This is a genomic window from Flavobacterium sp. XGLA_31, assembly GCF_051547105.1.
Taxonomy (GTDB): domain Bacteria; phylum Bacteroidota; class Bacteroidia; order Flavobacteriales; family Flavobacteriaceae; genus Flavobacterium.
The window spans coordinates 1-57,671 of record NZ_JBPTTM010000003.1 but is presented as its reverse complement, the minus strand read 5'-3'; the positions used below and the strand labels follow the sequence as shown (position 1 = coordinate 57,671).

The window sequence follows — 57,671 nt, the reverse complement described above, 5'->3', positions numbered from 1 at the left end:
TTTGGTATCGTCAATAGATTGGATACCGGAGAGTTTGATAAGGGTTTCTAAACGAATAATCACAGCAGAAAACCCCCAAAATTTATTCCCTTTGAAAACGGGTAATCGTCCCACAACTCCAATACCTCCTTGACGTAGTTTAAGCGGTCCGGCAAAATAAATCAACTTAGTTTCTATGGCTTTGAGTGCTTCATCTTTTACATAATCTGTATGTAGAATATCATAGTTTATAGCGCTTTCATTATTTTTTAAAGGATAGACATATTTTATAACGCCGTTAGGAACCAATTGTACCGCATCGATACAACTGTTGGAATCCACCAGTTTGGGCGCAATCTTGTCAAAATTTACAGGAACCCCTTCATCATTGATGGTCATCGCTAAAGTTAGCGTAGTGGTATAGCTGTTTTTGAGAATCTGTTCAAAATTTTGTTGTACTACATTAATAATATTGGACATTTCCCGATGCCGGTTCTCCTCCACTATTTTATAGCGCAACTTGATGACAAAACCCACCACCAGCAACAGCAAAAGAAAAACCATTGCTCCGGTTGTGTTCGGTCTTGTCAAAAACCATTTGGACAGTTTTACCCGTTCTTTTTTGAAATTCATGCTTTGTTTAGGGTTAGCGGGATTTCTAGGTTTTATAAAGATAGAAAAAAGTATTCTTGTGACAAGAGTTAACTTTTGGTTTTTGATTTTTTTTGTAAAATACGCTAAAGTGTTAAATAGTTCTTAAGGAGTTTTGCAAAAAGAGCAACTAATCATCTTTAGTCTTAGTTTTGCAGAACTTTTTTAGCAATACATTTCATGAAGATATTATTTACGTATATCAAGGAACACAAACAATTGTTGTTCTTTGCCTTGTTGTTAGCCGCAATCAATCAGTGTTTTTCTTTGTCAGATTCCATCATCATTGGGAAGCTCATGAATCAATGCGGAGTTGGTGTAGCTGATTTTCATCACAATTACGGAACGTTTGTCAAAGCTGTTTTGGGATGGTTGGCCTTGTCTATGGGGGCTGCTATGGTATCTCGGATTGCCAAAAATTTTCAGGATTATTTTACCAATATCATTATTCAAAGAACCGGAGCCCGAATGTATACTGACGGTATTCAGAAAGCGCTGCAATTGCCTTATCAGGACTTTGAAGACCAGCGCAGTGGGGAAACTTTGGGCAAATTACAGAAAGTGAAAATAGATTGTGAAAAGTTCATTACACTTTCTATTTCAATGATTTTTCAAACCCTGGTGGGGATTACATTTGTGATTGTTTATGCCGTGAACATTCACTGGCTGTTGGGACCAATTTTCCTGGCAACTGTTCCGGTGATTGCTTTTATAAGTTCCTTTTTAGGTAAAAAAATTAAATTGGTTTCCCGACAAATCTTGGGCGAAACGACTGCTTTGGCAGGAGCCACTACAGAATCCCTGCGTAACATCGAATTAGTCAAAAGTTTGGGATTGACCGAGCAGGAAGTAAACCGATTGAACACCACCACCATAAAAATTTTAGGATTAGAACTGAAAAAAGTACGCTTTATCCGTTCTCTAAGTTTTATTCAGGGCACTACGGTTCATTTTATGCGTACCAGTTTGGTTTTTGCTTTGTATCTGTTCATTTTCCATGACATCATCAAGCCTGGTGATTTGATTACCCTGATGTTCTTCTCCTTCTTTTTGTTCAATCCGTTGCAGGAATTGGGGAATGTCATTGCCACCTATAACGAAACTAAAGCTTCGATGGACAATTTCAGCCTTTTGATGAATTCCAAAAGCGAAGCGGTTCCGGTTAATCCGAAAACGATGGGACCCATCAGTAACCTGCGTTTTGAGAATATTTCATTCAAGCATCAGAGTGCCAAAACCTATGCTGTAAAAGACATTTCATTTGAGGCTCATGCCGGTGAGACTATAGCTTTTGTAGGTCCTTCGGGCAGTGGAAAAACCACTTTGGTGAAAATGTTGGTCGGACTCTACAATCCGGCTGAAGGCGACATTTTTTACAATGAAAAAAATGCGAAAGAAATTGACTTGACCGAATTGCGGCACCAACTGGGATTTGTAACGCAGGATGCCCAATTGTTTTCGGGCACGATTCGCGACAATCTGTTGTTTGTAAAATCTTCTGCCACGGATGAAGAAGTGAACGATGTGTTACAAAAATCGGCCTGCCAAAATTTATTGGCCCGTGCCGAAAATGGTCTGGATACCACCATAGGCGAGGGAGGAATCAAAGTATCGGGCGGAGAAAAACAACGCCTTTCCATTGCCAGAGCCTTACTCAGAAATCCGAAACTCTTGATTTTTGACGAAGCCACTTCAGCTTTAGATTCAATTACGGAAGAAGAAATTACCCAAACCATTAAAAGTATATCTTCTAAACAGGATCAAATCACGGTACTCATTGCACACCGCCTGTCAACAATCATGCATGCGGACAAGATATTTGTACTGGAACAAGGCAAAATTATCGAGCAGGGCAAACATCAGGATTTGGTGAACGACAAAGGCTTGTATTATGCGATGTGGCGTCAGCAAATCGGAGAGCGAAGCAGGGTAGAAGCCTGATCGGCTTTAAATGTTGGCGGGGTAATAACGATTCCTTATTTGTAAAAAGTACTTTTCGATTTTATAAGTCATCAGCATACCGACGCTTACACTGGCCGTTACGGTGGGAATGAAAAACAAAATCTGATGCTCATTAATATCCAGGTGTAACCGCTTGAAAATGCTGTAACTTACACTGACCATTAGCGTGTGGATGATGTAAATGGAATAAGAGCAATAGCCAATCCGGCTGATGCCGTTCACTATGGGTTTTGTAAATAAGCTGTCCAGGGTTCGGTTGATATTTTGTAACTGCAGGAAAGAAAGCAGCAGACTGCCAAAAGCAAGGTAAATCAGCGTAAATCCAAAAGTCATGGCAAAGAAAGAATCGGTAGCTTTGATAAAAGGCGTCCAGCACAATCCCAGAAAAATAACAGCATAAAGCCATCTCTTTTGGGTTTCAAAAAAGTGCGTCAGTACTTCCGGTCGCAAATAGGAATAATAGCCTATGAGTACTCCCATTAAAAGAGAATCAATTCGCAGGTGAGTCATGGTAAATAACTGTGTCGGATGATTCGGATAACATAGATTCAAAACGATTCGAAGGCCTAAGCAAACAAAAAATATCGTGATGATAAACCTAACAAAAGAATTCCGCTTGCTGTGGTCTTTCAGTTGGAACCAATTCTTTTGAATGGCCAGCCACAACAAAAGCGAAAACCCGAAATAGAAATGCTCTTCCACAGCCAGTGACCAGGACGCATAATAGGCATACCCCCAACCTGTGATGTAATTTTGAGTAAAAGTCATATCAGCCAAAAATCCCTTCCAACTAAAAGTATGGGAAGGAATCAATAGGATGATTAAAAGGTAGGGGATATAGAACAGATAATAAATCGGGTAAATTTTAAACCCTCTGCGAATTAAAAAGAGTTTCGGGCGAATGTGGCCGAATTTGAGATACTCTTTAAAAAGCAACCCCGATACCAGATACCCGCTCAGAACAAAAAATAAATCAACACCAATCCAGCCCATGGTTGAGGTGTAAGGGGATATCCTAATGTGACAGAGCAACACTAAAAGTATGGCTATGCCCCGCAAAAAATCAAGCTCTCGTAGACGTTTATTCATGGTTGCAGCTACTAGTGGGGTCTGATGTAAATCGCTAATGCATCAGGCAATTATGGCTAATATATAAAAATAAGTACAACCGAAGAACTCAAACATGCAATAGTCCTCTGAATCCCCTCACAGCATAATAAGATTCCGCTCCGTTATGGTACAAAAAAACGGTGCCGTACCGAAAATCACAAAAAAGAGCTCCGCCCAGTTGGCGAATGGCTGAAGGAGTTTCTACCCAACTCGACGTTTTGGTGTCAAATGAACCTAACTCCTGTAATCTCCTGTATTGGGCTTCGGTCAACAGTGCTATACCCATGGCTTCGGCCATCGCCACAGTACTGTTGGCAGGTTTGTATTCTTTTCTTGATGCCAGCGCTTCCGCATCGTAACACAAACTTCTGCGGCCTTTCGGACTCTCGGCGGCACAATCACAAAAAAGATAATCTCCCGTTTCTTCATCCTTCCCGATGACATCCGGTTCTCCTCCCGTGTGTTCCATTTCATGTAACGACCACAGTTTTTCGGGTTGACTTTCCAGTTTGGTTTGGATAGCTGACCATTCCAGACCATGATGACGGTTGGGGTTTTTCTCAAATCGAATTTTTAGGATATCTAACAGGTTTTCCTGTTGTTGAGTGCTTAGCTCTTTTTTATTTTTCACAGCCATAATGAGTTTTTATTCCAAAGTTATTTTGTCCGTATCTGTACTTGTCATGTGGTTCCCGGCTCATTGCCTTGTCTGTAATACTATAGGAGTCTGTTGGTGTAAATGCGTTTTTAATTTACCCGAAAAATAAATAAAAAAAGTGTAATATTTTGTACCTTAGAAGTGGTTTTTACTATTGGCAATAATCTTAACAATGTTGATATGAAAAATGCTACCCTTCTTGCAGCGGCCATAGCTTTTTCTTTTAACGGTTTTGCCCAGCAGAATGGCACGGACAAAATAGAAAAAGCAAAAATGGCACCCGATAACGGACTTGCGATATCCTCTTATCATGTGGAAGAAACCATCAACATGACTTTCGGAGGAGGCAAAACTACTTATGAAGTGTCTCATTTGAGTTTGGTGAACACCAACGATTTGGGGCAAAACAACACTCGGGTAGTCACCCCGAAGTATATAAAATGCAAGACCAATGAAACGGCAACCATCGTAAGCGAACTATCCGAAGCCAAACCCGTAGTAGAGCCTCTTACAGTCCCTCCCGTGACTGCCGCAAAAGTAGTGCGGCCTGACGGAAAACTCACTCAGGCCTCCATCAATATCATCGAGACGTACGAAAGGGTGTTGGAGAAAGGCTATGAAACAGTAGACATGCTCAAAGCCACAGGGGACTATCGTTTTTTTGCCGGCGATTTGGTGAAAGCGGTTCGGTGGTACGACCGGCTCTTTGCACTCACCACCGATTTGGACCCCGTATACTACTACCGATATTCAGAGTGCCTGAAAGCCATTGGACAAACCGAAAAAGCCGCTCAGATGAGAGCTTGGTTTGAAAGTAAAAAATAAAGTAACTGGGTCCCGGATTTTGAAAAGAAAAGAATCTATTATTCTTCAGCTTTCAGTTGTTTCATGGCTTCCAAAGGTTCTATCACGCTGTACTCTTTCCAGAACGAAGGGTCGTAGCGTTTTAGTGGCGTATAGTCGAAGTCCTTTTCTTTGAATTGCTCTACCGCGACATTGCTGGTTTCCTCTCTGTTCAGGTTCAGTAATTCGGTTTTGTTTATCATGTTGCCTTCTACTTTTATATTGAAAGACACCACGTCTTTTTCGGCATCGGTTAATTCAATGAATTTCAGCGGACGGTTTACATAGATGTATTGTCCGGTTTCCATAGCCGCGTACTGCAGGTAATATCCTGTACCCATTGGATTCTTTTTATAAATGACGGTGCCCTTGTTCACGTTTTCGGAACTTTTGACGCCTAGCAGGAACTTCATATTAAAACTGTTTAGCGTTTTGCCTTCGGCCAACGTATAATCACAACGCACTATAGCATAATCGGTGACCGAAATGTAAAGTTTTCCGGTGTATTTGGCTTTGCTCTTGTCGGGGGTGAAGCGAATGATGTATACGTAGTCTTCATCGCTTTTATACACCTTGCCTTCGTAGGTGTAGGTATAAGATTCGAGTTGGTTCAAAAAGTCAAACTTCTCACTTTGCATGAAGTTGTTACGGTACAACGTTGTCATCATATCGGTTCTCGCTTTGGAGACGGTAGTTTCCGGTTTCGATTTGCTGTTTTTCTCGTGCATTCCATCTTTCAGTGAAATCGTATCTCTCGAACCAAAGAGTCCGCTTTTCAGACGGTAAAACTTGTTGGGGTCTAAATGTTTCAGGAACGTTTTTTCTACCATTTCTTTCATGTCTTCTAACGAAACGGCCTGTTCACTGTTGCGCAGTGAGGCCGCTTTTACCGCTTCGAGTTTGGAAACAAACAGCGGCTTGTCATTTTTTGTGGTGAGGGTAGTGTAGTAGTTGCAAAGCAGGTCTTTGAACCCAAAAGGCGGTTGTTTGATGAGTTTGTCTCCAAAAATCTTCAAATCGGCATTGGTGGTTTTGAGTTGCTCTTTGCTGAAACCGGTCGACTTGTCAATGGTAATATCCACTTTTTTCGGTACAAAACCGCTGCTGTTTCGGGTAAAGAGTTGGTCTTTAAAAGCCAGCCCGTTGCCTTTGTAATGCAGCTTCAGATTCCGTTTTACCGCAGCCATGATGCTGTCAACATTCGGTTTTTCATTGCTCACCGTAATGTCATCCAGTGCCACAATGCCCGGTTTTAGTTGGATTACATACTGTTGGTCTTTCAAGGCGGCCAGGGTAGTTTGCAACGGCGCGTACCCCATGTAGGAAACCAGCAGTTGGGTGGACGCTGTATTGTTGCTTTCCGACAGGGTAAAATAACCTTCGGCATTTGAAATGAGATTGGCAGTATCGTTTACTTTAATATTGGCAAAGGGAATGCTTTCCCCCGTGTCGGCATCTGTAATTTTCAGGGAAATCGTTTGTGCAAATTGGGTTTGAATAGCAAAAAGACAAAAGAACAGGACAAAGAAGAGTTTTTTCATAAACAGGCTTTACAATAAGATGGATTTGGCTAAACGATGACTACGTTGTGGGACGTAATGCTTTCAAAAATGGGTTATTTCCGATTGATTCCCTCCAACAAGCTAAATATATTTAAACATTTTGAATAAATGGAGTACGGTGTCAGTTAAATTTTACTTTGGCTCACCTCCAAAGTGTATGATTTCTTCGAGTACGTTCCTGTTCAGGTCTTTCAATGATTTAAACTTGATGCAATAGCCACTCACACTGGCTTTACCTATACTTTTGCCATACGTCTGGGCCAGATAGGTCTTGTCCTTGAGGCCCATAAGGTAAAGAGAGATTCCGGTGGTGTTGCCACTCATCCCGATTTGATAAAAGGCTTTTGTTGTCCCGTCGGTATAGTTTAGGTTTTGCAGTCCGTAGCCAATGTTGGGATTGGAAATTATTTTGCCTTCGCTGTTTTTACCATCCAAAAACCAGAGTGTGCAACCGGGCATCAGCTGCAGAATGAAGCGGTGTAATGCCTCCATATCACTCCGTTTGGGTTCCGGTTGCGCGTTGATATAGGCTTTGATTTGGTCTTCCGTGTGGCTATCCATATTCATAGAGAGTGTATTGGGTTCGTATTTTTTTGTGATTACCTATTGTGGTTTATCCTTTGTTGGGGTGGGTTGGATTAAAGGCCACCATCCATTCTATGCCGAACCGGTCTCGAAACATCGCGAAACAACCCCCGTCGGGATTGTCGCTCAGGGGAACTTCCACAGTGCCGCCGGCTGAAAGGCCGTTGCATATCGTGTTGGCTTCTTCACGGCTCTCGACCGTAACGGATATCTTCGACCTGTTTTCATTCTCGTTGGTTCGTCCCATACTTTCGGGAACATCATTGGCCATTAAAGTGTTGGGACCGATAGACAAACCAATGTGCATGATTTTATCCGCCTCCTCTGGGGCCACGGGGTATTCAGGACTTGCAATGTCTTTAAAGCGGATAATTTTGGTGAACGCGCCGCCAAATACCGATTGGTAAAAAAGGAATGCTTCTTCGGCGTTCCCGTTAAAGTTAATGTGTGGATTGATGAGTGCCATAGGTTAAGTATTTAAGTTGTGCTTCCTGTTGCTATTCCAAATATAAAGATTCCTTTTGGATTTGTTTTGAAGCTCGGGTCTTTTCAATTGGAATAAAACTTTATGGCATCGTAAATTCCAACTAAAAAGGCTAAAAAGAAAAGAATGCTAAAAAGATAAGCTACAATTTGAGCTCGCATAGATATTATATCATTCGCTAAATTTTTAGTTTCATTCTTTCGCTTTTTTCGCTTGAGAAAGTAGTAAATTAAAATACAGGCCAAAAAAGGAAAAACGATGTTTACAAAGAGAGCTTCATTTTCTGCGGCGGAATGTTGCACTTTTAAGAATACCATTTTCTTTTAGGGTTTTAAGTTTACTGCTAACGTTAGGCGGCTTGGCGATAGTGGTAATTTGGAAACGTCAACCGAACTTTAGCAAAAAAGGGCAATAAAGACTGATGTTGAGTTTTGTATTGTATGCCACAAAATTGACAAACGGCTTTCAGTGGGTAGGACCTTATTTTTATACTAATGATTTGCCTTTTAGGGCAATCTGAATTCAAACTCCACATTATCATCATCTAAAGCTTTGATTTTTTTAAAGTCCAGTCTTTCGAGGAGTTTTATTGCCTTCTCATTTTGTTTGTTTGTTGCAGCCCATATTCGATGTAACCCCATAGTCTTTATTCCAAATTTAATGGCTAATTCAATGGCATGAGTCATAAACCCATTTCCGCGATAGTTAGGCAATAAAACACAGCCTATTTCTCCCTGTCCTTGGTCAAAACCACGGTAGTATCCGCAGGTTCCAACTACTTTGTTAGTCAAATTGTCTACAATAGCCCAATGGATAGAATTGCCCTCTTCATAATCCTTGTTGATTTTCGAATTCATTTCTATTGCCTGTTCCAATGTTGTGGCTTGAACAGCATCATAAAATGAAATTTCTATAAGATCGCCAAGGTCTGAGTGAAGTAGCTGTCGCAGCGTTATTTTTTCGTTACTAACGAATGGAAAATCAGCAAAAGGAGGAGTTTTAATTTGGCTCATGATTGTTTTTTGGATTGATGATTTGTAAAGATAAGCAAAATATCAACTTAGTAATTCCCTCTCCGTTATCTTGCAATTCCTTCTGCATGGTGCTACAACTTAAAAGACCTGAAAAATACAAACCTCATCCAACAATTCGTTTTCTCCGGTATAACTGACGGCTTAAGCATTAGTCGTTTTTAAACTCTTCGTCAATTGCTTCCCTTAGGTCGTAGAGCAGCCATTCCTTTTTCAGTATGGCACTTTGCTTTTTTTTCAGCAACGCTAAAAAATCGGTAACCCCCACCGGCTCATTTCCGTTGCCGTGAATCAATACAATATCGCCGTTTTGTACGCTTTGTCCTTTGGCCAGCCAGGCATCGCTGCCAATAGGGATGAGCCCGTAGTTGGTTACCTGCTCGACCAGATTGCGGTCAGATACCAATCCGGGAAACCGAAAGAAGACTGAGCATACGATTTCCTTTTCCAACAAGCGTTGCTCCAGTAGTAAAATTTCAGTGTCTAGGTTGGTTTGAGGTTCCAGCAGGAAATTTTCTTTTAGGGGCAGTTTAGGATTGTACCTGTGGTTGTACGTATGGTTGATCCATACAATATCTATCGCTCCCGACTTTACCATTCCTTTAAGCCATTCTATATCTTCCGGGTGCGTATTTAAAAATTTTCCGGTTATGGATACTCCTATGGGTTTGGGGGTTCTAAGATTTTTGAATGCTTCTGCTATCGAAGTAAAAATGATCCGGTCTAATGTTTTATGCGAAGGACACAAATCAATGGTAAGCGCAATCCCTTTGTTTTTGGAATACCCGTGTTGTATGCCGGCATCCTGAATCGAAAATGACTGCCGTTTTGCAAAGCGGATGGCCTTTATGTAAGGCGTCTTACTGTACAAGGTTACCAGCTCATCCCACTTTTGAGTAACCGGTCTGATTTTTTCAGCGGGAATGAGGTAGGTTTGAATATCGTTAACCCCCACTGCTATATAATACTGTCTTTCCTGACTGCTATAGGCACGGATTACGGCCACTTCCATACCGTTGTAGACTGCAGTGGCAAAATACTTCCGGTAATTGGTAATGGCAGTGTACTGGGAGCGCAACCCCAGCGGCAGTAGGAGCATAGTTACAATAAATACAAGCAGATTTTTTTTCATTCCTCGGCGGTTACATTACAAATTTCTTAAACTGTAAGAATGTACAACAGCAAATTAAAATAATTACGCAAAACTCTCTCAGGGGCTTGTTGTTTTCGTTAAGGGGTCTTCTTTTAAATCAAGGTAACTGGCGATTTTCCTATCCCAAATATAAGAATTCCTCTTTGATTGGTTTTGGAACACATTTCTTTGTTAATGGTCGTTGCTTTTATGAATAACAATCTAAGATTTTAAAATTTTATTTAATTTATAACCTCTTTCGGTATATGTTTTAAAGAAATATACTCCCTTTTCTAAATTACTCAAATTTATTTCAGAACCGGGAGATGAAATTTTTAAAATAAGCCGTCCGTTGATGTCAAATATTTCCAAAGAATTTATTTCCTCATTATTTTTTAAATGTATAGTTTCAAAAAAAGGGTTCGGAAAAACAGTATAAGCAGCATCTTGTGAATAGTCAGGATTTGATAGTGCGCATGAAGCCGTTTCAAATTGAAAGCTACATTCGGAAGATAAAAATTCGTTGTCAGAAGTCATGCCGAAAAAGACTGAACTGGCAACTTGTAAATCGGTTACAGTATTATTGGAGAGGTTTAATTCCAAAACAGCTGTTTGTGTACAGCAGCGAATAACAGTTGAATCGCATGAAGTATATATTCCGGCAATACCAAAAATTGCAGCATATTGTTGAGGGAGACAAAAGATGTCAGTTAAGGTATTATTCTCCAAATTGTAGGCTTTGATTTTATTGGTTCCGTCAGCTGCAAATATCAAGTTACCCTTGTAAAAAGTTAAATCACCGGGTGTGGCGAATCCTAAAGTGGTAACTAATTCCGTCGTGTTAGTGAGTATGTTATACTTATATAATTTAGAATTCTCTCCCGCATTACTAATAGTGTATAATTCGTAGTTGTTACTACATGTTAACGAATTATATAATCCATCTGCCGGTAGTGAGGTCAAAATTGTAAAATTGTTATTGCCATTAATTGCTATAATTTTATTAAAATCAATAATGGCATAAAAAATGTTTGAAGGCGATAAAGCGATATCTTCAATATAAGAAGGCGTATTGTCAAGAGCAATTATACTTGTAAGTGATGAGTCTGAATTGAGCCGATAAATCCTATTATCCATTTTACACAGATAGGTGTTTTGCGCTTGCATCATATTGAAAACAAAAAAGAATAAAACTAATGTTAGTATTTGTTTCATATGGATAGGCGTATTGTTGGCCATTGCTACTCACGTTCCGCAGCACCGTGTGTAACTGAAGAAATTCACCATGCCACTGTTAGTGCTCCTAAAGGTATTAAAAAATGCCATAGCAACTGTTTGTTTTGCAGCCTTTTTCTAAGTGGGCTAACAGGAACTTACTCGGCTATATTTTGTTGCAGCAGCAACAAAGCGCATAAATTGGCCAGTAGGAAACGATCTTCATTCTCGGTGTCGGACAGGTAAACAAAGCCGTTATCCATCAATGACACGGCTGCCACCGTTTGTCCGGCCGGGTTGCTTATTTCGTAGCCTACAGCACCCATCCACATGGCTTTGGGGCCTTGGGAGGTTTGCAAATGGGTGATGGGCTTGAGTTGGTAATAGCGGTTCTTGCTTTGCTCAAACAGGCCGACGTACTTTTTAGCGTTCTTTTGAGACTCGATATTGTCTAAAACCAGTTGCCACGGCTTAGGGTCTCGGTTGACAAACACCTGTGCGTAAAACATGTTTTCCTGATCGATGTCCTGTCCTATGAGGTCGCGCATGATGTTTACCACACTGTTGGGGTTGTTGCCCACCAACAGCCTTTCAGCTTCAAAATGAGAGGAAGCATAGACGTCGCTTTGGTTTTGAGCCCCGTCGCTCAACTGAAAACTGAAGGTTTGCGACTTATCGGTCGCGTCAACCGAGAGCAGTTCCGGGTACCAGAAATCAACTGCCGGAGAAACCGATACGGGTAGGCGGGTATTGCCTCCTTTGGTCCAGGAGCGTTTTACTTTAGCAGTAGAGTAGGTTCCGAAGCTTAGTTTTTGATTGATGAGCAGCCCTTGGCGTCCTTTTACTTTGTATTCAGTCAGTGCATCGGCATTGGTAAGGGCGGGTTTGAAAGGGGTACAGCCTGCCACGAGGAGTCCCAGTACTAAAAAGGCGGTGATTTTGTTCATTTGATTGTTGATTTGATTGATGCTATTTTGAGGCATGAGTAGCTGTAAGCGGGAAAATGTTACGCACTTTCAGGGAAGGGATGACAGCAATTAGGTTTTGGGCTGGGTGTGGTGTTTTTGATTGTTGCCAACCGTTCCGGGCTTTGCGTTCGAGCGTGTAATGGAAACACAAAAGCCAATATTATTACTAAAGTTCAATTGAAAAACTACTGTTGAATTTTATACATCAGCCCGGCAGACGCAAAACCCTTGTTGGGTATCAGGCGTTTTTCATCGCTGTTTCTATTCGGTCAATTTGAGCTAAATGTCTAATGATATGATTGATATAAAATTGAAAAGTGTCGCCTAATTTTAGCTTGATAAAAGAGGCAATGGAAGTCTGAATTTTAACTTTATTCAAACTCACATTTCTTGAATTATTTAGCAATTCCAAAAGTTTGATTTGTTGATTCATGAACTTATCAATTACATTTTTGTCGAGTTTAGCGTTTAAAGGATTTTTGTCTTTAAAGGTTTTCATTGTGTTCAATTTTTGTTTTGGCAACATACTTTTTGCAAAATAATTTCCTAAAATGCCACTTCTAAATTCAGCTTCAAAGTTAGCAGTAGAGCTTTTTATTTTGTTTTCTATTTGTGGCAAATAAAAGTTGCCATACAAATTCAAATGTTCTAAACATTCCAAAATACTCCACGAAGTAGCGTTTTCTTTCCACGTCAAGGTATGTAAATCGTAGTTTTTCAGTTTTTCAACTTGGTTCAAAATTTGTCTTGTTTGTTCTAAAAGCGATTCTGTTAATTGCTCTGACTGCATAATTTTAATTTTTAGGCAAAAGTCTAAAAACCGTTTTTTGTAAACCTTGATTGAAGTCAAGACTTTTTTAATCGAGATAAAGTTTCAGCACTCATTCGTAAATAATTGGCTATATGTCGATGCGGAATTTCTTGAAAAAGTTGTGGGCTTCGTTCTAAAACTCGTTGGTATCTTTGTTTTGGTGAGTTAGTCAATATGTCAATTTCACGTTCCATTTGTTGAATAACCAAATTTTCTAAAATGGTTGTCCATAAATTGCTGTTTTTTTCACATTTCAAAAAATCGTTAACTTGTTGTTTCGTAATGACTTTTAAAACAGTCTTTTTTATGGCTTGAATAAATAAGTCAGAAGGTTTTTCTGTTAAAAACGAGTCTAACGAAACTATTAAATTGTTTTTGTAACCAAAACGAATGGTTTGTTCTTCATAGTCGTCCAACACAAAAATTCTCAAGCTGCCACTTTCAACAAAATACAAATTAGTATCAATGCCCCCTTTTACTTTCAGAAATTCGTTTCTGTCGAGGGTTATTGTCTTGTCTGAAAGCTCTACAATTTCTATCATTTTTGTTTCCTTATGCGGTTCGTTTTACGCTTGCACCCAAGTGTTCCGCGGCTTCGCGCAGTAACTGCAAGGTAAGAAAAAATGTTATGCGGAATGAAGAGTTTCGTTAATGCGCTGTTAGCCAAAGGCCTAATTATCAATTTTAATTGTAATCAACTTTTGAATATCACCGGAATTTGATTGGTTTCTGACGTCAATTCGTATTCCTCTCCCTTCAGCATATACTTTAGCCGATTTAAGTTCGGTTTTAATGCTTTCAGAAATAGCACTCTCAAGGATTTTTTCTGTTGCCTTTTGTCCAAAGACAAATGCGGTCTTAAAGAAGTTTTCTCTGGGAAGTAAATAAAGAAGTACCCTTTTATTGTCTTTTATCCGGTAACTCCAACCAAACTTTTCACCTGAAAAATGCCACTCCGACTTCGCGTTGGGATAATGGTCTTTTGTAAACTCTTCAAACTTTTTCCAAACTTCAAATGTCTCTCCTAACGCTTTTTTCAAACTAACGGTGGTTGGAATTTCATTTTTGTTGGTAAATATACTTTTCATGGTCTTTCTGCGATTTTCAAGGCTTACTTTTACTTACCGCGGCTTCGCGACAGTAGCGAAGTTCGGAACGAATTATTTTCCGTTAAAGATAAAATATTTTCGTGAGAAAAATGATTTGGCCAGACAGGTGCTTGGCAATAATCGCAAGATGGCTGTTAGCTGTTGTTTACTTTGGAACGTTATATTTTGCATTATAAACAGTTGTGTCTATTTCGGAAAAAATGATGCGCCTGTTTTCACTATTTGAAAGCTCAAAAGAGTCATTAACAACAAACTTTACCTCGGTAAATTTATATCCAGTGTTGTAAGTAACGAAAGCTCGGTAAATTTTCCCGTTTAAGGCAGGTTGCATGAGGAAATCTTTATCCCAACTCAGCGGTTTGTCGCTTCCGCGAACACCAACAGACTTGATATCTTTAAAATCGTTTGCCTCAAGGCGGTATTCGACAGTGACTTTCCTTGTTTTCTGCACGCATGAAATAAATAGCAGTAAATATAATATCGGCGTAAATTTTTTCATGGCTTTTTGTAAAATAAATTATCTATCCCGAACCGTCCAGATCCTAAAATCATATAAAAAACCGCAATCCATAAAAATCCCATTGCTGGCATCATGTTCCAAAGTCCTTGATTAAATTGCTGCATGAACATTGCAACAAGCATTGTGCAGATTATCAGAAACGACCAAATGCGCGTGCCTAAACCGAATATAAGGAAAAGTCCGCCTACGGCTTCACTGAATGCGCCCATCCACGCAAAAAAGGCGGGGAATTTTGCAAATATTCCACCATACTCCGCAATATCATTCGGAAACCAAAAGGCCACTTCGAATAATCCCAAGTTGTTATCTGGCGGCGACCAAGGTAATCCGAATTTCGCAGCACCAAAATTAGAAGTTAGTAAATATCCGCAGATTACGCGTGGAATCAGTAGAATTAAATCTTGAAAGAGCGAAGGCATCTTTATTGGTTGGATGATTTTTTGAGCGATTTTTTTCATGTAATTTTTTAGTTAAAACCTCAAATAAATAACAGCTAACGTGCTGCAGCTTCGCGTGGTGGCGAGAAGGTAAGCGGTTAGATGTAAAGATATGTAAATTTCCTTTCGATTTTCCGTTTAAGGAAAATCGATTACAGCTATTGCGCGACACGAAGCGAAGCCGACTGACGAAGGAACCCGAGGCCACAGGCCGAACAGAGCGAAGCTAAACCGCTGTTAGCAGCTGGCTTACATTTCATAATGTTTTACTAGAATCCCAAATCTATTACAATTAAGTTCATATTTGGTAACATTTTTATCAGAACAGTAGAGCATGTGTATAGAATTTGGATCAGAATAAATTGCTGGCGATGGCCAGTTTGTAAAGTTTGTTCTCTGCAAAGTATATTCAAACATAGAAAGCTCTCTTCTAAATCCTAAAACTTCACGAATCATACTCTTTTCACATGTTGTGTTTTTGCATTCTATTGCAAGGAATATTTTATCATTTTGTGGTTTATTAGATAAATTAGGCTCAATGATCGCAATATCTAATTCATGATAATCTCCAGGAATTTGAGGATTAATAGATCCTTTAAATAGGTAGCTTAAAGTATTAAAATATAAATCCGTGAAAAGCTCTCCCCATAGAATTTTATTTTTATAAATCTCGAAATATGGATACGCTCTATTTATTGGACCACCTTTTTGTTTCAGCATTAGTTTTGAGCCTCCAACTAATTTTAGAGTTAGATTTTCTTGTGTAACAAGTTTTTCACAAACGTGTGCTAAAACTGATGCTTCGTATAATTTACCTCTTAATCCATTTACAGGAAGAAGTTTAGAAGTTCTTCTTGCGCTTAGTCCTGCAGCAGATTTTAAGGTTGCTGCAATTTCATGTTTTATTCTATTTATTTCTGATTGAGCTAACATTTTATTGAGGGAATAATTGATTTGAAATATTTGTAAAAATAGAAATCTGTTCTTGATATGATGGCAGTTTTTTTAAATCAAATTCTAGTTTCTCTTTGCCTTCAAAATATTCAAGTGAAATATCTTCAATATGATTGTCGCTGTCTAGAATTTTATTTATTCTTGAGATTGAATTTTCAATTACTTTATCGTTTGAATAGGATTTGAATATATTGATAATTTGATTAAGATAAAACCTTAAAAATTGATTTTGAGAAAATTGGTCTAATTCCATTTCAGATTCCTGCCATCTTACTAATATTTGTTCATCAATTTCCGCGAAACCATTTTCATACAATTGTTTCTGTAGATATTCAAAAATCTCTTTTGATTGTTCTTCTGTCATATTGATAGTTGTTAAAGCTTGCTGTTAACGTTTCGCGGCTAGCCGTCAGTTGTGATGCCAGTGAACGGATTATTTTCTGTTAAAGATAAACGTTTTTCGTGAACACGTAAAAATAAAAACCAGCTATAGCGGATAACAGCTGTTATAGCCAGTTTTAATAATTTATATTTCTGAATTCAAGCCATCTTTTCAAGTCAGATTCTCTCAAAACATGAACTTTGGTGTAATTTGAAATGATGTTATTATAAGTTTCTATTTGGAATGAAGATAATCTTGGATTGGCGATTATTTCAAAATGTATAGTTTCTAAATCGGGTAACTTGAAGCGTAAGAAAGTTTCATCATCGGTGTTGTTTAGAAAGCCAACAATTCTATATTCGGCCTCATGATTAAACGATAAGTGCTTTCTGAAAACTGAGTATTTTAATGTGGATTCTTTTTCCTTGGTCAACATTTCTTCAAAATTTTGATATTCTACTTTTCCAGCTAACAATAAATCTATTTTGCTTGTTGGTTCGTTTTGGAGTTCTCTAGAGTCACGAATTAAATTCTGAAAATATTGTCTTTCAAATCTTATAGCAAAACCTGATTTTCCATAAATATCCCACATTGCAAATGATTCAACATCGTTTAGTATCCAGCAACTAACAAACCTTTCTTTCTGTTGAGCTAAAAGGTTTGATTGGATTTGTCTTAATTTAACAGTGTTTTTTTTAAATATTTCTTCCCATGTAGAATCTGGAATGTCAGGATTTGCATCTTTTGGTTTGGCTACATCTGAAAAATATTTAAGCTGATTTATGTCATATGGTGAAATGTTCTCAAGATTGTCTTCAAATTTATCTAACCTAGTTAGGTAAATGCTATTTGTTCTAAAAAAATCAATTAACTTTTCAATAGTTAAATATCTGTAAACATATTTTTCTTTGATTGTTTCAGTATGATATGTGTCCCATCTAATCATGTCGTGTCTAAAATTGGCTATAACGTTCCGCGGCTTTACACAGTAGCGGGATGCGAAACGATTTCTTTCGGTTAAAGATAGCATTTTTTGTAAAGAAAAACGTGAAGAACAGTAAATCAGCTATTGCGCAACCCGAGGCACGCGCAGCGTGACGAACAGAGCGAAGCTACCCGAGACTGCATTAGCAGTCGAACGGACGAAGTAAACCGCTCCTAAAAGCCTTATAAATCATTTCCAATGATATTCAGGTACACAAAAAGTGTATATTTTGTTAAAATTTCAGGTTTTGGAAGCCGCTGAAATAGAAATGAGGAGAAATGGTAAACCATTCCAATGATATTTTGGTACACAAAAAGTGTACATTTTGTTAAAATTTCTGGTTTTGGGAGCCGCCGGAAAGGAAAAGAGGAGAAAAGTTACTCTAAAAGCAACGAAAGTTGGGGCAAAAACGACGAAAGTTAGAGGAAAATCGTCAAAAGTTACCCCAAAATTGACGAAAGTTGAGGTAAAATCGTCAAAAGTTACCCCAAAAGCGACGAAAGTTGAGGCAAAATCGTCAAAAGTTACCTCAAAAGCGACGAAAGTTGGGGTAAAATCGTCAAAAGTTACCCTAAAATCGTCGAAAGTTGGGGTAAAATCGTCGAAAGTTGGGGTAAAATCGTCAAAAGTTGGAGGAAAAACGTCGTATGTTGGGTGGATTTTCAGCAAAAGAACACTGCTGTTTGATAAAAACAAGGTGCACTACGTTATTTTGGGGTAAGGTATTGAATACTAACAAACTACGCGAAGCCTTACTGGCTAAGGGTTTCGTAAAAAAGTATAAAATTTAACAGTAGGGTCTTACAAGTTTGGCATTGTTTATGTAAGGTATCTTACAAATGGTACCATTGTTTTTTTTAGTTATTCATTTTTTAAAATCTATTATTTATGAAAACAAGATTTTGTCGATTGGAGTTCCACAACTTTGGGACTTCAAAGCTGGACACGTTTTCCAGCGAAGTGAAAAACGGGATTTACAACAATGCTGCCGTTTTTGAGAACCCTACGGTGACCGAAGCCGATTTTACCCAGGCTCTCACTGATTTTAACACCGCTGCCGCCGATTATGCCCAGTTTGGCATCACCAAAAAAACGGCTTTTGAAACCAAGCGTCAAAAGTTGATGCAGTTTCTGGATAGTTTGGCCAACTATGTCGATTCGATAGCGCAGGGAGACATTTCCGTTATTGCCCTCGCCGGATTTACGCCTAGCAGCATCTCCAGTGAACAAGCGCCGGTATTGGATAAGATTCAGTACTTTTTGCTGAAACGCACCGAGGTAGCCGGAGAAATCATTGTCGACATTCAGGCGATTCCCAAAAAAGGAACGATTGCCTACGGATGTATTTGTGTAGAAGGAGCTCCGTTGAGTAATCCTGTATTTGTAAACGGACAACTCAAGTTGTCTGCTGATGACCCTGCCGTTTTGCAGGACGCTAACAAAACGCGTCGCAAGATGTTCAGCGGTCTTACGCCCGGAGTGGTGTATTACTTTTATGTATACGCCACCAATTCGGCAAGTGTGTCCCCGTTAAGTGATGCTAAAAGTATATTGGCCGCTTAATCGTTTCCGAATCGTCAAAGAATACCACAAACTCTCAAGGTCACTTGGGAGTTTTTTTATGAAAAAGAAAGTCTCTCATCCATCCGTCTCTCATCTATCATCTCTCCGTCTATTATCTAAAAAACACTTACTTCCCGATACAGAAGTTCGCGAAGATGTTGCCCAACAGTTCGTCATTGGTCACTTCGCCCGTAATCTCCCCAAAGTAATACAGCGCCTGTTTGATGTCGATGGCCATCAGGTCAGAAGACAGGTGGCTGTCCAGACCAAAACGCACTTTCTGAATTTCTTCCAGGGCTTTCAACAGCGAATCGTAGTGACGGGTATTGGTCACGATGGTTTCGTTATTGCGCAACGCTCCGGTGTTTACAAAAGACAACAGTTGGTTTTTCAGGTCGTCAATGCCCAGTTTGTCTTTGGCCGAAAGCAGTAGGATGTTCGGAATAGTGTTCGTCAGATGCGCGGTTTGGGCTGCGGTCAGTTTATCGGCTTTGTTGCCAATCACCACCAGGGCTTTCATCGGGAACTGGTTTTTGATTTTTTCCAGTTCAATCCGCACTTCTTTCAGGTTTTCGTTATCCAAAGCCAACTGCGAGCTGTCCATCAGGTAGATGATGACCTGCGCCTGTTCTATTTTTTCAAAGGTTTTTTTGATGCCGATGCTTTCCACCACATCCTCGGTTTCGCGGATGCCCGCCGTATCGATAAAGCGGAAGCCAATGCCGTTGATGACCAGTTCGTCTTCAATAGTATCACGGGTCGTCCCGGCAATTTCCGAAACGATGGCGCGCTCTTCGTTGAGCAACGCATTGAGTAAGGTGGATTTGCCCACATTGGGTTCGCCCACGATGGCCACGGGAATCCCGTTTTTAATCACATTGCCCACGGCAAAGGAATCAATCAGGCGTTTGAGGACAAATTCGATGCGGTTCAGCAATTCCCTAAACTGGGTGCGGTCGGCAAATTCTACATCTTCTTCGGCAAAGTCCAATTCCAATTCAATCAGCGAAGCAAAGTTCAACAGCTCCTCCCGAAGTTTGGCAATCTCGTTGCTGAATCCTCCGCGCATCTGCTGCATCGCAATCTGATGGCTGGCTTCGTTATCCGAGGAAATCAAATCGGCTACGGCTTCGGCTTGCGACAAATCGAGTTTGCCGTTGAGGAACGCCCGTAAGGTAAACTCACCCGCCTGCGCCATGCGACAGCCTTTGCGCAACAACAACTGTATGATTTGTTGCTGAATATAGGTCGAACCGTGACAGGAAATCTCGATGACGTCTTCGCCGGTATAGGAATGCGGATTCTTAAAAAGCGACAACAACACCTGGTCGTATACTTTGCCTTCCTCCACAATATGCCCCAGGTGGATGGTATGTGTTTTTTGTTTCAAAATCGACTTGCCCGAAACCGATTGGAATACCTGCTCGGCAATAGGGAAGGCCTGGTTCCCCGAAATCCGGATAACGGCAATGGCGCCGGCACCCGAAGGCGAAGCTAAAGCTACAATAGTTTCCTGTTCAATCATGGTCGAAATTTTTGGCAAAGATACTAAACTCAGCCCTATTTATTCATCGTCTACCGGCAAGTGCAATGCTTTTTGCAACAGCCTTTCAAACGAAGGGTCGCTGGCTAAAGGGAGTTTGGCGTTGACAAAATTCCCGTTGCCGTCTATCATCATGAAGCGGGGAATGCTCACAATGTTATAGTCCTTGCTGAACTGTTTCATATTGGCTACATGCAACTGCAACACCGATTTGGATTTGCTCTTGGCGTCAATATACCAGGGTTTAGGGTTTTCATCGATGCTGAGCGCCAGAAACTGCACGTTCTTTCCTTTGCCGTATTTCAAGGCCATCTTTTCAAAGTAAGGCGATTGCTGTTTGCATGGCCCACACCAGGTCGCCCAGGTGTCTATCACTAACAGTTTTCCTTTGAAATCAGCCAAGATATAAGGCTTGCCTTCTAAACTTACCGCCATAAACGCAGGGGCGGCTTTGCCTTTGCCCAGGCTCTCGGCGATGCGGTTGATGTTGTTGATTTTTCGTGTATAGTTGCGGTTCCCGAATTGCGAATTGTACTCGGCCACCAACTGATTGCGTTCGGCACTGTTGGAGGCTTCCTCCATGCTCTTGGTGAGTTGCCAAAAGAGCATTTTGTCTTTGAACGAACCGTTCTTCATATGAGCTATGGCTTTCAGGGCTTTAGTGTTCTCGTCCAGGTCTTCTTTGTTTGAGGCCACCAACTGGCTGATGACATAATCAAAATAGAAGCGGTTGCTCAACAGGCTTTCATCGGTCAGCGATACACTGTTCTTCATCTCTTTGATGCCGGCGGTTTCCGTTGTTTTTTCGTTCGGATACAACGCGGCTCTCTTCTGAAGCAATTGGTTCCACTGGTTGAGGGAATTGGTGGTAATCAGCTTTTTCTTCCGTTGGGTATAATCGTCCTTCGGGATGTAATTGTCTACCGTTCTGAATTCGTCCGACTTCTCCATGGCTTCTTTCCAGTCTTTGTAGATGCCCTCCGTGATGATTTGCGGTCGGTCTAAGTTGAGGTTCTCCTGCAGGTAATAAGAAGTCATGCTCCAGTCGAATTTAGTCTCGCTCTCCATTTGATTTTCGGCCAGACGGGTGCCTTTGATTTTAAATTCCGAGGCTTGTCCGTTTACTTTTCCCTCAATGTAAATGCTGTCATTAGTGCCGAAAAACAGGTTGTTGTCGAATTTTTGGTCGACTACAAATACATAATGATCCGTTACCACTTTTTTGTCAAACTGATAGTGGAAGGTGTTGTTTTGCAGGGGAATCACCGCCAGGGTGTCCTGAATGATTTTGTCAACGATGTAAATGTGGTGAAAGGTTTCTTTGCTGTCAATCTTTCCGGCCACTACGGTTTTGGGGTAAGACTCCATCTGTTTCGGACGCAGCAACCCATAGGTCAATCCGCCAAAAACCAGAAGGACGGCAACCAAAGACAAGGTTCTCTTAGCCGGTTTTACAAAGGCGGCTTTGAACTGCTTGTGACGGTACCAGTTGAATCCGATGTACAGCAAAATAATGCTGAGGGAAAGCCCCACATAATCGGTAAAGGTAAACCAATGGCCCAGGTCACTGCCTTGGGGTTTGGCCGCTATTTTGGACAGAATCTCGTAAGGATACCACACCGGCACCAGATTGAAAGGCTGTAAAAACACCGTGAGCAGCAATCCGAAAAAACCAATGACGATAGACCAGATAAAACTCGGAATCAGCACTGAAATAGCAAACTGCAAAGCGGTAATCAACAACGAAGCGACAAAAAGCCTCGCCATGATGAGCATGATGCCACCCACCGGCAGTTCCAATACAGCCGATTTGGGCAGGGTAATAGCAAAGGTGAGTATCCAACCGGCCAACAAGGACGCCAGTGCAAAGGACACTATTGAAATCAGATTGGAACATAATACAGTACTGAATTTAGAGAAATAAATGGAAAATTTGTCTATCGGTTGGGTTTCCATCAATTGCCAGCCCCCGTTTTTATGGTCGAGTTGCGTAATACGGCTCACCGTAATGATGATAAGCAAAGGAAAAAAGAAATAGGCAAAAGGCTGCATGCTTTGTTCGGTAAAACTCAAATAGTGGTTGTAGGCCACACTGTCTTTTACGGCATCGTTGCTCTGAATGATAGCGACCATCATAAAGAGTATAGGAGAAATGATGCCCAGCAGTGCGCCGGTCCAGTAAAACCCGGTGCCTCTTTTTTTGATGTTTTCGGCTTGTAAGGCGGTGATAAAGAGGGATAGCTTATTTTTCATCGGTAGTTTTTTCATCAGTTATTGTCAGGAACCATTCTTCTAATCCGTCCAGGATTTTTACTTCGTATACGGCGGCATTTTGAGCAATCAGCCCTTTGATAAAGTCGGGGATTTGGGCTTTGTTGCCAATGTTTAAGGTTAGTTGGTTTTCCGCAGTCAGCACTACGTTGGGATAGGTAGCTTTCAAGGTTTCCGCCCATTTGTCGGCTTCCTCCAGCGTCACCTGAATTTTGCACAGGCTGGCTTTTTGAGAGAGCTCCTGCATGGTGCCTTCAAAACGAAGTTTGCCTTTGTTGATGATGGCCACATGGGTACACATCTTCTCGATTTCGCTCAGCAAATGGCTCGACACAAAAATGGTAACGCCTTTTTCTTTGTTGAGTTTGATAAGTAATTTACGGATGTCGATAATTCCGTTGGGGTCCAAACCGTTTACAGGTTCGTCCAGCAGCAGGAGTTCGGGCTCGCTCAACAGTGCCATGGCGATGGCCAGGCGTTGTTTCATCCCTAAAGAATATTGTCGGGCTTTGCGGTGCCCGTCTTTGGTCAAATCCACCAAGGCCAGCGCTTCGTCAATTTTTGCTTCGGAGATGCCGCGCAGTTTGGCGATATACCTCAAATTGTCAACCCCGCTCAAATGCAGGTACAAGGCGGGAGATTCTACCAAAGAACCGATTTTGGCAAAAACCATGGGCAACTGTTCTTGTAAAGGCGCGCCAAAGAGTTTGATGGCATTGCCCTGTTCGGGGATGATGCCGGTGAGCAAACGCATGGTCGTAGATTTACCCGCACCGTTGGGTCCCAGGAATCCGTAAATGGACCCTTTGGGAACATGGATGGCAATGTTGTCTAAAACTTTTTTGTGCTTGGAATACTCAAAATGCAGGGCTTCGGTTTGGATAATATAGTCCATCTTACGGGTTTAGTTTTAGCTAAAGTAAGTAAAATAATATAATAATTGACTTTTATCGCTGAAAGGAATCGCATTAAATTTACGTTAACGGTATTCAGTAACTGATAATTATCATTTAAAATGTGTACCTTTAATCAGTAAATTTGATTTTTAAACCTTCATGACATGAAAAAGATTTTAGTTCCGCTCGATTTCTCTGAGACTTCAGAAAATGCTTTTGTGTATGCCGTAGAATTGGCCAAACTCTTCAAAGCCGAATTGGTTTTGTTGCATACGTTTGATTTGCCGATTGTCGACAGTCAGGCCATGCCATTGAATTATGCAACGCTGTATGATACTATTGAGCTGACGAATCTGGATCATTTTAAAGAAGAACTACCCAAACTCAGAGCCATAGCCGAAGCCCACAAAGCGGAACACATCGTGATGAATCACATTATGATGGACGGCGAGTTGGTGTACAACATCAAAAAGGTCATCAAACAAGAAAAGGCAGATTTTGTCGTGATGGGAACCAAAGGAGCCTCCGGTTGGCTCGATTCCTTTATCGGCACTAATACCAGCAGTGTGATTTCGGATGTGTCGGTACCGGTGTTGAGCGTTCCTTCTGAAGCTAAGTTCACCAAAATTGAAACCATAGCGTTCACCACCCGTTTCCGTCAAAAAGACATTAAGGCTTTGGAAGACGTGGTGAAAATGGCAAAAAAACTGAAAGCCAAAGTGAAATGCCTTTACGTGCAAACGCCGTCGTCGGATGTGACGGATGAAACGGTAAAACGTTGGGAGTCTCATTTTGAAGATGAGGACAACATCCAGTTTTTTGTTCTGCCAAGCGAACACGTCAAAACCACCATCGAAGACTTCTTAGTGAATCAGGAAGTGGATATGCTGTCTATGCTGACCTACAAAAGAAACTTCTTTGTAGAATTGTTTACTACCACTACCACCCAAAAACTATCCCAAAGTTTAAAAACGCCTATCTTGGCTTTACACGAATAAAAAAACCGTAATCTCTTTCGAAATTACGGTCTCTCGGTATAAAGGTTAGTTTATATTAGTTGTTCAGCATGACCGGCATTACCAACATGGTAACCGTTTCTCCTTCGTCTAAACCGTCAATAGGGGTTAAGATTCCCGCACGGTTCGGCATCGACATTTCCAATTGGATTTCGTCAGATTGCAGGTTGGTTAACATCTCCGATAAGAAACGGGAGTTGAATCCGATTTGCATATCGTCGCCTTGGTAATCACACGTCAAACGCTCTTCGGCTTTGTTTGAGTAGTCAATATCCTCCGCAGAAATGTTCAACTCGGCACCGGCAATTTTTAAGCGAATTTGGTGTGTGGTTTTGTTCGAGAAAATCGCAACACGACGAACAGAGTTCAATAACAACACGCGGTTAATCATCAACTTGTTCGGATTTTCTTTCGGGATTACAGCCTCGTAATTCGGGTATTTCCCATCAATCAAACGACAAGTCAAAACGTAGCTGTCAAATGAGAAAGTCGCGTTGGAATCATTATATTCAATAGTCACATCCGATTCAGATGTTCCTAAAATACTTTTTAAAATGTTCAATGGTTTTTTCGGCATGATGAAATCAGCCACTTGAGAAGCTTTTACATCAGTACGGGCATATTTAACCAATTTATGCGCATCGGTAGCCACAAAAATCAAACCTTCCGGAGAGAATTGGAAAAACACCCCGCTCATTACCGGACGCAAATCGTCGTTTCCGGCGGCAAAAATGGTTTTGCTGATGGCTGTTGCCAAAACTTCGGCAGGAACAACGGTAGAGGAAGGATCTTCCAAGCTCACTGATTTCGGAAACTCTTCTCCCGGAGCGTAGGCAATCGCATATTTCCCGGAGTTGGAGCTGATTTCAATGGTGCTGTTTTCTTCCACCGTAAAGGTTAACGGTTGCTCAGGAAACGTTTTCAAAATATCCAATAACAATTTTGCCGGAACGGCCACACTGCCCTTGCTGGTAGAATCAATTTCTAAAGTAGCCGACATGGTCGTTTCTAAATCAGAAGCCGAAACCGTTAAGGTTTTGTTGTTTAATTCGAAAAGAAAGTTATCCAAAATAGGCAAAGTGTTACTGCTGTTGATAACGCTGCCTAAAACTTGCAGTTGTTTTAATAAGTATGAACTCGATACAATGAATTTCATCCGAAGTGTTTATTTATTTTTATTGGAAGATGAAATGACATCCATTCCACCTGAATTTAATTTTTACAAATATATCTTAAACTAATAGATTTCAAAAAGTTTTTTATTAACATTACTTACTGTATTTGCGCTTGCGCAAAATGGTAAAGAGTGCGCCAAATAACAGCAGCAGAACGATTGGCACGGCTACGGTTATGACTTGCGAATAGGTATACTCGGCATGTACTTTTTCTTTGTCGAGTATCGGCAAATCCACTTCTTTGCTTCTGATGTTAATAAGTCCGTTATCGTCCAGTAAGTAGTTGACGCAATTCATCATAAACTCCTTGTTGGCATACAAATTATTGGTCCATTTGTCATAGCCCAATTCCAGCGGTTGGAAGTTTTTATCCAGTTGGTTTTTGATGACATCCCCATCGGAAATCACAATCATTTTGTTGTCTTTGCCTTTGGGTTTAAAATCACCTTCTTTGAACGGCAATACCCGGTTTTCATACACCGAATGGAAGGCGCCTTCCAATAATACCGCTACCGGATATTTTCCGGTTCCGGTGAAATCTTTTTGTTCCGGTCGTTCTTCCACCATTTTCAGACTTACTTCTGAAGGGGTTCCAACCAATTTGGAATAAGGGGAGGAGGCTAACAAAACGGTTTTTTTGATGTCGTTTTTCAACGGTTCTATCGCGCTGGCAAATTCAAACTTGATGCCGTCCAGGTTGCTCACGATAGGGTGTTTCGTCCCTTGAGACGGATAAATCATTGGAGAGAAAAACCACGGGTATTGGGTGTATTGCGTGGCGCTGCCTTGTTCCCCTGTAGCCAGTGCTATTGGAGTAGCCATCAAATCCTTAACCAAATCAGGATGCAAACGAACCCCATATTTGAAGAACATATCGTTGAGGTTTAAATCTCTCGGAAAGGCCAGATTGGTTCCGGTTTCGTTGTACAGGCTGTCCATTTCCATATTCACCTGATCGACCAGCCACAGTGTTTTTCCGCCATTGATGACAAATTGGTCTAAGACTTGTTTTTCTTCGTCGGAAAACGCTTCGGTGGGTTTGGCAATAACAGCTAAATCATATTTTTTAAGGTACTTTAAACTTTCCGTTGGATTTTTGGCTACGGAGTCCAAGGTAAATGTTCCGATGTAATAATTATCGCGAACCGACTTCACAAAATCGGCAATCAGGATGTCGTGCAATTCTCCATTCCCTTTAATGATGGCGACTTTCTTTTCTTTGGCTTTGGAAACCGTGTTGAAGGCATTGGCAAAAGCATATTCCAGGTGTTGTACCGAACTCACCACTTTTTCGGCGGTGGAGGCGCCCATCATGTTTTTGAGCAACGGCACTTTTACCGAACGGTTTCCGCACGTGGCTACTGCCCAAGGAAAAACCATTTCCTGAGTTTGTTGTCCTTTGTCGTTCACTGTCACATTGACCGGGGTCATGCCGCGGTCTACAAAAGACTGCATGGTTTTGTCTTTTAGCTCTTCGTCTTCTAATGGGTTGACAAATTGGAAAACAATATTCGAATTTTGGGCCTTAAACTCTTCGAGCAACTGCTGGGTTTCCGTTTGCAGTTTTTTGAATTCACCCGGGAAATCACCTTCTAAGAAGACATCAACATACAAAGGCTCTTTGACTTCGCTTACAATTTCTAAGGAAGTTTTGGAAAGCGTATAGCGATGGTCAGCGGTGAGGTCAAAGCGTTTGAAAACAAAATGCCCGGCCACATTCAATACCACGATACTACCGATGGTAATAAGGATCTTTTTAACGTTGTTTTGTGGAGCGCTCATTAGGATTTCAAGGATTTAAGGTTGAACACGGTAAACGATAAAAACAAGAAAGCGACACTGATAAAATACAGAATGTCACGCGTGTCCAGTACGCCTCGGGCCATGCTCTTGAAGTGATAATCCATCCCGATTCGGGCAATCAAATCTTCAAAGCCTTTAATATAGGTAGAGGCACCTTCGAATCCGAAGTAAAATAAAAAACACAAAAATACCGCAAGCAAAAAGGCCACAATCTGATTTTCGGAAAGGGTGGAGGTGAAGATTCCTATGGCAGTATAGGAAGCCACCAGAAAAAGCAAACCAAAATAGGATCCCATGGTGCTGCCCATGTCCATATTGCCTTCGGGCATGCCCAATCCTCTGATGACGTATACATAAACCAAGGTAGGAACCAAGGCCATTACAATTAACAAAAACGAACCCAGAAATTTGCCGCTTACAATTTGCCAAAGCGACAACGGTTTGGTCAACAGCAATTCGATGGTTCCCTGTTTCTTTTCGTCTGAAAAGCTACGCATCGTTACGGCAGGGATGAGAAAGATTAAAATCCAGGGAGTTAAAGTGAAGAACGGACTCAAATCGGCAAATCCGCTTTGCAGGATGTTGTACTCGCCGTCAAAAACCCAAAGGAACAGTCCGTTGAGTAACAAAAACAATCCAATCACCAGGTATCCGATGGGAGAACCGAAGAAGGATTTTATTTCGCGTAATGCAATTGATTTCATTATATCTTTTTACTTTTTTACTAAATATTAATTAGGGCAGACTAACCACTTTGTCTACGCTCCACGCTTCCGGTTTGTCGTTGAACAGTTTTTTGGTAAAGGCCCATACTTCATCAAACAAAGCCGATTGGCGGTACTGTTCCAAATCCTCTTCGGTTTCCCAAAAGCTGTAGGTAAAAAAAATGCCCGGATTGTTTTTGTCCTGATACAATTCCAAAAACCGGTTGCCTTGTGCGCCTCGAATCTTTTCTTTCATCACATCAAAGTTGGCCAAAAATTTTGGAATATGCTCTTGGTGAAAACTCATTTTAACTATTCTAATAAACATAGTGTATTTTTTAATTTCTGAAATCAATGGTAATTACATCGCGGTAATTCAGTCCTAACAGGGATGAGGCGGAGCCCACGGTTTCCGGATTACTTCTGAAAATGGCTATTTCCAAAAAGCCCGCCTCGTTGAAAATGGCGAGTTTTTGCCCTTCATAATCTTTCAGCGGATACTTTTCCGAAGCACCGATATCGGAGTATTTAGGTAAAATAGTTTTGATGGTTTGGTTTTTGAAGCGCACTTCGTAAGGTCTTCCTATACCTATGGTTAAGAACAACTTTTTCGGAATGTTGGTTACCACGTTGCCCAAATGATCAATATAGATGACATGCCCTTTGATTTGATTTTCCTGAACGGTGGCTTGTAATTCAGTAACCTCTTTAATGGTTTTAATTTCTTTACCAATAACGTTAAGTAAGCCGCCTTTCGCCAGATGGCAGGCCACTTTTACAAATACATCCAAATCGGTAGCATCACTGGGCAGTCGGTCATGAATATTGATAGCGACTATTTTTTGCGGGACAATCTTTTGAATTAACATACTCAGAATACCGTTATCGGCACACAGGAAATACTGGTCGTTCCATTGCATGGCAATATGTTGGTTTTCAGTATTGAGTTCGATATCTACTCCAATTAAATGCACCGTTCCTTTGGGAAAGCTGCTGTAGGCGGCACCTATTATATAGGCTGTTTCGGCTACATTAAAAGGATCTATGTCGTGTGAAATATCAACAAGGGTAGCTTCCGGAAATTCGGATAACAATTTACCTTTTAACGCACCGACAAAGTGGTCTTTTAATCCGTAATCGGTCGTTAAGGTGATTATTGACATAAATTGTTTATAACTTGATGGAAATAGAGCCCAAAAATAATGAAACCTATCCTTTTATTTGATTAAATTTGGGTACAAAGCTAACAATTATATAGCTAATTTTTTAATTTAATACTACTGCTTTTGAACGAACGTATCATTGAATTACACGACATCGCTCCCAAAGAATTTTGGGGCGCTCAAGATGCCCATCTTGAAACAATTAAAAGGTATTATCCGAAACTCAAAATTGTCGCTCGTGGTACAACGCTGAAGGCTTTTGGCGAAAAAGAAGAACTCGATGAGTTTGAAAATCGCTTTAACCGACTGATGTTGCATTTTACACGCTACAACAATATTGATGACAATGTCATAGACCGCGTGATACAAAGCAATTCACATGAAGAGCAACGCATGCCGGATCATGACAAGATTTTGGTGCACGGATTGGGAGGAAAGCTGATTAAAGCGATGACTCCAAACCAACAGAAGTTGGTCGAATTTGTTCAAAAAAACGACATGGTGTTTGCGGTTGGGCCCGCCGGGACGGGAAAAACGTACACTGGGGTTGCCTTGGCCGTAAAAGCCTTAAAAGAGAAGCAGGTAAAACGAATCATCTTAACACGTCCTGCGGTTGAAGCCGGCGAAAACCTGGGGTTCTTACCGGGTGATATGAAAGAAAAGCTCGATCCGTACATGCAGCCCTTGTATGATGCGCTGCGCGATATGATTCCCCCACAAACCCTGGAAGATTACATTTTGAAAGGAATCATCCAAATTGCGCCTTTGGCTTTTATGCGGGGAAGAACACTGGATAATGCTTTTGTGATTTTGGATGAAGCACAGAATACGACCCATTCGCAAATGAAAATGTTCCTGACCCGTATGGGAAAAAATGCCAAGTTCATCATCACCGGTGATCCGGGACAGGTCGATTTACCACGCCGCACCATTTCAGGTTTGAAAGAAGCGCTTTTGGTGTTGAAAGACATTGAAGGTATTGGGATTATTTATCTGGATGATAAAGACATCGTACGTCACCGTTTGGTGAAAAAAGTAATCGATGCTTACAAGAGTATTGAGAATAACGACTAAAAAAGAAACCCTGACCATCGTCAGGGTTTCTTTTTCTGCTTTTATGAATTAGTTTAGTAAATTAACACGTATAGGTTGAACGTATTGGGTGCGTACCGGTTGGCCGTTTAAGATGCCCGGAACCCATTTGGTTTTTAAGGATTTCAATACTTTAACAGCCGCTTTTTCCAATTCTTTGTCAGAACTGCGAAGTACTTTGATATCCGTCATGCTGCCGTCTTTTTCTACCACAAATGACATAATCACATTAATGGAGTTGGCATTGCCATCGCCTTCCGGTTTTTGAATGTTGTCGGCTATGTATTCGTAAAATTTGTTGATTCCTCCCGGAAACTGTGGTTGTTTGTCTAACACAACACTGATGGTAACCGTATCACTCCCTTCCGTTCCGGTGGTTGTCGTAGTGCCGAGAGTACCGGCGGTCGGGTCTGTAAGTGTTCCGGTTCCGGTAGCGGTGCCGTTGTTGGAAGTGCTGCCGGGTTCGGGTTTGATATCGTTAGTAACCGGGACATCTTGTTGCGCCAACGGAGTTTCCACCGGGATATACCTGTTGAAAAGATTGGGTTTTACAGCCTCTTCAGGATGCGATTCAGCAGTTGTTTTTGGTTTGTCTACCGGAGGTTTCTCGCGTAGATGAACTTGGGTCACATGAATTTTGTCGCCCTCAGGTTTAGGAGTGTTGTTGATTACTTCAGTGGAGTTGAATGAGGAAATCAACATGCCGACACCGGCTATTCCTGCAAAAAATCCCAACCCGGAAAGAAAAGCCATTACCGTGGTTTTTTCATTTTCCTGACGCAATTGATACGCACCATATGCTTTGTTTTTCCCGTCAAAAACCAGATCCAACCAGTTTTTGTCATAAATACTTCCTTTTGACATAATAAAAATTGTTTTAGAGTTAAGTATTTATACTACATAAGCAAAGTGTTTACTGGTATAACGCAGTAATTGTTAAAATAGTATAAAATCGACAATGTTTTTTGAAGAAAGATGTCGATTTCAAATAAAAGGTTGGGAGGCGTCAGCCGATTTTTAAGGAGCTATTTCTTGCTCTCAATGATTTCAGCTAATAGTTTCTTGGCGCGCAGCAGTTTGATTTTAACGTTACTCAAAGGCTCGTTAAGCTGTTCCGCAATTTCCTGATAACTCATTTCCTGAAAATAACGCAGTTGGATGACTTCCTGATAATGCGGTTTTAATTCTTTGATGAACTGTAATAAACGGGATAAATTTTGCTCCGTAATCAATTCATCTTCAGCAGAGGGAGAGCTGTCTGCTACATTATAGGCTTGCTGGTCTTCTTCGTCCGTAATTTCCACAAAAAGAGTGGATTTCTTTTTACGAAGCAAATCGATGTGTACATTTTTTGCTATGGCAATCAACCAGGTGTTGAACTGAAATTCCGGATTGTAAGTAGCGATTTTATCAAAGGCTTTGGAGAACGTTTCTATGGTGATGTCTTCCGAATCGGTTTCGTTTTCGGTACGCTTCAACATAAAACCGTACACCTCATTCCAATAATGGTCGAGCAGATAGGTAAAGGCAACCTGATCTCCTTTTTTTGCTTTTTCTATGTAAGTATTTATTTCCAATGTACCGGTTTTGAGAAGGTGTTGGTAATGAATACATTCAATTGGGTGAAAATCAAAATAATTTCAATAATGGGAAACCAATACATGACGTCTTTTTCTTTAAGCTTTCCGGCGGCAAATCCCATAGTAATCCAGGCAAAAATGTAGCGGAAACCTATAATGCTGACCACGGCAATCCATTGGTATTGGAAGGCTAACAGAACGATAGGCAACAGCAGGAACAGTAATTGCGAAAGGTAGAACAGTCCCAATTGGTTCCGGTCAAAAATTTTATAATGTTTGGCTGTTGACACGTGACGTCTTTTTTGGGTAAACCAATCTTTAAACGATGTTTTCGGCATGGAGTACGTAAAACTGTCTTGCAGGTAGCAAATAGTAGTATTTTCACCCGTAGCAGCCTGATTGATAAACAAATCGTCGTCTCCCGAACGGATTTTCATATGGTCCATAAAGCCACGTACTTTAAAGAATTCATCACGGCGATACGCCATGTTACGCCCCACACCCATATAAGGTTTGCCTAATTTGGCCCAGGAAAAATATTGAGTTGCCGTCAATAATGTTTCGAAACGGATGATTTTGTTTAGAAACGAACCGGCAATTTTTTCATAAGCACCATAGCCTAAAACGATGTTCTTGTTTGGAGCAAACTGCGAACTCATATTGGTAATCCAATCTTTTGAAGTGGGATAGCAATCGGCATCAGTGAATAGTAAGTAATCGTATTTTGCAGCTTTGATTCCCAAGGTTAGAGCAAATTTTTTATTGCCCCAAAAAGCTTCGTTGTTTTCTACTTTAACCAGTTTTATATTGGAGTATTGCTTCTCAAACTCTTCAAAAATTTCCAATGTATTGTCGCTGGAAGCATCGTCAATTAACACGATTTCAAAAGTAGCATAGTTTTGTTCAGCCAAAAGCGGAACAAATTTTTTGACATTTTCTTCTTCGTTTTTAGCGCAAACAATTACCGAAATCGGAATCCTTTTAGGATTTACCGTTTGTGCTTTTGCAAATGAAAATTTGCCAAAAACAATAATATAATACAGAAATTGAACTACAACAACGGCAATGAATAAACAGAAAACAGGTAATAACATACTATATTTTTCGACTTTAAAAAGGTCTGCAAATGTATGAAATTCAATTGTGACACGAACAAAATTAATGGAGATTAATTTTGAGGATTAATGAAGTTGTTCTAAAAGAGGAAATCAAGATTTCAGCAAATTTACTCCCGGTTTTTTTTCATGGCTTCTGCTACGGCTTTGGCCTGATAATCATCGGTTTTTTCCAATGCTGAAATGATATTGGCGTAGTTTTTATCATCCCGGTTTTGAGAAAGTTTTTTTTGAGCTTCAATCGAGGTGATTTCGATTTCAAAAGCGGTAATCCCTCGAGCTTCGCGCATGGTTTTTTCTGATAAATTTTCTACGCGAATGGGGTTTTTCGATTGGGCTTCGTATTTATCAACCAATTTTTTAAGTGCCTCAACCGCCTGTTCGTGGTCGTAAACAGTTACTTTTCCGTATACATGAACGGCCAAATAGTTCCAGGTAGGCACGTTCTCATGATCATACCAGGAGGAGGAAATATAAGAGTGAACTCCGGAAAATATGGCTAAAACTTCGGTCTCGTTTTTGAGACTTTCGGATTGGGGATTGGCTTTAGAAATATGTCCGACCAATACCTGCTTCCCTTTTGTATTCACATCTAAAATCAAAGGGATGTGGGTAGCCCATAGCTTTCCGTTGGTTTGATTGACCAAAATAGCAAAACCGTTTTGGTGGATGAAAGATTCAATGTCCTCCCGATTTTCATTTTTGTAAAGGTCCGGAATATACATGCGCCTAGTTTAGATTACATTTACTTCAGCTTCTATGGCAATAGTGTATTTGTCAAAAACAGCTTTCTGAACTTCTTTGGACAGTGCCAAGATTTCCTGTCCGGTAGCGTTACCGTAATTGACCAAAACCAAAGCCTGATTTTTATGAACACCGGCATCTCCTTTTCGGAATCCTTTGTAGCCAGCCTGTTCAATCAGCCAACCGGCAGGGACTTTAATTTCGGTAGGTGACACTTCAAAGAATTTAATCTCCGGAAATTGTTGTTGTACGGCCTCAAAATGCGTTTTGGAAATGACCGGATTTTTAAAAAAACTGCCACTGTTCCCTAATTCTTTCGGATCGGGTAATTTGCTTTGACGGATGGCAATAACGGCATTTGAAACATCTTTTAAGGATGGAATGCTGACATGTTGTTTTTCCAATTCCTTGGAAATATCTCCGTATGAAATGTTGATTTTATGATTGCGTTTGGTCAACTTAAAAACCACCGAAGTGATGATGTATTGGTCTTTGGCCTCTTGCTTGAAAATACTTTCCCGATACCCGAAACGGCATGCTTCTTTATTAAAAACTTTGATTTCCTGTGTCGCAATCTGCATCGCTTCACAAGACACAAAAGTATCTTTGATTTCGGTACCGTAGGCACCGATGTTCTGTACCGGTGTGGTCCCTACATTCCCCGGAATTAAAGACATGTTCTCTAATCCGCCAAAATCTTGCGCAATGGTCCACAACACAAACTCGTGCCAGTTTTCACCGGCCTGTCCTTCAACCCAAACAAAATCCTCATCTTCTTTGAGTATTTTTTTTCCTTTTAAATCCACATGAATTACCAAAGCATCAATGTTTTGTGTTAAAAGCATATTGCTGCCGCCTCCTAAAATAAATTTTTTCTCGTGCTGATTTTCCTGTAAAACGGTTTTCAACTCGGCGGTTGAATGTACGGCAACAAATTGTCTGGCTTTGGCTTCAATACCGAAAGTATTGTATTTTTTTAAAGAAAAATTGTTTTGGATGGTCATGATAATGTAGCATTCATATTGGCTTACAAAAGTAAGCTAAAGATTTTAAACGAACTTTTTAAAATAGTTTTTATACCAAATGTGTAACATGAATATCGGCATGATATACGGCATTAATTTGCTGTTGCCCTGACGTAATTCGGTTACTAATTTTTTACCGTCCAGATTCTCTAAAAATGGCATGTCAAAAATCGGACTGACGGTAAAACTTTCCAATTCTTCCTGAAATGCAGGGTAGTCCAGTAGGTAAGTATTCCATGGTGCGCTCAAACCAATCTTTCTGAAATTGATTACTTCTTCCGGCAACTTACTTCTCATGGTATCTTTTAAAATAAATTTTCCTTTTTTTCCGGTGAAAAACCATTTGTCGTCCAAAGTCCCCAAACCGGCAATGAGGCGATAATCCAAAAAGGGCTCTCTGCACTCTATTGAAGTCCCCATAGTACAGCGGTCATTTCGGTCGAGAAGGGAACACATGTAAGTATGTTGGTCAAAATACAATGCCTGGCGTTGCGGATTATTGGGATAGAGTTGCTTGGCTTCATCTAATATTTCCTGACGGTAAATATTAGCCGGATTTTCACTTCGACCATAAAATTCCCGAATGTCTTCCGGATATACATTGGAACCGTTGAAAATGACCAAGTCGTCTACATTGTCAATTTTAGAATAGCGCAGTAACTTGTCGTAACGGGGTTTTTTGTTGAACTTTTCAATGGAGCTCAATCCCGAAATCACTTTTAACAATGAAGGACTTTTGAGGGCTTTGTAACGCACATAGCCTCCCATCAATTCATCAGCACCCTCGCCTGAGAGCAATACTTTTACTTTGTTTTTTGCCAGTTTGGATACCGCCAGAAGATGCGGTTCATTGAGGTGCATTAATGGTTCGTCCTGAAAATAAGTTGATTCGAGTAAATTTTTATACAGCGCTTCATTATCTAAAGTGGTGTGATGAAAATTATAATGATAGTCATCTGTTATTTTTTTCGCTAAAAAAGACTCGTTGTGCTCTTCTTCCGAAAAGCCGATGTTGAAAGTGTTGATGTTTTTAAAATCCTGATGATAGAGTGAAGATAAAATGGAGCAAGAGTCAAGTCCGCCACTCAAAAGTACACCCACCGGGACATCACTCACCATGCGAAGCCGAACGGATTCAAAAAAAGTTTCTTCAAACCAGGCTTTTGGATTTTTTATCTCGGCAAAATTTTCAATTTCGGATTTCAGATTCCACCATTTGGTATAAGTGGTGTAGCCATTATTTTCCAATACCATATAATAACCCGGCAGCAATTTTTTAACCCGGTTGTACAAAGTGTTTTCCCCAGCCACAAAGCGATTGAAGAAATATTCATCTAAGCCGTTTTCTGAAATTTCCAAAGGCACACCCGCAGTGAACAAGGCTTTTTGTTCGGAAGCAAAATAAATGCTGTTTTGGAAGAAAGCATAATACATGGGTTTAACCCCCATTCGGTCACGGGCTAAAATCAATTTTTTGGCAACGGTGTCCCAAATCGCAAAGGCAAACATCCCCTGCAGGCGGTTCAGAAAATCCATGCCATAGAGTTCAAACAAATGCATCAGCACCTCAGTATCTGAACCGGTTTTGACGGTAATACCCTTGCTTTTCAGTTCGTCGTAAAAGGATTTGTAATTGTAAATTTCACCATTAAAAACCATGATATAGCGCTTGTTTTCTGAGAAAAAAGGCTGATGCCCGGCTGGGCTGGTGTCAATGATGGAAAGGCGACGGTGTCCCAGTCCAATGTTGTCCTTGACATAATGTCCGGCATCGTCCGGCCCACGGTGCGCCAATGCATCACGCATTTTCAAGAGTTGACTTTCGTCAACTTTATTTTGGTCAAATCTTAAAATACCATTCAGTCCGCACATATCAGTGGCTTTTTTTATTAATTAATTCATGATATGCTTCAGCAATCTTCTTCATATTTATTTTATAGTTGGCCTTTTCTTCCACAAATTTTCGATTTTTCTCGGTTACGGCTTTTCTCCAGACACTTCTTTCAAAAGCATATTGGAGTTCTTCGGCTAATACTTTATAATTGTCTTTAGGGATTAAAATGCCGTTTTCCTGATGGGTAATCCAACTTCGATTCCCCGGGAGATTGGTGACCAGCGGAAAGCAACCGCAGGCCATCGCTTCAAAAAGCGAAGCCGAAACTCCTTCTGTAATGGGCATGCTGATATAAAAATTGGCCTGAGTCAAAAGTTTTGCTACCTGGTCATTAGCCATTCTTCCCTTGAAAATAACTTCTTTTTCGATATTGAGTTCGTGAGCCGTTTTTTGTAGTGATTTCAGCATACTGCCGTCTCCTATGATGTTCAGTGTAAACGGAATGTTTTTCTTTTTGAGAATGGCAAATGCTTTTAAAATAACATCGTGTTTGTACTCGGGTTCTAAGGCTCGGGTAACAATGGCGTTGATGTAATCGAGGTTTTGACTGTCGCTGAACGTAAAAGAAGTCAGGTCGATTCCTTTAGGTAATTCCAGTACTTTGGTCATGTCAACCTTACTTTTTTTCATATGATCACTCATCACTTTTCCCCAAGCGTGAATCAAATCGGCTTTTTTAAAGGCATAATCCTGAAGCATTTTTTTAAAAATATACAAAGGAGAATTGTGCGGCCATAAATCAGTAATACCTTGTTGTGCAATAGCTACAGGTCGTATACCGGTTAATGCAGCCAGGAAGCCGTAACTGGTAGTTCTTTCGGCGATGACCATATCGGGTTTAAAAGATTTTGCAATTCGCCTGATTTTGAAGAATGCCATAAGTAGTTCCATCAGACGGCTGATTCTGCTGAATCCCACGCTGCTTTTATGAAGTTCCCAAGTGACAATTTCAAAATCACCAAATTCTTTAAGGCCGTTCATCCAGGTAATGGCATCCGCGCGGTATGTTTCTCCCAGAAACAGAATTCTTTTTTTTGGCATGAGTTTAGTCTTCGGTTTCCAAAGCTCGGTTTAAAAAGTCATTAAGAGGTTTCAACACGATTAGTTTTTGTGCTGCAATTTTACTGAAATCTTTATTGGTAAAGAGCTTGTCATCTATTTTTTCAGAAGCAGTAAAGCTTTTAAGTTTTAAAAATTCGATGGCCGAGTGAGCAGGGTCAAAATCCTTCGGAGCTTTTTTAAGCATATTACTTTCGTCACGGGTAAGAGTACCAAATTCTTTTACAAAGTTTTGGTCGTTGACGATTGCGTCCAAATCTTCATGAAAAAAAGCAATTTCCTTTCTGATTTTTTTTAATTCTTCCGGTTCCGGGCACCAGACTCCGCCGGCAATAAAGGAGTTCCCCTTTTCAAAATGAATATAATAGCCGGGGCTATTTTTTCGAAATTTATTTTGGGTAAACCAAACCCCAATATTGGTCTTGTAAGGTGATTTGTCTTTTGAAAAACGAATATCTCGATTGATGCGGAAAGTACAATCTTTGACTTCTAAATCTTCCAAGCTTTTGTCCAAAGGTTTCATTTCGGCTAAAAGCGAAGCAATATAATGGTGATAATCTTTCTTGTAATTCTCATACCTCTTTTTATTGGCGTGCATCCAGTCGGTATTGTTATTGGCCACTAAATCATCCAGAAACTGAAGGGCTTCTTTGGTTATCATATTATAAATGCTTTTTTAAATCGTCTTCTGAAATATAGCCGATGTTACGCCATGCTTCTTTACCATTTTCATAAATTATCAAAGTAGGTAGACTTTGTATTTTTAATTGCTCAGTCAATGTTGGATTTCGGTCAACATCTATTCGGGAGATAGTTACTTCTCCTTTTAAGTCTTGCTCCATTTCTGCAAGATATGGGGCCATTTTACGACACGGGCCACACCATTCTGCATAAAAATCAATTAGTACTTTTTTATTGGATTTAATCAGTCCGTTGTATTCCGGCTCACTCATGCCAATGACTTTACTGCTGGGTTTACTGGGGTCAGCAGCATTCCATTTCATCAAGCCTCCGTCCAGATTGTATATTTTTTCAAACCCTAACTCGGCCAGTTTAGCAGCAGCCTGTGAACTTCTACTCCCGGCTTTACAATATACAAAGAGTGGTTTTGTTTTATCAAATTTCTCGACTCTGATGTCAAAATCATCATCATACCAATTAATGTTGGAAGCATTATCAATATGATCTGCATTGAATTCTTCAGGCGTTCTTACGTCCAGTAGTTGTGCATTTGCAGTAGTTTTAAGTTTTTCTGCAAACGCTTTAGCATCAATGGTTTCTATGACTTTTGATTGCTGTGCCTGACAGCTTATAATCAAAAAACTTAATAGCATCAGGGGGAGTAATGTTATCTTCATTCTGAATTGTTTGTTGCTAAAATACAAATTTACATTGTATTAAAGAACAAATATTTTATAACTCTGATGGGTAGTTTTTACTATGTTTTCTGTTCGTTCAGGATGGGTGTCGGAAATAAATAATTGCCCAAATTCTTCATTATTAACCATTTCAATTATTTTACTTACCCGAAATTCATCCAATTTATCAAAAATATCATCAAACAATAAAATCGGTTTTTCTCCGCTTTGTTTTTTAATGAAGTCAAATTGTGCTAATTTTAAGGCAATTAAAAAGGATTTCTGTTGTCCTTGAGACCCAAATTTTTTGATGGGAAAGTGATCAATTTCAAAGGACAAATCATCTTTGTGAACACCTACTGAGGTGTATTGTAAGGCTCTGTCTTTGCTAATGTTTTCTTCTAACAGTGTTAAGGTATTTTTTTCAAACAAGTCACTTTGATACACCAATTGTACTGTTTCGGCAGAATTGGTAATTTGTTGATGGTACTGATTGAAAATCGGAATAAAATCGGTCAGGAATTGTTTTCTTTTTTCAAAAATAGACTGTCCTAAAGCGTCCAGTTGTTCGTTATAAATGCTCAAAGTATCTTTTTCAAATACGTGATTTAAGGCAAAATACTTTAACAAAGCATTGCGCTGACTGATTATTTTTTGGTACTGAATCAGTTGTTGTAAATAGGTTGCATCCAACTGTGAAATCACATTGTCAATAAATTTCCGTCGGGTTTCACTTCCTTCAATAATTAAATCTCTATCGGCCGGTGAAATGATTACCAATGGAATAAATCCGATGTGGTCTGAAAACTTTTCATAAAGTTTGCCATTGCGTTTCAGGATTTTCTTTTGTCCTTTTTTCAGACTGCAGACGATTTGTTCCGTTCGTTCCTTTTTTTGAAATTCACCGTCTATTACAAAAAACTCTTCCCCGTGTCTGATGTTTTGTACAGCCAACGGATTGAAATAACTTTTGCCGTTTGCCAAATGATAAACAGCATCAAGGATATTGGTTTTTCCTATGCCGTTTTTGCCTACGAAACAATTGATTTTGGCATCCAGTTCGAAGGTTACTTCGGGGAAATTCTTGTAATTGAGTAATGAAATTCGCTTTAAAAACAATTTGGTTTTGTGATTACGATTAGTGCTTGAACTCCTTATTTATCTAAGAAAACAACCTGTTGAAATAGTGCTTTCTGACTGCTTAAGGAAAGAGGTGCAAATTATTCAAAAATATTGAGAAAAACAGCTTTTCCTTTTTTTCTTTCTGTCGCTATTTGATATCAGAAAAGAGGGAGCCGATTCTGAAAAAATGATTATTTTAAGACGATTGCAGATTAAATCAATTTTTTTTATGTGGGTTTGAATAAAAATTTTATTTTTGCGCACACTAAATTGAAAATAAATGGCAACTTTTAACAAAAGAGGATATAAATCACCGAAAGAAAAAACGGAAAAAGGAGTAAATACATTCGTTGAAGATATTGAGCAAATTAATGTTGATGAAAAAGACAGTGCAACAGCAAAAGCGTTTGATACCTTAGACCAAACGGCTTCTAAAGCAGAGGATTTTGTTGCTAAAAATCAAAAATACATATTAGGATTCCTTGGTGCCGTAGCTTTAGTAACGGTTAGTTATTTGTTATATCAAAAATTTGTAGCTGAGCCTAAACAACAGACAGCAGCAGACGAATTATTCGTTTTGCAACAGAATTTCCAAAAAGCTGTTGATGGTGGAGCCAAAGCAGATTCACTATACAATTTAGTATTAAAAGGTTCTGAAGGGAAATTCGGTGCGCCGAGAGTTGCCGAAGAATATGCCGGAACAGATGCCGGAAACTTAGCCAATTATTACGCCGGAATTGCTTACTTGAACACTGGTAAATATGCTGAGGCTATTGCAAGTTTAGAGAAATTTTCTTCTAAAGATATTATGTTAAGCACCTTGGCTCAAGGAGCTATCGGTGATGCTTATGCACAACAAAACAAACAAAAAGAAGCGTTGGACTACTATATCAAAGCGGCTGATGCCAGTCATAATGATTTTACCCGTCCGAGATTCTTGTTGAAAGCCGGTAAAACAGCTTTGGTTTTAGGAAACAAAGCGGATGCCTTAAAATATTTTACCGATATCAAAGATAATTATGATGCCACTCCGGAAGGACAAAACATCGATGCGCTAATTGGGTTAGCTCAATAAAAAGCACAAAATAATATTTTTATAAAAGGATTAGAGATAGTATCTTTAATCCTTTTTTATTTAAAACATATACTATGGCTACTGCAAACAAAAATTTGTCTGATTATAACAAAAATGAACTTCCCAATGCAAAGGATTTTCGCTTTGGTATTGTGGTTTCTGAATGGAACGACCACATTACAAACGGACTTTACAAAGGGGCAGAGGAAGCACTATTAGACTGTGGCGCACTGCCCGAAAATTTGATTCGTTGGAATGTTCCGGGAAGTTTTGAATTGGTTTACGGCGCCCAAAGAATGATTGTCACTCAGGAAGTGGATGTGGTCATTACTATAGGATGTGTCATCAAAGGTGAAACGATGCATTTTGAATTTGTCTGCGAGGGCGTGACGCAAGGCATCAAAGACCTGAATGTACAAACCGATGTGCCGGTTATTTTTTGTTTGCTGACCGATAACAACGAGCAACAATCTATCGACCGAAGCGGCGGCATTCATGGGAACAAAGGAACCGAAGCAGCCATAGCTGCCATTAAAATGGCGGATTTAAGGAGAAAGACAATGTAATTTTTTACCTTTTTTAATTAAAATGATAGCCTATTCCCTTGTGAATAGGTTTTTTATTTTTAGCCAATGATTAACAGTAAATCCGATTACTTTTTCCTTAAATTTGCTTACTTTGGTTTTACCACAGTTAACCCATTTACTGAACACTGAATACTATTAAATGTCAAGCATAATTCAATTACTTCCTGATCACGTTGCCAACCAAATAGCTGCCGGCGAGGTGGTGCAAAGACCGGCCTCTGTGGTAAAAGAATTATTAGAAAATGCCGTTGATGCCAATGCTACCGATATAAAACTGATTATTAAAGACGCCGGAAAATCGTTGATTCAGGTGATTGATAACGGTAAAGGAATGAGCGTAACCGACTCGCGCCTCTGTTTCGAGCGGCATGCCACTTCCAAAATCCGTCAGGCGGAAGACTTGTTTTCGTTGCATACCAAAGGATTTCGCGGAGAAGCCTTAGCTTCTATAGCCGCGATTGCTCATGTGGAAATGAAAACCAAACAAGACCAAGAGGAGTTAGGTATCCATATCATCATTGAAGGTAGTAAGTTTGTTTCTCAGGAACCGGCGGTTTTGCCCAAAGGAACCTCGTTTGCCATCAAAAATTTATTTTTTAACATACCCGCACGCCGCAATTTCCTCAAATCAGAAACGGTAGAGCAACGACATATTGTGGATGAATTTCAACGGGTAGCCATGGCACACCCGAATATTCATTTTACGATGTACCATAACGGCAGTGAGATGTTCAACTTGCCGATTTCCAATTTCAGACAACGCATTGTCAATATCTTTGCCGGAAAGACCAATGAAAAGCTGGTTCCCGTTAAGGAAGAAACCGAAATTGTAAACCTGCACGGTTTTATCGGAAAACCGGAATTCGCTAAGAAAAACAGGGGGGAGCAATTCTTTTTTGTCAACGACCGGTTTATCAAAAGTGGTTACCTGCACCATGCGGTTATGGCCGCTTATGAAGGATTGTTAAAAGACGGCGCGCAACCCAGTTATTTTCTTTATTTGGAAGTGCCGCCGCATACCATTGATATCAACATTCATCCTACGAAAACAGAAATCAAGTTTGACGATGAGCATGCTTTGTATGCCATCTTGCGCTCTTCGATTAAACACAGTTTGGGACAATTTAACGTAGCGCCCGTACTCGATTTTGATCGCGATCCCAATTTGGATACCCCGTATCAATATCAGAATAAAGAAGCTGAATATCCCACCATTCAGGTGGATAGTACGTTCAATCCGTTTGCGGACGAAAAGCCCAATAAGTCATTTTCATCGGCTTCTCATTATAAAAAAGAAGCACAACCCAGTTGGGAAAGCTTATATGTGGGACTCAAACAGGCCACGCATGATATCGCTGAAATGACTTTTGAAAATGAGGCCGTGACCTCTTCGTTGTTTGAAGAAAATGAAATAGAACAGGAAGTTAAACGTACCTATCAAATTCATAAAAAATACATTGTAAGCCCTATCAAATCGGGTATGGTGATTATCAATCAGAAGCGGGCACACGAACGCATTTTGTATGAAGCATTCCTAACAAGTATGACAGTGCATAAGGCTTCGAGCCAGCAAATGTTGTTTCCGTTGCAGTTGTTTTTTTCGGTGGCCGAAATTAACCTATTGCGCGAATTGCAATCCTCTTTAGAAAATACCGGTTTTGTATTTGAAGAAATCAACGAGGATCATATTATGATTTCGGGTTTGCCTGTCAATGTGACCGAAAGTGAAATTTCCATCGTTTTGGAAGAGTTATTGAGTGACTTACAAGACGGGATTCCCGACAGTAGTTTTTGCCAAAACGACACCATTGCCAAGTCGATGGCACGCAGTTTGGCAGTAAAAACCGGAACCTATTTGACCGAAAAAGAACAAGAAAACCTGGTGCACAATCTCTTTGCCTGTAAAGAACCGAATGTGTCTCCTTTTCAAAAACCTACTTTCATTACGATGAGTGTGGAAGATTTAGATAAAAAATTCAGTCTATGATGCGAATGACCGAAACTGTTAAGCAGTTACTGATTATTAATATTATATTTTATATCGGCTCCAATTATGTCGGAGATGTAGCGTACAAATTGTTTGCCTTGTATTATCCTGAAAATTCCAATTTCAGAATCTGGCAACCCTTGACCAGCATGTTTATGCATGCTCAAATGCCGAACTTGATGCATATTGTGTTCAATATGTTTGCCTTGGTGTCTTTCGGGAGTGCCTTGGAGCATTTTTGGGGCGCCAAAAAGTTCATTTTCTTTTATATTTCATGTGGTCTGGGAGCTGCTTTGTTGCACACCGGATTTAATTATTTTGAATACCATCAGGCTTTAGAAGCGTTACAAAACGCCCATGTTTCGCAAGGTGATGTTATGGCTCTATTGCAAGAGGGAAAATACAATAACAGTATAGCGGAATTGGTTCCGGTATCGACACTTGAACAACTTTATTTTTCATATAACATACCTTCACTGGGGGCTTCCGGTGCCATATACGGATTGTTAACGGCTTTTGCTTTTATGTTCCCTATGGCCGAATTGGGTATTATGTTTATTCCGATTCCTATTAAGGCCAAATATTTTGTTCCGGGCTTATTGGCGGTAGATTTGATCTTAGGTTTTAAAGGGAGTTCTATTTTTGGGAGCGGAGGAACAGGAATTGCTCACTTTGCTCACGTAGGAGGTGCCGTTACCGGTTTTATCATGATGTGGTACTGGAAGAGAAATCAGTTTAATAAAAATCGATGGAATTAAATCATGAGTAGTATTATTGACGATTTAAAGTTTCAATACAAAATAGGTGGCATTGCCAATAAGATGATTTATTGGAATGTGGGGATTTTTCTTTTGTCCCTAATTTTCTATCAGTTCCAAATCGGGCAGTTTGATTTCCCCAATTGGCTTCAGCTTGTTTCTGAACCTATGGAAGTATTGCATTATCCCTGGACCTTACTTACCTATGCCTTTTTACACGGTGGATTTTGGCATTTATTTTTCAACATGATGGTGTTGAATTTTGCCAGTCGGTTGTTCCTGACTTTCTTTACTCAAAAACAATACTTGGGACTGTATCTGCTTAGTGCCGTCTTTTCAGGTTTGTGCTTTGTGTTGAGTTTTTATTTTTTGAATAAGGTTTCAGTTATGGTTGGGGCTTCGGGAGCTATTATGGCTCTTTTAGTGGGAACAACAACCTATCAACCTTTGATGAATATTCGGTTGTTGTTGATTGGCAATGTCAAACTTTGGCACATCACAGCCGTCTTGCTTTTGTTGGATTTATTGCAAATTCAGTTGGATAATACCGGCGGTCATATTGCGCATTTGAGCGGCGCCTTTTTTGGTTATATTTACATTAAGTTATTGCAAAACGGTACTGATATGAGTCGGATAGTGAGTACTATAATTGACTTTTTTGCCAATTTATTCCGTCCGAAAAAAACAACCCCGTTTAAAAAGGTACATGTCAACCCCAAAAAGCCTGCTGTAAAAAGAGAAAGTAAAATTGTAGCCAAAGATAAAACCCAACAACAGTTGGACGAAATTCTGGATAAAATCAGTCAGTCAGGCTATGACAGCCTAACGACAGAGGAAAAAGAATTTCTGTTTAAAGCCGGTAAATAATAGGAATGAAAAAACTATCGTGGTTTAACAAAGTGATTTTTGCGTTGAATATAGTCGTGACTGTATTGACGTTTGTTGCTTATGTTTTGCCCTTTTTGGCACCAAAAATGTTTCCGTTACTTTCGGTTCTTACCTTAATTTTGCCTCTATTCCTTCTGTTGAACGGTCTGTTTTTTGTCTATTGGTTGTTGCAGTTAAAACGACAACTCATTCTTTCCGGGTTAGTACTTTTGCTGGGAATTACTTTTATCAATAAATTTTACAAGTTCTCCTCTAATGATACAGCTCCGGAAGAAAAGGATTTTACGGTAATGAGCTATAATGTTCGCCTCTTCAATTTGTTTGATTGGATAAAGGACCGCAATGTTGGTGAGGAAATCCTAACGTTCATCAACGAACAAAATCCCGACATACTTTGTATTCAGGAGTATTCAGAAAATGCCAAAGTAGATTTGAGAGTCTATAAGTACAAAGCCATTTTTATGGAAGGCAAGAAAATCAGAACCGGACAAGCTATTTTTTCCAAATACCCTATTTTCAATCAGGGCGATTTCAAAATTCCGGAAGCGGGAAACAACATCATTTACGCCGATATACGCAAAGGAAAAGATACCATTCGCGTATACAACATTCATTTGCAGTCCATCAAAATTTCGCCTGACGTAAATGAAATACAAGAAAACGTAGATGCCATTAATAAAAGTAAATCGGAACAATTATTTACCCGAATCCGAGAAGCCTTCAAAAAGCAACAACAGCAAGCGGACATTTTAGTGAATCATAAAAAAGACTGTCACTATCCGTTAATTATTTGTGGTGATATGAATAACAGTCCGTTTTCATACATCTACCGTAATATTAAAGCTGATTTGAACGATTGTTTTGAAGAAGCCGGAAACGGTTTTGGACAAACGTACAAGTTCAAGTACTATCCGGCGCGTATCGATTACATTTTTGCCGGCAAAAAAATGAAAGTGAAAAGTTTTACCACTTTCGCCCAATTTGAGAACTCCGATCACTTTCCAATTATGACCCGATTGTCTTTTACAGAATAACTTAAAGTTGTTGTTTCTTCAGATAATCTAAGGCATGTCGTCCTTCATTGAACAATAAATCCAAAATACTGAGATTGTTTAAATACCCGTGTTTTTCGCCAAAAACCTGAGTGTAAGGTTCGAAAAGCGAGTTGTCTTTTTTGCCGTTAATCAAATGACGAAAATCGGTTTTGTTGTCTACCTCAAGAAAGTACTCTGTACTTTCATCGTATGTAAAGTCCAATCCAAGGCAATTTGATACAATCGACATAGTTTCCAGATTTAAGTCCATCAGGAATTCGTGTTTCTTTTGAAAAACAGGTGCGATAGCATCTTCAAAGTATTCAAAGAAAGGCGAAGATCGGTAAGCGGCTTCCAATGATTTGAAGTGTTGTTTTTGCCAGTCAAAGTCATTTTCAATTCGTACTTCCTTAATGCGTTGATGGGCCTCTCTGCTGTGTTTTACAGGAATGTTAAGCAGTTGAATCCCATTCGGACTGTAGATGTACATACGGTTGCGATTGGTTTGCTTCTGAAAATTGTCTTCCATTTCAAATGTCACCATATCTGCCTTTGCCAAGGCAACAAAGTGACTGATAGAAGGGAAGTAGCAAGGATGTATGATGATGTTGTTCATTATGATAGTCTTTTTTAAATAAAAAGTCATAAAGTCTGCATGACCATATGACTTTTAATTTTCAAATTGGCGAATCTTCCAATTAACTGTTGTTCGCTTTTTTCTTTTTCCAGAAATAATCACCTACAAAGTATAAAATCAGCAAGCCTAAGAAATACTTAAAGTAGGATTGTGGTTGTCCTTCACCGCTAACGGTTGTAAACAAACGCTCCCAACGAATTTTGTTGAGCCCTTTTCCGTTGCTGTCCCAACTCATCCAGATGAATACCGGCTTTCCTACGATATGGTCTTCCGGAACATAGCCCCAGTAGCGGCTGTCCTCGGAGTTGTGACGGTTATCTCCCATCATCCAGTAATAGTTTTGTCCAAATGTATAAGTGGTAGCTTTTTTATTGTCTATATAAATATCATTGCCCACTACTTTCAAGTCGTGCTTTTCGTATTCCTTGATGATTTTTTTGTAAAAAGGCAACGATTGCAAGTTTAATGATACGGTTTTTCCAGCTTCAGGGATGTAAATAGGGCCAAAGTTATCTAAGCTCCAGTGGTTGTTTTGTGGAAACATTCCTTGGTTGGCAGGATCAATAGGCAATACAATTTTTACCACGGAATCAATGGTGGCATTTTTTCTCAGTTTTTCAGCGGCAGCATCAGTTAAATCTGCATCGACTTCATAATCGTAAACTTCTTGTATATTGATAGCAAAATCCTGAATTAATTTTAACGGAATCCCGGTGGCCTGCGTTTTTACTTGGTACGTTCCGGTTCCTTTGTTAATTTCTTGGGCACGCTTGATATAAGAACCAATCGCATCAGCCTGTTCCTTACTGCTAAACTGAACTTCAAAGGTCCTGTCGTATTCTGTAGAACCTGCATTTCTGATAAGGTCAGTGTTGACACCGCCTTTAGCGTATACTTTATGAATGTGTTGCGGTTTGGCTCTCTCCGGAAGGATTAATTCTTTTCCGTTAATGAACACCACGCCATTTTTGATTTGTAACGAATCGCCCGGTGTACCTTGACAACGTTTTACATAGTTTGATTTTTTGTCAATAGGTTTTACAATACTTCTCCCTGAAGTATCAAAGAATTTATAAACGGTATCGGCCGGCCAGTTGAAAACGACAATGTCATTCTTCTCAATTTTCTGGAATCCCGGAAATCTAAAGTAGGGCAGTTGCGGCCAACTCAAATAGGATTTTGTTTTGACAATCGGAAGGGTGTCGTGAACCATCGGCGCAGCCACGGTAGTCATTGGCGTTCGAGCTCCGTAATGAAACTTACTCACGAAAAGAAAATCCCCTATCAGTAATGATTTTTCCAAGGAAGAAGTGGGAATCGTAAACGGTTGCATCACGTAGGTATGAACCAGAGTTGCTACGACTATAGCAAAAAGTAACGAACTTACAGTATCACCGGTTTTAGTTGTGGCTACCAGACTGCGGTCAGCAATGTATTTAACATCTTGTGTGTAGTTAATCAAATAAATGTAGAAACCAAAAGTAAAAATGCCCAGCCAGGTATCTGCCGTTGAGTTTTTGCCAAAACTTCTCAAAGTTTCTACCCAAATCACAGGAAACATGATTAGGTTGATGATGGGAATGAATAATAAGACGGTCCACCAAGTCGGACGGTTGATGATTTTCATCAAGGTAATAGAATTATAAACCGGTACAAATGCGGCCCATCTTGCTCTTCCTGCTTTTTCGTATAATTTCCATGTTCCCAGTCCGTGAATCAATTGTACAGCCAGAAAGAATATAAACCATTGATATAATGACATACGCTATTTTTTAAATTAACTTTTAATTGGTATTGTTTTTAAATGTTTTGTTACTTCAAATCTAAAACATCTTTCATGGAGAAGACTCCTTTTTTTCCGATTATCCATTCAGCAGCCAATACAGCGCCTAAAGCAAAGCCTTCGCGATTGTGTGCCAAGTGTTTAATTTCGATGAAATCAACATCAGAATTGTAGAATACACTGTGTGTTCCCGGAACATTTTCAATGCGCTGCGCATCAATGTGGATTTGATTTTCAGAAGGGTTTTCTAAGGTCCAGGAGGTGTAATCTGAATTTTTGATAATGTCGTTAGCTAATGAAATGGCGGTACCGCTTGGAGCATCCAGTTTCTGAGTATGGTGAATTTCTTCCATAGAAACCTTGTACACCGAACTGAATTTTGCCATCATTTTGGCTAAATAAGTGTTGAGCTCAAAAAATAAGTTTACTCCCAAACTAAAATTAGAGCCATAGATGAAGGCTCCGTCCTTTTGCTGACACAACGCAACCATTTTCTCATAATGCTCTAACCAGCCGGTAGTGCCTGATACCACGGGAACTCCGGTTTCAAAACAGGTTGAAATGTTGGTCACTGCTGCTGCTGGTACACTGAAATCAATAGCGACATCAGCCTTTGAAAGTCCTTCAAAGGTATTCGTTCCGTCTTTTTTTAATACAATTTCGTGTCCTCTCTCCAAAGCGATTCTTTCAATCACTTTTCCCATTTTGCCATATCCCAGCAGTGCTATTTTCATCTAAAATTTATAGTTTAAGGTTAACCCCAAATTGGTTTTGTAGTTGATGTCATTTTGATACACATCAGGTTGGAAAGATAATTTGTCACTAACATTGAACTGCAGTAAATGGGCATCTACATTGGCGTCCACTATGTTGAGAATGTAAAAACCAACTGTAACAAAAAGCGATAAATCCCTGTTTCTTTGGTAAAAGCGCTGTGCCTGAACCAACCGACTCGTGTCCAAATATTGGTAATCATCAGGCTCTCCCGCTAAACGGGCTTTATAGGCATCCCGATAGTTGTGGTATTTTTTATTGTTCGAAATGTAAAAATAAAGACTGGTTCCAATGGCCCCGTAAACAATGGGAATCTTCCAGTATTTTTTATTGTAAGCCTGCCCCAATCCGGGTACTATGGCAGAGTAAAAAGCGGCTTTGGAAGGAGCCAGCGGATTAATTGCCGGAGCTTTCACGGTATCTTTGGCTACTAGAGGCGTGTCGATTTGTTGAGCAAATACGGACAGGTTTCCCAAAAAGAATACAAACAGTGCTATGTAAATCAGACGATTCACTACCCTTTGATGAGTTTGATAATACGGTTAAAATCTTCTTCCGAATGAAATGGAATGGTGATTTTTCCTTTTCCGTTACCGGCTACTTTTACATCAATTTTGGTTCCGAAGAAGTTAACAAACGCTTTCTTCTGTTCTTCAGGGATGGTAAAAGCAGTTCCTTTTTGCGCTTTGGCCGGAGCCGGTTTGCGGCTGTCCTGATAGTTTTTTACCAAAGCTTCTGTCTCTCGAACAGAAAGATTCTGACTTACAATTTTTTGGTAAATGTCCGTTTGTACATCTTGGTCTTCAATGTTGATGATGGCACGACCGTGTCCCATACTGATGAAGCCGTCACGGATTCCTGTTTGGATAATCGGATCGAGTTTCAACAAACGCAAATAGTTGGCAATCGTGGAACGTTTTTTACCCACGCGCTCACTCATTTGCTCCTGCGTCAATTGAATTTCATCAATCAAACGTTGGTACGATAGTGCAATCTCTATAGGATCTAAGTCATGACGTTGAATGTTTTCAACCAAAGCCATTACCAAAGATTCATTGTCATTCGCAATACGAATGTAAGCAGGAACGGTAGTCAGACCAACCAATCTCGAAGCCCTAAGACGGCGTTCTCCCGAAATTAATTGGTATTTGTTAAAGTCTAATTTGCGTACAGTAATCGGTTGGATAAGTCCCAATTCCTTGATGGAAGAAGCCAATTCCTGAAGTTGTTCTTCGTTGAAATTGGTTCTGGGCTGAAACGGATTGATTTCAATAGCATCAATATCCAATTCAATAATATTACCTACTACTTTGTCAGCATTCTTATCGCCAACGGCTTTGATATCGTTTTCAGGATCCTTCAATAAAGCCGATAATCCTCTGCCTAATGCTTGTTTCTTTATAGCTTTTGCCATAGCGTATTAACTGTTTTTCTTGATAATTTCTTGTGCCAAACTCAAATAATTGGTGGCACCGCGACTTGTGGCGTCAAAGTTAATGATACTTTCTCCAAAACTAGGTGCTTCGCTTAATTTTACATTACGCTGAATGATGGTTTTGAATACCATGTCGTTAAAATGTTTTTGTACTTCTTCTACCACTTGATTTGACAAACGCAAGCGCGAGTCATACATGGTCAGCAAAAGGCCTTCAATATCCAGGTTAGGGTTGTGTATTTTTTGTACGCTTTTGATTGTGTTCAGTAATTTGCCCAATCCTTCCAAAGCAAAGTATTCGCATTGAATCGGGATGACTACACTATCGGCAGCTGTTAAAGCATTCAAGGTTAATAAGCCCAAAGATGGAGCACAGTCAATCAGTATGTAGTCGTAGTCGTCTTTTACGCTTTCCAACGCTTGTTTCAGCATGTACTCGCGGTTTTCTTTGTCGACCAATTCGATTTCGATAGCCACCAAATCGATATGTGCCGGCACCACCCAAACATTGGGGGAACTGGAAGTAATCGTTGCTTCGGCCGGCGTATTACTGTGTTCCAAAACCTGATAGGTTCCCATCTCCACAGTTTCCACATCTATGCCTAAGCCGGAGCTGGCGTTGGCCTGAGGATCGGCATCTATTAATAACACTCTTTTTTCTAAAACACCCAGTGATGCAGCCAAATTAACCGAAGTGGTTGTTTTGCCTACACCGCCTTTCTGATTGGCAATTGCAATGATTTTACCCATTTATTTTTTTGAAATTTTGAGCCGTAAAAATACGATTATTTATGGGTTTGCCAACGGAATTTTGTTAACAATCTTGTAAAGTTTTGAGAGTGAGAAAAGAGCTCAGAAAAAAGAAAAAAATGATTTTTTGGTAACCCGAAAGCAATTCAATCTCACGGGCTATTTGCTTCCTTTGTTTTTAATCATCATCTCCAGCATATCCCACATTTCCTGAGGAATTTTTTCTAAAATATTAAACTGTCCTGCGCCTTGTAACCATTCACCACCGTCAATAGTCACCACTTCGCCGTTGACGTAAGCTGAAAAATCGGAAACCAAATAGGCTGCTAAATTGGCCAATTCCTGATGGTCACCCACACGTCTCAACGGAACTTTCTTCGCCATATCAAATTTTTCCGCCAAGTCACCGGGTAACAGTCGGTCCCAAGCCCCCTTGGTAGGGAAAGGTCCGGGTGCAATCGCATTCATACGGATACCGTATTTGGCCCATTCCACGGCCAAACTTCGGGTCATAGCCAAAACACCGGCTTTGGCTGTGGCGCTTGGAACCACATAACCGGAACCGGTCCAGGCATAGGTGGTCACTATATTTAAAACAGTGCAGTTGGTTTGCTTTTCAGCTATCCAGTGTTTGCCAAAAGCCAGGGTACAGTTTTTTGAACCTTTCAGTACAATGTCAATAATGGTGTCAAAAGCATTTGCCGACAATCGTTCGGTGGGCGAAATGAAGTTTCCCGCCGCGTTATTCAATAAAACATCCACCTTTCCATAGGCTTTCAACACTTCGGCCAGCATGGCTTCTACTTGGTCGTAATGGCGCACATCACATTGAACCGCAAGGCATTTGCCGTTGGTTTGTTGCTCCAGTTCAGCAGCGGTGTTTTTTAGTTTTTCCAGATCTCTGGAGGTAATAGCGACTTTGGCTCCCAATTCCATAAAGTATTTGGTCATGGCTTTGCCCAAACCGCTGCCACCGCCGGTAATTACGATTACTTTGTCAACCAAGGCGTTGTCGCGAAGCATTTTTGCTGAAAAATCCATAGTGTTTTATTTTCAGTAAAGATATAAAAGTAATTCGCGTAAAAAAACAAACCGAATAGTAGTAAGACTGCTATTCGGTTCAAAACGCTAACCTATTTAAATAAACCAATTTTATTTCTTGATAAACTTTTTGGTGATTTTACCCAGTGAACTGTTGATGGTAATAAAGTAGAGGCCCGCACTCAAACTGCTCACATCCATAGTGTAAACATAAGCAGAGCTTTCATTTACCGTGTTTTGTGTCAGCACTTTGCCTTCGGAATTTGTGATTTTATACGTAACAGGACCTTGGGTCATGCCAAAGGTGTTTATGTTCAATTCGTCGGTCACCAAGGTCGGAAAGACACTGATTCTTGAACTAAAAGGGAGCGTAGCCAAATTTAAAGCGGCCCAGTTGGTGACAACATTATCTACCACCAATCGGCTTCCGAAGGTTGGTACAGAGCCTTCTTTGGCCATGGAAAAAGAAATGGTCATGTGGGCTCTGGGCGCATTGGAAGTATAGTTGATGGTTTGATAGATGTATTGAAATTGATTATTGGTGCCCGAGATGTCAATGTTGGCATGGCCGATTTCGTTGCTGTTGGCATCATAAACCGAAATTCGGGCTTCGGCGATATCATTGCCGGCCGGGATGAATTTATAGTAAAACCCAATCATGTCAATAGCATCAGTGGCTTGAACGGGAATTCCCGGATTCCAGCCCGGACCATCCTGCTCCGGATCACTGAAAATAGTGGCCATTCCGGGAATCACAGTGTTTTGAGTCAGATTGAAAGCATTGGAGATTTCCATGGCATAATCTCCGGATTGTGCTTCGGTAGTGGCATAAACCATAGAAGGAATGCACCAGGTATACTGGATTTGATCGCCAAAAGCTTCCCCTGTTTCCGGGTCAAATCCGCCCTGTTGTAAAAAAGTCATTCCCCAGTTGGAGGGCAAAAGATTTGCCTTTACATTTTCAAAGTTCCCGTTGACTACCTGACCAAAGTTTACTTGGCTGATGGCGAGGGTCAGTACCAGACTTAAAAGATAATTGTTTTTCATAACGCTGTTTTTTTGATTGAATTAGTGAAATATACTTGTCGCACTTTCTGAAACAAAACTACGGATTAGTGCGTTACAAAGTGATTTTATCAGGTTGACAATAGGTAAACAAGTCTCTGTTTTAATGGGTTTTTAGCTAAACGCTGAGAATAAAGTCAGTCAGATTTTCTTCTGTATTCAATTGCAGTTTTTTACGCAAACGATGGCGGGCGGTTTTCACACTGTCCGGCGAAATGTTCAAAATGGAAGCCATTTCTTTGATGGAAAGATTCAATTTGATAAGCGCACAAATTTTTAAGTCGTTGGCACTGATTTCAGGATATTTTTGTTTGAGGCGCGTGTAAAAGTTTTTGTTGACGCTTTCAAAATAGTTGTCAAAATCTTTCCAGTTTTTATCCTGAATGGTGTACTTGCTGACCAGTTTTTTAAGTTCACTTTCAGTGTTAGGGTCTTTTCGGCTCAGGATATTTTTGATTTCATCCAGCAGTTCGTTTTTTTCCAGCATCTGAATGGTAATGGCACTCAGCTGGCTCTCTTTGTGTTCCAAATCGTCATTGAACTGTTGTTCCTTGAGTTGTTTTTGTTCTTCCATTAAATGCACTAACTCTTCTTTGGCTTTCAACAGTTGTTTGTCTCTGTTGTTGATTCTTTTTAAGAAGAAGTACAAGAAGGAGAAAACAATAATCAGTAAAATCAAGACACTGATTAAAAGGTAATTGGTTAACTTGGAAACTTCTTTTTCTGCCGAAATCAGTTTCAGTTTTCTGTTTTTTTCTGAAACTTCAAACTGTACTTCCAGACTTTTTTCAATTTGTTCTTTTTCGGCCGAATAAAAACTGTCTTTAATGGTAATGATTTCGCTCTGCAGCTGGCTCACTTCCTCAAAATTGCTTTGGTCTTTTTTGATTTCAATGAGGGTTTGTATGGTTTTGATTTCAAATAATTTATCACTTAGGCCAATAGCGATAATTCGCGCTCGATTGCAATAGTTCTCAGCAACGACAAAGTTTCGGTCAAAGTCCAAATGCCATTTCCCTAAAGCCAGCAGTGCCGTGACCTCGGCCTGTTTGTTCTCGGTCTTTTCGGCCAAAGTCAGTGCCTTTTTGAAATAATTCAGGCTTTCCGGCTTTTGTTTTTTCTTTTTACACCATTCGCCTAATTTGCAGTAAGTCACCGGCAGATACGCCACATTTTTAAACTTTTCAAATTCGGCTAATGCCAGCGTAAAGTAATGTCCGGCTGCTTCATTTTCGTTTTTTAACTCATAAATCACACCGATGCTGTTGTAAGCCAAGCCCAGTGTGCCTGAGGAGTCGTTTTGGTCTTCGAGTTCGGAAACTACTTCTTTACTCAGACTGAGCGCGTCGTCGTATTTCTTTTGCCGGCTGTAAATCGTACTGATGAGTTGCAGGCATTTGTATCTTCCAATGGTGGCTTTTGTGGTATTGGTTTTTTCTAAAGTATGGTATTCGTTGAGCGATTTGGTAGCATATTGCAGGCCTTTTTCCAAACTGGAACCGTACGAACAAATCCCCAGATAAAAATAGGATTCCGCTTTGTCTTCGGTATTGTTTTGCTTTCGGGCCATTTCATTAGCCTCCCAAAAGTATTGAAAGGCTTTATTTTCGTTATCTTTTACAAGTTCGGCCCAGCCTTTTTGTATCAATTTATTATTCGACGATTGCGCCTGTCCTCCTGAAAAGACAAGTGCAAAAAGAACAACAGATACGAATTGGAATACTTTCATGGGCCAAAAGTAGATTTTTTTACGGTGGATTTGCTTAAAAGAAGGTTGACATCACGTAAACACCAAGCTGTAATCAGAGCTTTTGCAGTCGTTTAGCTGCTTCTTTCAGTGTTTCTTCATCTTTGGCAAAGCAAAAACGAATTAATTTCAAATCGGGTTTATGGTGATAAAAAGGAGAAAGCGGTATTGCCGCTACACCGAATTCGGTAACCAGTCTTCGGGTGAAATCCAAATCGTTTTCCTTTGAAATCTTTTCATACGAAGCCAATTGGAAATAAGTTCCCTCACAAGGCAACAGTTCCAACGGACAAGGCTGCATCAGTGCTCTGAAAAAATCTCTTTTCTCCTGATAGAATTTTCCAAGCTCGTTTACATTTACAATGTCTAAGTAGTCCGAAATCGCTATTTGCGCCACACTGTTCACACTGAAAACCAAAAACTGATGCACTTTTTTAATTTCCTGCATCAGCGGCTCCGGCGCTATCAGATAGCCCACTTTCCAACCCGTGATATGAAACGATTTGCCAAATGAGGAAACACTTATGCTGCGTTCCCAAAGTTTCGGACGATGATGCACCGAAATGTGTTTCTTTTCAAAAGTAATATATTCGTATACTTCATCACTCAATATAATAAGGTTAGGGTAGGAGGCTACCAGTTTTTCCAGAAACTCAAAATCAGTCGCTGTCCAAATCTTCCCTGTGGGATTGTGCGGATTGTTGATGATGAGCATTCGTGTTGCGCTGTTCACGGCCCTGCTGATGTTCTCCCAATTTGGTGTAAAGTCATCGTTTAGGGAAATGTGAACGGGTTTTGCACCACACAATAGGATGGGAGTTTCATAGCAATCATAGCTGGGGTCCAAAATCACCACTTCTTCCCCTGATCTGACTAATGCCTGTACCGTTGCAAAAATACCTTCCGTGGCACCCGCTGTTACCAATACCTCTGTTTTTGGAGAAACCGCTCTATTATAAGAGTCTTGGGTAAGTTGGACTATCTTTTCCAGCAAAGGTGGATACCCGGCCATGGGCGCGTATTGATGAATGTTCTCTTGAGCCAGTCGGGCTACGATAGTGGTCAATCGTTCATCTACCGGAAAGTTCGGAAACCCCTGTGATAAGTTAATGGCTCCATGCTCATGAGCCAGTTGCGACATCACCGTAAAAATGCTCGTGCCGATATGCGGAAGTTTAGACATATATATAGTATACCTTTTAAAGGTTTAAAAGTACAGTATATATTTTAAATTCAAAATCAGGAGTGTCGTATTTGATTTTGGCAACGCTGTTCGTTATCACCTTTTCCTTTTTCGTTTTAAAGGAATTCCGCTGCCGTCGGAGCAGGGCTGTAGGTGTTTTGTTCGGTAGTTGTTCGGTAAAAGAGCTGTTTTGCCGAAGGCGTACCGAAGAAGCATCGAAGAAGTACCGAAGAAAACCCCTGAAAATTGGCTCAAAGCAGACAATTTAGGACAAAAGCAGACAAAAGCGGACAATTCCGGACAAAAGCGGACAGGTTTTCGGTTGGGTTACCGGGGTGTTTTATCTTTGGATTTTGAAAGTATCGACGAACTGCATTTGCAAATTACATGATATCAGTGGATTAAAAAAAAGATAAAAAAAGGGGG

58 protein-coding genes (1 of these 58 running past the window's edge) are annotated in these 57,671 nt (G+C 40.1%); 11 read left to right on the top strand and 47 right to left on the bottom strand.

Translation table 11 applies throughout. The features are described from left to right. Positions 1-612: the beginning of a PAS domain S-box protein gene (locus ACSVH6_RS06810; protein WP_438076852.1), read on the bottom strand. It extends 1,356 nt beyond the left edge of the window; only the first 612 of its 1,968 coding nucleotides appear in the window; the start codon lies at positions 610-612; the stop codon falls past the left edge of the window. A 198-nt stretch (positions 613-810) separates the two neighbouring features. Here ACSVH6_RS06810 and ACSVH6_RS06805 point away from each other — a divergent pair, with 198 nt between their 5' ends. Continuing rightward, complete coding sequence (locus ACSVH6_RS06805; protein WP_438076850.1) at positions 811-2,571, top strand: ABC transporter ATP-binding protein; 1,761 nt, start codon at positions 811-813, stop codon at positions 2,569-2,571. A 6-nt stretch (positions 2,572-2,577) separates the two neighbouring features. Here ACSVH6_RS06805 and ACSVH6_RS06800 read toward each other — a convergent pair whose 3' ends face one another. Beyond that, entirely contained in the window at positions 2,578-3,681 is a 1,104-nt protein-coding gene (locus tag ACSVH6_RS06800; protein ID WP_438076848.1) for an acyltransferase family protein, read from the bottom strand. A gap of 88 nt (positions 3,682-3,769) precedes the next feature. Beyond that, the gene (locus ACSVH6_RS06795; RefSeq protein WP_438076846.1) at positions 3,770-4,339 is read right to left on the bottom strand and encodes a DUF4256 domain-containing protein; all 570 of its coding nucleotides are present in this window, start codon (positions 4,337-4,339) and stop codon (positions 3,770-3,772) included. A 201-nt stretch (positions 4,340-4,540) separates the two neighbouring features. On the opposite strand from ACSVH6_RS06795, the gene ACSVH6_RS06790 reads away from it, so the two are divergent. Beyond that, a complete protein-coding gene (locus ACSVH6_RS06790) occupies positions 4,541-5,185 on the top strand; it encodes a hypothetical protein (RefSeq protein WP_438076844.1) in 645 nt (214 codons plus the stop codon). Between the two features lie 38 nt (positions 5,186-5,223). Here the strand turns inward: ACSVH6_RS06790 and ACSVH6_RS06785 are convergent, their stop codons facing one another. From ACSVH6_RS06785 to ACSVH6_RS06710, 16 genes are all read right to left on the bottom strand, one after another. Then, complete coding sequence (locus ACSVH6_RS06785; protein WP_438076842.1) at positions 5,224-6,744, bottom strand: carboxypeptidase-like regulatory domain-containing protein; 1,521 nt, start codon at positions 6,742-6,744, stop codon at positions 5,224-5,226. A gap of 153 nt (positions 6,745-6,897) precedes the next feature. Beyond that, positions 6,898-7,332 carry a DUF1801 domain-containing protein gene (locus ACSVH6_RS06780; protein ID WP_438076840.1) on the bottom strand — a complete coding sequence of 145 codons (435 nt, stop codon included), beginning with the start codon at positions 7,330-7,332 and terminating at the stop codon, positions 6,898-6,900. Positions 7,333-7,378: 46 nt separating this feature from the next. After that, the gene (locus ACSVH6_RS06775) at positions 7,379-7,816 is read right to left on the bottom strand and encodes a VOC family protein (protein WP_438076838.1); all 438 of its coding nucleotides are present in this window, start codon (positions 7,814-7,816) and stop codon (positions 7,379-7,381) included. A 524-nt stretch (positions 7,817-8,340) separates the two neighbouring features. Beyond that, positions 8,341-8,847, bottom strand: coding sequence for a GNAT family N-acetyltransferase (locus tag ACSVH6_RS06770; RefSeq protein ID WP_438076836.1), 507 nt, complete (start codon positions 8,845-8,847; stop codon positions 8,341-8,343). Between the two features lie 169 nt (positions 8,848-9,016). Beyond that, positions 9,017-9,997 carry a polysaccharide deacetylase family protein gene (locus ACSVH6_RS06765; RefSeq protein ID WP_438076834.1) on the bottom strand — a complete coding sequence of 327 codons (981 nt, stop codon included), beginning with the start codon at positions 9,995-9,997 and terminating at the stop codon, positions 9,017-9,019. A gap of 222 nt (positions 9,998-10,219) precedes the next feature. After that, positions 10,220-11,212, bottom strand: a complete 993-nt coding sequence (locus ACSVH6_RS06760) for a T9SS type A sorting domain-containing protein (RefSeq protein WP_438076832.1) — start codon at positions 11,210-11,212, stop codon at positions 10,220-10,222. 158 nt (positions 11,213-11,370) lie between these two features. Further along, positions 11,371-12,159 (bottom strand): hypothetical protein, encoded by a 789-nt coding sequence (locus tag ACSVH6_RS06755; RefSeq protein WP_438076830.1) that lies wholly within the window; start codon positions 12,157-12,159, stop codon positions 11,371-11,373. Positions 12,160-12,418: 259 nt separating this feature from the next. Continuing rightward, on the bottom strand, positions 12,419-12,970 hold the full coding sequence (locus ACSVH6_RS06750) for a DinB family protein (RefSeq protein WP_438076828.1): 552 nt from the start codon (positions 12,968-12,970) through the stop codon (positions 12,419-12,421). A gap of 56 nt (positions 12,971-13,026) precedes the next feature. Next, complete coding sequence (locus tag ACSVH6_RS06745) at positions 13,027-13,533, bottom strand: Crp/Fnr family transcriptional regulator (RefSeq protein WP_438076826.1); 507 nt, start codon at positions 13,531-13,533, stop codon at positions 13,027-13,029. A gap of 129 nt (positions 13,534-13,662) precedes the next feature. Further along, positions 13,663-14,079, bottom strand: a complete 417-nt coding sequence (locus tag ACSVH6_RS06740) for a DUF3788 domain-containing protein (protein ID WP_438076824.1) — start codon at positions 14,077-14,079, stop codon at positions 13,663-13,665. 166 nt (positions 14,080-14,245) lie between these two features. Next, on the bottom strand, positions 14,246-14,599 hold the full coding sequence (locus ACSVH6_RS06735) for a hypothetical protein (RefSeq protein ID WP_438076822.1): 354 nt from the start codon (positions 14,597-14,599) through the stop codon (positions 14,246-14,248). After that, positions 14,596-15,078, bottom strand: a complete 483-nt coding sequence (locus ACSVH6_RS06730) for a DoxX family protein (protein ID WP_438076820.1) — start codon at positions 15,076-15,078, stop codon at positions 14,596-14,598. The genes ACSVH6_RS06735 and ACSVH6_RS06730 overlap by 4 nt, the downstream gene beginning before the upstream one ends. Positions 15,079-15,306: 228 nt before the next feature. Further along, positions 15,307-15,990 carry a hypothetical protein gene (locus ACSVH6_RS06725; protein WP_438076818.1) on the bottom strand — a complete coding sequence of 228 codons (684 nt, stop codon included), beginning with the start codon at positions 15,988-15,990 and terminating at the stop codon, positions 15,307-15,309. Position 15,991: 1 nt separating this feature from the next. Further along, positions 15,992-16,375: a hypothetical protein gene (locus ACSVH6_RS06720; RefSeq protein ID WP_438076816.1), complete on the bottom strand. Its 384-nt coding sequence runs from the start codon at positions 16,373-16,375 to the stop codon at positions 15,992-15,994. A 154-nt stretch (positions 16,376-16,529) separates the two neighbouring features. After that, positions 16,530-17,339, bottom strand: a complete 810-nt coding sequence (locus ACSVH6_RS06715; RefSeq protein ID WP_438076814.1) for a DUF2971 domain-containing protein — start codon at positions 17,337-17,339, stop codon at positions 16,530-16,532. A gap of 279 nt (positions 17,340-17,618) precedes the next feature. Further along, entirely contained in the window at positions 17,619-18,047 is a 429-nt protein-coding gene (locus tag ACSVH6_RS06710) for a hypothetical protein (RefSeq protein ID WP_438076812.1), read from the bottom strand. A gap of 219 nt (positions 18,048-18,266) precedes the next feature. Here ACSVH6_RS06710 and ACSVH6_RS06705 point away from each other — a divergent pair, with 219 nt between their 5' ends. Next, positions 18,267-18,941: a fibronectin type III domain-containing protein gene (locus tag ACSVH6_RS06705; protein ID WP_438076810.1), complete on the top strand. Its 675-nt coding sequence runs from the start codon at positions 18,267-18,269 to the stop codon at positions 18,939-18,941. Positions 18,942-19,068: 127 nt separating this feature from the next. On the opposite strand, the gene mnmE is transcribed toward ACSVH6_RS06705, so the two are convergent. The 3 genes from mnmE to ACSVH6_RS06690 are packed head-to-tail and all read right to left on the bottom strand — an operon-like array spanning position 19,069 to position 23,650. After that, positions 19,069-20,466: a tRNA uridine-5-carboxymethylaminomethyl(34) synthesis GTPase MnmE gene (gene mnmE, locus ACSVH6_RS06700; protein WP_438076808.1), complete on the bottom strand. Its 1,398-nt coding sequence runs from the start codon at positions 20,464-20,466 to the stop codon at positions 19,069-19,071. Between the two features lie 39 nt (positions 20,467-20,505). Then, on the bottom strand, positions 20,506-22,737 hold the full coding sequence (locus tag ACSVH6_RS06695) for a redoxin family protein (protein WP_438076806.1): 2,232 nt from the start codon (positions 22,735-22,737) through the stop codon (positions 20,506-20,508). Next, on the bottom strand, positions 22,727-23,650 hold the full coding sequence (locus ACSVH6_RS06690; protein WP_438076804.1) for an ABC transporter ATP-binding protein: 924 nt from the start codon (positions 23,648-23,650) through the stop codon (positions 22,727-22,729). The genes ACSVH6_RS06695 and ACSVH6_RS06690 overlap by 11 nt, the downstream gene beginning before the upstream one ends. 165 nt (positions 23,651-23,815) lie before the next feature. Here ACSVH6_RS06690 and ACSVH6_RS06685 point away from each other — a divergent pair, with 165 nt between their 5' ends. Further along, the gene (locus ACSVH6_RS06685) at positions 23,816-24,649 is read left to right on the top strand and encodes a universal stress protein (RefSeq protein ID WP_438076802.1); all 834 of its coding nucleotides are present in this window, start codon (positions 23,816-23,818) and stop codon (positions 24,647-24,649) included. Between the two features lie 55 nt (positions 24,650-24,704). Here ACSVH6_RS06685 and dnaN read toward each other — a convergent pair whose 3' ends face one another. The 5 genes from dnaN to ACSVH6_RS06660 form a co-directional block, all read right to left on the bottom strand. Beyond that, on the bottom strand, positions 24,705-25,823 hold the full coding sequence (dnaN, locus tag ACSVH6_RS06680; RefSeq protein ID WP_438076800.1) for a DNA polymerase III subunit beta: 1,119 nt from the start codon (positions 25,821-25,823) through the stop codon (positions 24,705-24,707). 112 nt (positions 25,824-25,935) lie between these two features. Then, entirely contained in the window at positions 25,936-27,624 is a 1,689-nt protein-coding gene (gldG, locus tag ACSVH6_RS06675) for a gliding motility-associated ABC transporter substrate-binding protein GldG (RefSeq protein ID WP_438076798.1), read from the bottom strand. Further along, positions 27,624-28,349, bottom strand: a complete 726-nt coding sequence (gene gldF, locus ACSVH6_RS06670) for a gliding motility-associated ABC transporter permease subunit GldF (RefSeq protein WP_438076796.1) — start codon at positions 28,347-28,349, stop codon at positions 27,624-27,626. Before gldF ends, gldG begins: the two co-directional genes overlap by 1 nt. A gap of 31 nt (positions 28,350-28,380) precedes the next feature. After that, positions 28,381-28,677, bottom strand: coding sequence for a putative quinol monooxygenase (locus ACSVH6_RS06665; protein ID WP_438076794.1), 297 nt, complete (start codon positions 28,675-28,677; stop codon positions 28,381-28,383). A gap of 10 nt (positions 28,678-28,687) precedes the next feature. Continuing rightward, positions 28,688-29,512: an SAM hydrolase/SAM-dependent halogenase family protein gene (locus ACSVH6_RS06660; protein ID WP_438076792.1), complete on the bottom strand. Its 825-nt coding sequence runs from the start codon at positions 29,510-29,512 to the stop codon at positions 28,688-28,690. A gap of 123 nt (positions 29,513-29,635) precedes the next feature. Here ACSVH6_RS06660 and ACSVH6_RS06655 point away from each other — a divergent pair, with 123 nt between their 5' ends. After that, positions 29,636-30,586: a PhoH family protein gene (locus tag ACSVH6_RS06655; RefSeq protein WP_438076790.1), complete on the top strand. Its 951-nt coding sequence runs from the start codon at positions 29,636-29,638 to the stop codon at positions 30,584-30,586. A 48-nt stretch (positions 30,587-30,634) separates the two neighbouring features. Here ACSVH6_RS06655 and ACSVH6_RS06650 read toward each other — a convergent pair whose 3' ends face one another. From ACSVH6_RS06650 to recF, 10 genes are all read right to left on the bottom strand, one after another. Next, positions 30,635-31,468 carry an energy transducer TonB gene (locus ACSVH6_RS06650; protein WP_438076788.1) on the bottom strand — a complete coding sequence of 278 codons (834 nt, stop codon included), beginning with the start codon at positions 31,466-31,468 and terminating at the stop codon, positions 30,635-30,637. A gap of 161 nt (positions 31,469-31,629) precedes the next feature. Then, positions 31,630-32,181: an RNA polymerase sigma factor gene (locus tag ACSVH6_RS06645; RefSeq protein ID WP_438076786.1), complete on the bottom strand. Its 552-nt coding sequence runs from the start codon at positions 32,179-32,181 to the stop codon at positions 31,630-31,632. Beyond that, positions 32,172-33,278, bottom strand: a complete 1,107-nt coding sequence (locus ACSVH6_RS06640) for a glycosyltransferase (RefSeq protein ID WP_438076784.1) — start codon at positions 33,276-33,278, stop codon at positions 32,172-32,174. The genes ACSVH6_RS06645 and ACSVH6_RS06640 overlap by 10 nt, the downstream gene beginning before the upstream one ends. Before the next feature lie 131 nt (positions 33,279-33,409). Then, positions 33,410-34,024, bottom strand: a complete 615-nt coding sequence (locus ACSVH6_RS06635) for an FMN-binding negative transcriptional regulator (protein WP_438076782.1) — start codon at positions 34,022-34,024, stop codon at positions 33,410-33,412. A 9-nt stretch (positions 34,025-34,033) separates the two neighbouring features. Further along, the gene (gene murB, locus ACSVH6_RS06630; RefSeq protein WP_438076780.1) at positions 34,034-35,047 is read right to left on the bottom strand and encodes a UDP-N-acetylmuramate dehydrogenase; all 1,014 of its coding nucleotides are present in this window, start codon (positions 35,045-35,047) and stop codon (positions 34,034-34,036) included. A 45-nt stretch (positions 35,048-35,092) separates the two neighbouring features. Beyond that, a complete protein-coding gene (gene asnB / locus ACSVH6_RS06625) occupies positions 35,093-36,940 on the bottom strand; it encodes an asparagine synthase (glutamine-hydrolyzing) (RefSeq protein WP_438076778.1) in 1,848 nt (615 codons plus the stop codon). Position 36,941: 1 nt separating this feature from the next. After that, positions 36,942-38,003 carry a glycosyltransferase gene (locus ACSVH6_RS06620; protein ID WP_438076776.1) on the bottom strand — a complete coding sequence of 354 codons (1,062 nt, stop codon included), beginning with the start codon at positions 38,001-38,003 and terminating at the stop codon, positions 36,942-36,944. Positions 38,004-38,007: 4 nt separating this feature from the next. Further along, on the bottom strand, positions 38,008-38,682 hold the full coding sequence (locus tag ACSVH6_RS06615; RefSeq protein WP_438076774.1) for a DUF2461 domain-containing protein: 675 nt from the start codon (positions 38,680-38,682) through the stop codon (positions 38,008-38,010). A gap of 1 nt (position 38,683) precedes the next feature. Continuing rightward, the gene (gene trxA / locus ACSVH6_RS06610; protein ID WP_438076773.1) at positions 38,684-39,379 is read right to left on the bottom strand and encodes a thioredoxin; all 696 of its coding nucleotides are present in this window, start codon (positions 39,377-39,379) and stop codon (positions 38,684-38,686) included. A 39-nt stretch (positions 39,380-39,418) separates the two neighbouring features. Continuing rightward, positions 39,419-40,498, bottom strand: coding sequence for a DNA replication/repair protein RecF (recF, locus tag ACSVH6_RS06605; RefSeq protein WP_438076771.1), 1,080 nt, complete (start codon positions 40,496-40,498; stop codon positions 39,419-39,421). Positions 40,499-40,781: 283 nt separating this feature from the next. Here recF and ACSVH6_RS06600 point away from each other — a divergent pair, with 283 nt between their 5' ends. The 6 genes from ACSVH6_RS06600 (at position 40,782) to ACSVH6_RS06575 (ending at position 46,830) form a co-directional block, all read left to right on the top strand. Next, positions 40,782-41,576: a tetratricopeptide repeat protein gene (locus tag ACSVH6_RS06600; protein WP_438076769.1), complete on the top strand. Its 795-nt coding sequence runs from the start codon at positions 40,782-40,784 to the stop codon at positions 41,574-41,576. Between the two features lie 74 nt (positions 41,577-41,650). After that, a complete protein-coding gene (gene ribH, locus ACSVH6_RS06595; RefSeq protein WP_438076767.1) occupies positions 41,651-42,142 on the top strand; it encodes a 6,7-dimethyl-8-ribityllumazine synthase in 492 nt (163 codons plus the stop codon). Positions 42,143-42,302: 160 nt separating this feature from the next. Then, positions 42,303-44,150, top strand: coding sequence for a DNA mismatch repair endonuclease MutL (mutL, locus tag ACSVH6_RS06590; protein WP_438076765.1), 1,848 nt, complete (start codon positions 42,303-42,305; stop codon positions 44,148-44,150). Beyond that, complete coding sequence (locus tag ACSVH6_RS06585) at positions 44,147-44,908, top strand: rhomboid family intramembrane serine protease (RefSeq protein WP_438076763.1); 762 nt, start codon at positions 44,147-44,149, stop codon at positions 44,906-44,908. Before mutL ends, ACSVH6_RS06585 begins: the two co-directional genes overlap by 4 nt. A 3-nt stretch (positions 44,909-44,911) precedes the next feature. Continuing rightward, complete coding sequence (locus ACSVH6_RS06580) at positions 44,912-45,775, top strand: rhomboid family intramembrane serine protease (protein WP_438076761.1); 864 nt, start codon at positions 44,912-44,914, stop codon at positions 45,773-45,775. Between the two features lie 5 nt (positions 45,776-45,780). Further along, positions 45,781-46,830, top strand: a complete 1,050-nt coding sequence (locus ACSVH6_RS06575; protein ID WP_438076759.1) for an endonuclease/exonuclease/phosphatase family protein — start codon at positions 45,781-45,783, stop codon at positions 46,828-46,830. A 1-nt stretch (position 46,831) separates the two neighbouring features. Here ACSVH6_RS06575 and ACSVH6_RS06570 read toward each other — a convergent pair whose 3' ends face one another. The 10 genes from ACSVH6_RS06570 to ACSVH6_RS06525 all read right to left on the bottom strand — a co-directional run bounded on the left by ACSVH6_RS06570 (position 46,832) and on the right by ACSVH6_RS06525 (position 57,245). After that, positions 46,832-47,446, bottom strand: coding sequence for a WbqC family protein (locus ACSVH6_RS06570; RefSeq protein WP_438076757.1), 615 nt, complete (start codon positions 47,444-47,446; stop codon positions 46,832-46,834). An 82-nt stretch (positions 47,447-47,528) separates the two neighbouring features. After that, positions 47,529-49,229, bottom strand: a complete 1,701-nt coding sequence (gene lepB, locus ACSVH6_RS06565) for a signal peptidase I (RefSeq protein WP_438076755.1) — start codon at positions 49,227-49,229, stop codon at positions 47,529-47,531. 50 nt (positions 49,230-49,279) lie between these two features. Then, on the bottom strand, positions 49,280-49,984 hold the full coding sequence (dapB, locus tag ACSVH6_RS06560; protein WP_438076753.1) for a 4-hydroxy-tetrahydrodipicolinate reductase: 705 nt from the start codon (positions 49,982-49,984) through the stop codon (positions 49,280-49,282). Next, entirely contained in the window at positions 49,985-50,539 is a 555-nt protein-coding gene (locus ACSVH6_RS06555; protein ID WP_438076751.1) for a DUF5683 domain-containing protein, read from the bottom strand. It abuts the gene before it with no gap. Then, complete coding sequence (locus ACSVH6_RS06550; protein ID WP_438076749.1) at positions 50,539-51,438, bottom strand: ParB/RepB/Spo0J family partition protein; 900 nt, start codon at positions 51,436-51,438, stop codon at positions 50,539-50,541. Before ACSVH6_RS06550 ends, ACSVH6_RS06555 begins: the two co-directional genes overlap by 1 nt. A 6-nt stretch (positions 51,439-51,444) precedes the next feature. After that, on the bottom strand, positions 51,445-52,209 hold the full coding sequence (locus ACSVH6_RS06545) for a ParA family protein (RefSeq protein WP_438076747.1): 765 nt from the start codon (positions 52,207-52,209) through the stop codon (positions 51,445-51,447). A gap of 159 nt (positions 52,210-52,368) precedes the next feature. Beyond that, on the bottom strand, positions 52,369-53,250 hold the full coding sequence (locus ACSVH6_RS06540) for an SDR family oxidoreductase (RefSeq protein ID WP_438076745.1): 882 nt from the start codon (positions 53,248-53,250) through the stop codon (positions 52,369-52,371). A gap of 111 nt (positions 53,251-53,361) precedes the next feature. Next, a complete protein-coding gene (locus ACSVH6_RS06535; RefSeq protein WP_438076743.1) occupies positions 53,362-54,297 on the bottom strand; it encodes a T9SS type A sorting domain-containing protein in 936 nt (311 codons plus the stop codon). A gap of 136 nt (positions 54,298-54,433) precedes the next feature. Beyond that, positions 54,434-56,044, bottom strand: coding sequence for a transcriptional regulator (locus ACSVH6_RS06530; RefSeq protein WP_438076741.1), 1,611 nt, complete (start codon positions 56,042-56,044; stop codon positions 54,434-54,436). 73 nt (positions 56,045-56,117) lie between these two features. Further along, a complete protein-coding gene (locus tag ACSVH6_RS06525) occupies positions 56,118-57,245 on the bottom strand; it encodes a methionine aminotransferase (RefSeq protein WP_438076740.1) in 1,128 nt (375 codons plus the stop codon). Positions 57,246-57,671: the final 426 nt, after the last annotated feature.

Coding starts and splice junctions, on each gene's coding strand:
- ACSVH6_RS06805 (WP_438076850.1), top strand. CDS start 811: ATGAAGATATTATTTACGTATATCAAGGAACACAAACAATTGTTGTTC.
- ACSVH6_RS06800 (WP_438076848.1), bottom strand. CDS start 3,681: ATGAATAAACGTCTACGAGAGCTTGATTTTTTGCGGGGCATAGCCATA.
- ACSVH6_RS06795 (WP_438076846.1), bottom strand. CDS start 4,339: ATGGCTGTGAAAAATAAAAAAGAGCTAAGCACTCAACAACAGGAAAAC.
- ACSVH6_RS06790 (WP_438076844.1), top strand. CDS start 4,541: ATGAAAAATGCTACCCTTCTTGCAGCGGCCATAGCTTTTTCTTTTAAC.
- ACSVH6_RS06785 (WP_438076842.1), bottom strand. CDS start 6,744: ATGAAAAAACTCTTCTTTGTCCTGTTCTTTTGTCTTTTTGCTATTCAA.
- ACSVH6_RS06780 (WP_438076840.1), bottom strand. CDS start 7,332: ATGAATATGGATAGCCACACGGAAGACCAAATCAAAGCCTATATCAAC.
- ACSVH6_RS06775 (WP_438076838.1), bottom strand. CDS start 7,816: ATGGCACTCATCAATCCACACATTAACTTTAACGGGAACGCCGAAGAA.
- ACSVH6_RS06770 (WP_438076836.1), bottom strand. CDS start 8,847: ATGAGCCAAATTAAAACTCCTCCTTTTGCTGATTTTCCATTCGTTAGT.
- ACSVH6_RS06765 (WP_438076834.1), bottom strand. CDS start 9,997: ATGAAAAAAAATCTGCTTGTATTTATTGTAACTATGCTCCTACTGCCG.
- ACSVH6_RS06760 (WP_438076832.1), bottom strand. CDS start 11,212: ATGAAACAAATACTAACATTAGTTTTATTCTTTTTTGTTTTCAATATG.
- ACSVH6_RS06755 (WP_438076830.1), bottom strand. CDS start 12,159: ATGAACAAAATCACCGCCTTTTTAGTACTGGGACTCCTCGTGGCAGGC.
- ACSVH6_RS06750 (WP_438076828.1), bottom strand. CDS start 12,970: ATGCAGTCAGAGCAATTAACAGAATCGCTTTTAGAACAAACAAGACAA.
- ACSVH6_RS06745 (WP_438076826.1), bottom strand. CDS start 13,533: ATGATAGAAATTGTAGAGCTTTCAGACAAGACAATAACCCTCGACAGA.
- ACSVH6_RS06740 (WP_438076824.1), bottom strand. CDS start 14,079: ATGAAAAGTATATTTACCAACAAAAATGAAATTCCAACCACCGTTAGT.
- ACSVH6_RS06735 (WP_438076822.1), bottom strand. CDS start 14,599: ATGAAAAAATTTACGCCGATATTATATTTACTGCTATTTATTTCATGC.
- ACSVH6_RS06730 (WP_438076820.1), bottom strand. CDS start 15,078: ATGAAAAAAATCGCTCAAAAAATCATCCAACCAATAAAGATGCCTTCG.
- ACSVH6_RS06725 (WP_438076818.1), bottom strand. CDS start 15,990: ATGTTAGCTCAATCAGAAATAAATAGAATAAAACATGAAATTGCAGCA.
- ACSVH6_RS06720 (WP_438076816.1), bottom strand. CDS start 16,375: ATGACAGAAGAACAATCAAAAGAGATTTTTGAATATCTACAGAAACAA.
- ACSVH6_RS06715 (WP_438076814.1), bottom strand. CDS start 17,339: ATGATTAGATGGGACACATATCATACTGAAACAATCAAAGAAAAATAT.
- ACSVH6_RS06705 (WP_438076810.1), top strand. CDS start 18,267: ATGAAAACAAGATTTTGTCGATTGGAGTTCCACAACTTTGGGACTTCA.
- mnmE (WP_438076808.1), bottom strand. CDS start 20,466: ATGATTGAACAGGAAACTATTGTAGCTTTAGCTTCGCCTTCGGGTGCC.
- ACSVH6_RS06695 (WP_438076806.1), bottom strand. CDS start 22,737: ATGAAAAATAAGCTATCCCTCTTTATCACCGCCTTACAAGCCGAAAAC.
- ACSVH6_RS06690 (WP_438076804.1), bottom strand. CDS start 23,650: ATGGACTATATTATCCAAACCGAAGCCCTGCATTTTGAGTATTCCAAG.
- ACSVH6_RS06685 (WP_438076802.1), top strand. CDS start 23,816: ATGAAAAAGATTTTAGTTCCGCTCGATTTCTCTGAGACTTCAGAAAAT.
- dnaN (WP_438076800.1), bottom strand. CDS start 25,823: ATGAAATTCATTGTATCGAGTTCATACTTATTAAAACAACTGCAAGTT.
- gldG (WP_438076798.1), bottom strand. CDS start 27,624: ATGAGCGCTCCACAAAACAACGTTAAAAAGATCCTTATTACCATCGGT.
- gldF (WP_438076796.1), bottom strand. CDS start 28,349: ATGAAATCAATTGCATTACGCGAAATAAAATCCTTCTTCGGTTCTCCC.
- ACSVH6_RS06665 (WP_438076794.1), bottom strand. CDS start 28,677: ATGTTTATTAGAATAGTTAAAATGAGTTTTCACCAAGAGCATATTCCA.
- ACSVH6_RS06660 (WP_438076792.1), bottom strand. CDS start 29,512: ATGTCAATAATCACCTTAACGACCGATTACGGATTAAAAGACCACTTT.
- ACSVH6_RS06650 (WP_438076788.1), bottom strand. CDS start 31,468: ATGTCAAAAGGAAGTATTTATGACAAAAACTGGTTGGATCTGGTTTTT.
- ACSVH6_RS06640 (WP_438076784.1), bottom strand. CDS start 33,278: ATGTTATTACCTGTTTTCTGTTTATTCATTGCCGTTGTTGTAGTTCAA.
- ACSVH6_RS06635 (WP_438076782.1), bottom strand. CDS start 34,024: ATGTATATTCCGGACCTTTACAAAAATGAAAATCGGGAGGACATTGAA.
- murB (WP_438076780.1), bottom strand. CDS start 35,047: ATGACCATCCAAAACAATTTTTCTTTAAAAAAATACAATACTTTCGGT.
- asnB (WP_438076778.1), bottom strand. CDS start 36,940: ATGTGCGGACTGAATGGTATTTTAAGATTTGACCAAAATAAAGTTGAC.
- ACSVH6_RS06620 (WP_438076776.1), bottom strand. CDS start 38,003: ATGCCAAAAAAAAGAATTCTGTTTCTGGGAGAAACATACCGCGCGGAT.
- ACSVH6_RS06615 (WP_438076774.1), bottom strand. CDS start 38,682: ATGATAACCAAAGAAGCCCTTCAGTTTCTGGATGATTTAGTGGCCAAT.
- trxA (WP_438076773.1), bottom strand. CDS start 39,379: ATGAAGATAACATTACTCCCCCTGATGCTATTAAGTTTTTTGATTATA.
- ACSVH6_RS06600 (WP_438076769.1), top strand. CDS start 40,782: ATGGCAACTTTTAACAAAAGAGGATATAAATCACCGAAAGAAAAAACG.
- ribH (WP_438076767.1), top strand. CDS start 41,651: ATGGCTACTGCAAACAAAAATTTGTCTGATTATAACAAAAATGAACTT.
- mutL (WP_438076765.1), top strand. CDS start 42,303: ATGTCAAGCATAATTCAATTACTTCCTGATCACGTTGCCAACCAAATA.
- ACSVH6_RS06585 (WP_438076763.1), top strand. CDS start 44,147: ATGATGCGAATGACCGAAACTGTTAAGCAGTTACTGATTATTAATATT.
- ACSVH6_RS06580 (WP_438076761.1), top strand. CDS start 44,912: ATGAGTAGTATTATTGACGATTTAAAGTTTCAATACAAAATAGGTGGC.
- ACSVH6_RS06575 (WP_438076759.1), top strand. CDS start 45,781: ATGAAAAAACTATCGTGGTTTAACAAAGTGATTTTTGCGTTGAATATA.
- ACSVH6_RS06570 (WP_438076757.1), bottom strand. CDS start 47,446: ATGAACAACATCATCATACATCCTTGCTACTTCCCTTCTATCAGTCAC.
- lepB (WP_438076755.1), bottom strand. CDS start 49,229: ATGTCATTATATCAATGGTTTATATTCTTTCTGGCTGTACAATTGATT.
- dapB (WP_438076753.1), bottom strand. CDS start 49,984: ATGAAAATAGCACTGCTGGGATATGGCAAAATGGGAAAAGTGATTGAA.
- ACSVH6_RS06550 (WP_438076749.1), bottom strand. CDS start 51,438: ATGGCAAAAGCTATAAAGAAACAAGCATTAGGCAGAGGATTATCGGCT.
- ACSVH6_RS06545 (WP_438076747.1), bottom strand. CDS start 52,209: ATGGGTAAAATCATTGCAATTGCCAATCAGAAAGGCGGTGTAGGCAAA.
- ACSVH6_RS06540 (WP_438076745.1), bottom strand. CDS start 53,250: ATGGATTTTTCAGCAAAAATGCTTCGCGACAACGCCTTGGTTGACAAA.
- ACSVH6_RS06535 (WP_438076743.1), bottom strand. CDS start 54,297: ATGAAAAACAATTATCTTTTAAGTCTGGTACTGACCCTCGCCATCAGC.
- ACSVH6_RS06530 (WP_438076741.1), bottom strand. CDS start 56,044: ATGAAAGTATTCCAATTCGTATCTGTTGTTCTTTTTGCACTTGTCTTT.
- ACSVH6_RS06525 (WP_438076740.1), bottom strand. CDS start 57,245: ATGTCTAAACTTCCGCATATCGGCACGAGCATTTTTACGGTGATGTCG.